A 56,634-nucleotide genomic window follows, 5' to 3' on the forward strand; every position below is an offset into this window, starting at 1 on the left:
CCAGCTCGGCGCTGGTGAGTCGGTGGCGGTGCGCGGGCTCGGCATGGGGTTTTACGATGCCCTCGTGCTGTTGACCGAGGGGCGCGGTGGGCGCTACGAGCCGGTGGGCTCGTTTGAGTCGGCGCACGGCGATCGGGTGGCCAAGCTGCGTTACGTGCCCAGCGGGCGTGAGCCGCAGCTGCAGATCGGCTCAGCCAGCGGGGTGCCCTTCCGCAGCAAGTCGGTGTATCACGCACTGCCGCCCCAAGCCGATCTCGCCGCCCTCGATCGGGCGCTCGCCGCTGCAGTGCCGGGGCAGACCGACTTCGACCGTGACCTGTGGCCGGCGCTCGTCGACGACGCACGCCGAGCCTGGGCCACCACCCGCGCCCGCCTCGAAGCCGAGCGGGGGCAGGATGCCGTGGTCGGCATCCCGGCCGAGCTCGATTTGCAGCAGCTCACTGATCCGCTGCCCGCGCAGCTGCACACCAGCGACCAGTACGCGCGCTGGTTTGTGGAGTTTCTGACCGCTGACGTGATCGAGGCCGCCAAGGGGCTTGACAGCCCGCTGAAGGCCGCCGCCTGGACGATCTCGGCCGCCCGGGCGCGCATCGCCGAGTTCGCGAGTTTCGGCGGGCTCACTGCAGACAGCTTTCGTGCGGGCTACGCGCGCTACATGACGCTCGGGGCAAAACTCGGCTCTGGGCCGCCGGCGTTTCGCACCGCACAGCTGCTGGCGGCGATCGAGGCTGGAATCGTGCATCCGTTCGGGCCGGCCGGTCAGGTGCGGGTCTCCGACGGCCGCGCCGAGCTGGTCTCGCCGTTGCTGCCCGGTGAGGCGCGACCGGTGAGCGCAGTGCTCGACGCCTGGATGTATCAGCCTGACGCCCCGGCCACGACAGACCCGCTGCTGCGACATGTGCTTGACGCCGGTGTGGGCGCGGTGTTCGCGCGCGTCGATGCGGCAGGCACCGCGCACCCGACTCGTGCGCTGGCCATCGAGGCTGCCACATCGCGACTGCTCGATGCGTCGGGCGAGCCGCGTCGGGCTCTGTACTCCGTGGGGATTCCGCAGGAGGAGGCGCGGGGGTTCTCGGCGATCAGTCCGCTGCCGCACACCGACTCGGCGCTGCTGCGTGAGACGGATGCGGTGGCTGACGATGTGGTGACCCGGCTGCGGTAAGCACCTGCCTGAGGTTACAGATACGTAACGGATGATCGAACCAACCTGAGCGGGCTACGGGGTGGGGCGCGCAAGGATGTAGGCTGGCTGCGTTATTGGTGGAGCATACGTTTACGATCTTTGGTTTTGAGATGAATGACGAGGCTCCCCTTGCCGTTTGCACACCCGCAGAAATGGAGCGTCTCTGTGTCTTCCTCATCTCGTCTCGAGCCCGCCGCGTCAGCCCTCACTAAGGATCAGTTGACGGCCTGGCGGCAGGCATTCCTGGCAGACCCCACCGCAGTTCGTGCGCAGAACGCCGTCACGAAGGTGTCGATCGACGATGTGGCGTTGAACCGCCAGCGCTTGATCGACACCCCGCGCAGCATGTCGCATCGCCTCGACGACTGGGAGGCCGCGAACCAGGGCAACAGCGGGCGCTGCTGGCTGTTTGCCGCGCTGAACCTGCTGCGCAGCGATGCGCGCAAAAAGCTCAACGTGAAGAACTTCGAGTTCAGCCAGAACCACGCGATGTACTGGGACAAGATCGAGCGGGCCAACTACTTTCTCGAAGACGTGATCGCACTGGCCGACCGCGAGCCAGACGATCGTCTGCTCTCGTTTCTGCTGAAGAACCTGCTGGGCGACGGCGGGCAGTGGAACATGGAGGTCAGCATCTTCTTGAAACACGGCGTGGTGCCCAAAGAACTGATGCCCGAGACGCAGTCATCGGGCAACACCAGCCGCATGAACACCTCGCTCGGCACCCTGCTGCGCAAGGGCGCCAAGCAGCTGCGTGACGCCGTGCGCTCCGGCGCCGACGCCGAGCAGGTCGCCGAGCTGAAAGTACAGCTGCTGGCAGACACCCACCGCATTCTCACCATTCACCTCGGTGTGCCGCCGACCGAGTTCGAGTGGCAGTGGAACGATGACGAGCGCAACTTCCATCGCGGGGGCACGTTCACTCCGCAGCAGTTTCTTGCCGAGTACACCGACATCGACCTGCGTGACTACATCTGCCTGGTCGACGACCCGAGGCCGGAGCATCCGAAGGGCACCACGCTCACCGTGGCGCACTTGGGCAATGTCGTCGCCGGTGACCCCGTGCTCTACCTGAACACCGACATCGCGACGATCAAACGCATCACTGCAGAGACGATTGCCGACGGCGAGCCCGTGTGGTTCGGCTGCGACGTCGACCCGCAGTTCTACCGGCAAGAGGGGGTGTGGGCGGCCGACCTCTTCGACTACTCGGGGGTGTACGGCGTTGATCTGCGCACCACGAAAGAAGACCGCATTCGCTATGGCGACAGCGAGATGACGCACGCGATGCTGTTTACCGGGGTCGATCTCGACGAACAGGGCGTCGCACGGCGTTGGCGGGTCGAGAACAGCTGGGGCATCGAGAAGTTCGACAAGGGCTTCTGCACTATGGCCGACTCGTGGTTCGACGAATATGTCTTCGAGGTCGTTGTGCGCCGGGATCGACTGCCCGCTGAGCTGCAGGCGGCCATCGACGCGTCGCCGATCGTGCTGGACGCCTGGGATCCGATGGGCGCACTGGCCTGACCGTCAGAGGGTGGCGGCAAACCGATCGGTCACGCAGACGGGCTCGTTGGCTGGTTTGGTCTGATCGGCGTCGTCACCCTTGCCCGTCGGGCTGACGCTGAACGCCTGCACGAGCGGCGTGCTCAGCCCGACCAGGCGCACATCGCAGATGAGCCAGCCGTGGCGTGCCGGCACCCGCCAGCGCAGACAGGCCGCAGTGGGGGCGTCGATCACACGATCGGCAAAGTCGGCGACGTCGGCCACCGTGCCACCCAGTGCAGCGGCAGCCGCATGGATGCGCTGGTCGCGTACCGCTGCCGGCGCATCGGTCAGCATGTTCGGCGCGTATACATCGGCCAAGTCGCTGATGCTGGCCGTGCTGTCGGGAGAACCGGCCAAGGCCTGCACGATCTCGTCGAGGCGTCGCGCGGCGGAGAGGGTCTCTGGCCAAGGGCGAAGCTGCGCGGCCAACGCGCCGCGGCGACCGGCGGCGGAGGGCTGCGCCGGCTGCAGCACAAGCTCGTCGAGCAGTCGGTCGTGCACGTCGATGGCCACGCCCGCGGCGCTCACGGCATCACTGTTGCCGAAGACCACCACACCCACACCAGAGTCGACGTGCCACCGCATATGCGAGGTGAACCCCGGCAGCCCGCCGGAGTGCTGCACGGTCAGGCCGAGCCGGCGATGGTGCTCGATGACCAGACCGTAGCCATAGCCCGCGGCGCTGAGCGGCCGTTGCGAGAGGCGCTCGTCGATGCCGGGGATGACTGTGTGCACGCGTTGCATCTCACGTCGTGAGGCAGCCGAGAGCACGTCTTCGTGAGCAGGGTCGGCCGTGAACGCCGACCGCAGAAAGCCCGCCCAAGCGGCAATGTCATCGACGGTGCTGAACAGTGCTCCGATGCAGCCGAGCGCCCCACAGCCGACGAACGGTTCGGCAGCCCACGTAGCGCCCTCGTCGAAGGTGCGCCACCCCGTGGCGACATCGTGCTGGGGTGGGTCGTAGGTGGTCTGCGTCAGGCCCAACGGGTGCAGCACGCGCTCCGTGATCACCTGTTCCACCGGCAGGCCGGTGACTCGCTCGAGCGCCCGCCCCACCAGCGAAATGCCCAGATTCGAATACTGATAGGTAGTGTCGGGCGGCAGCGCCAGACGCAGGCCAGCGGCGAGAACCGCACTGATCTGCGCACGAGAGGCGCCGAGATGATTGTCACCCCAAGGGTTGTCTTCGGCCAGGCCGCCGCGATTCGACATCAGCATCTCGAGCGTGACGTGCGCCGGTTGCCCGGCATAGGTGGCCGACGCGAACTCGGGCACATATTCGGTGACCGGTGCGTGCATGTCGAGCAGGCCGGCGTCTCTGGCCTGGAGCGCGGCAGCGCCGAGAAAACTCTTTGACATTGAGGCGATGCGATAGACGGTGCCGCGTGCCGGGCGAGCCGCGTCGCGGCGCTGGTGACCGTGCCCGACCCAGGTGACCACGCCATCCGCGTCGAAGACCGCCGCGGAGAATGACGGGGCCAGTTTGAGCGTGGCCGCGTCGAAACGATCAGCGAGCGCGCGCTGTGCGACCGAGGCCAGCAGCTGCCGGTCTGGCCGCAGTTGGTCGAGGTGCAGCGTCATCGCGTCTCACCTGCAGCATCACTGGCGGTCTGCGCAGCATACGCGTGCACCTCGGCCGCGAAGGCATCGGCCAGTGCGCGACTGGCCGTGGTGTTCTCGGCGTCGTGCTGCTCGGCCTCGGCGATCATGGCGGGCAGATCGAAGTTCTGCTCGGCGAGTGCGGCATCGTCCCAGGTGCGCAGGCGATCGGCGCTCACCTCGGGGTGAAACTGCACACCACGCACATGCTCGCCGATGCGGAACGCCTGGAACTCGCAGTCGGCGCTGGAAGCTAGCAGTGTGGCCGAGTCGCCCAGAGCGGTGATGCGGTCTTCGTGATTCTCGATCATCGGCGCTGAGGGCGCGAGTGCTGCGAACACTGCGTCGTCGGCACCCCGGTCGTTGGTCGTGATGCGGGTCATGCCGCGTTCGGGCACGCCCGTCTTGGCCTTGACCTCACCGCCTGAGACCAGAGCGAGCAGTTGGCCGCCCAAACAGATGCCCAGCGTGGGCAGGTCGCGATCGATCGCCTGCAGCGCGAGATCGCGCTCGCGTGCCAGCCAGGGCGCACGATCGTCTTCGTCGGGCATCAGCCCACCGCCGAGCATAATGAGCCCGGCGTACTCGTCGACGGAGGTCGGAAGCCCCTCGGCGCCGACGTGCTCGTCGATCGCGATGCCACGCGCCTCGAGCCACGGCCCCAGTCGGCGCAGGGAGCTCGAGAGGGAGTTGACGATCACCAGCACGTGGGGGGCGCGCTGCGCTGCAGAGGTCATTGGAGAGCTCTTTCTTTTGAGGGATGAGTGTCGAGGAGTCAGTGGGTGCCAGCGAGAAACGAGCGATAGTTCGCATCGGAGGCGTCGAGCACGCGCAGCACGTTCTCATGGGCGAGTTTGGCCAGATCGGCGTGCGACCAGCCACGCGACGCGAGCTCGTCGAGCAGTCGCGGATACCCCGAGACGTCGTCGAGCCCGGTGGGCATGCTGTCGGTGCCGTCGTAGTCGGCGCCGATGCCCACCGCGTCGACCCCGGCCACCTCGCGCACATGCTCGATATGATCGGCGACGTCTGCGACCGTCACGATTGGGGCATCCCCCTGCTCACCAGCAAGCACCCAGTCGCGCCGCGCCTGGGTGATGAATGACGGCACAAACGCGACCATGTGCACTCCGCCAGATGCGCCGATGCGGCGGATGATCTCATCGGGAACGTTGCGCGGATGGTCGCAGAGCGCTCTGGCTCCCGAGTGACTGACGATCACCGGCAGCGTCGACACGTCGAGCGCGTCGCGCATGGTGTCGTCGGAGACATGCGCCAGATCGACCAGCATGCCGATGCGGTTCATCTCGGCGACCACCTCGCGGCCGAAACTGCTCAGCCCGTCGCTGCGTGCAGCATCCGTGGCCGAGTCGGCCCATGCAATGGTTTTCGACCAAGTCAGGGTCATATACCGGGCGCCCAATCGGGCATAGGCCCGCAGCACGCCGAGCGATCCGTCGATCTGGTCGCCGCCTTCGATGCCGATGAGTGAGGCGATGCGCCCGGCGGCCATCGCGGCACGTGCCTCACGGGCGGTGCGTGCCAATTGCAGTGTCTGCGGGTAAGCATCGACCAGACGGTGCACGAAGTCGATCTGCTCGAGGGTGGCGGTGACCTGCTCGGCGCCGGTGAGCGCCGAGTCGACCCAGACCGACCAAAACTGCCCGCCAACGCCGCCGGCGCGCAGGCGCGGCAGATCGGTGTGCAGATCAGGCATTCCCGTGTCGAGGCCTGCGACGCGGTAGTCGTGCCGTTCGCGGCACGCCCAGGCGAGGTCATTGTGCCCGTCGATGACCGCGGGCAATGCGGTCGGCAAAGCTACCTCGATGCTCATTTCGTGCGGGCCAGAAGCGCAGTGTTCAGCGCATCGGAGATCTCGCGCGCGATCGGCACCGGCGCACCGTCGAGCTCACGAACGGGTGCGGCGCACCGCGTGCTGGAGAGCAGCCACAGACCGTCGGCGCCGACGAGTTCGTCAGCCCGGATCTGTCGGTACTCGACGGTGTGGCCTTGGGCCTCGAGAATGGTGAATGCGTCGGCCTGTGTGGTGCCGGCCAGGATGCCCTGGTCGAGTGCGGGAGTTGAGAAGCGACCGTCGCGCAGGAGAATCACGCTCGATGTGGGGCCCTCGAGCACAAACCCATCGCTGCTGACGAAGATCACGTCTTCGGCACCGCGACGAGCAGCCTCGCGCAGCACGGCCTTGTTCACGGCATAAGAGAGCGTCTTGGCACCCTGCAGCAGCCACGGCGACGTCTGCGCGACATCATGCCGATAGCCCCGGTCGAGCGTGACCACAGAGATGCCGTGCTCGCGCTCATGGTCGTGCTCGTCACCCTCGAATACGTAGACCCAGCCGACCGGCACTCCTGTGCCCTCGATGCCGCGGGTCATGATGAACTTTGCCGAGAGCATGTCAGCTGGCTCGTGAGCGGCCACGGCTGCGCGGATCGCCGCCGCCCACACCTCGAGTCGAGGCTGAGGCAGATCGAGCATTGCTGCGGAGTGGGCGAACCGAGTCAGGTGCGCGTCGAGCGCCATGATCGACCCGTGCTGCACGCCGGCGGTCTCGAAGATGCCGTCGCCGCGGGTCACGCTGAGGTCGAGCACGTTGATCTGCGCGGCCGTCGGATCGGCCTGGTGAAAGCGCTGCGCCGAGGGCTCGAGGCCCTCAGCGAGATCGTCGACGAAGAACAGAACTGGTGTTGACATGGGGGGATGCCTCTTTCTCAAGTGAGATGGTCGTGGCGGGTCAGTCGTGCTGCGCGGTGTCGAGGTGGCGCAGCCGATTCTGGGCGACCCATTCGCGGTCGACCTCGTGCCCGATGCCGGGTGCGTCAGGAACAGTGACGGTGCCTGCGTGGGCGGTCACCGGTGGCACGATGACATCGCGCGCGTAGTACTTGTCAGAACCCGAAACGTCAGAGGGGAGTGTGAAGCCGGGCAGCGACGAGATGGCGACATTGGCCGCGCGCCCCACGCCGAACTCGTGCATGCCGCCGCACCAAACGGGAATGTCGTGCGCGGTAGCCAGGTCATGTGCTGCCTTGGCGGTGGTGAGACCACCCATTCGCGAGACCTTGATGTTGAGGATGCGCCCGGCGTCGAGCGCGATCATGGTTTCGAGGTCGTCGAGCGAGACGACCGACTCGTCCAGACAGACGGGAGTGTCGAGCCGCTGCTGGAGGCGGGCATGCCCGGTGAAGTCGCGTGGGGTGAACGGCTGCTCGATCATGGTCAGTCGAGCCTCGTCGAGCTGCCGCAGGTAGGCGACGGTGTCTTCGTCGCTGGAGTATGCGCCGTTGGCGTCGACGTGCAGATCGATCTCTGGGTACGCGCTGCGCACGGCGCGCACCGGTTCGAGATCCCAGCCCGGGGCGATCTTCAGCTTGATGCGGTGGTAGCCGGCGCTCAGTTGCTTGGCGACTTGGGCGAGCAACTCGTCAACGGTGGGTTCGATGCCGAGTGACACCCCGGCGCGCACTTCGTGACGTGAGCCTCCGAGGGTAGCGGCCAGGGGCATCCCTTCGCGCTGCGAGAACAGATCCCAGGCAGCACCGGCGAAGCCCGCTTTGGTGAATTCATGCCCGCGGATCTTGCCCCAGGTCGACTCCAACTCGGCCGGAGTGCTCCAGTGGGCTTCGAGCACCCGTGGCACCAAATAGCGCTGGGCGATGAGCCATGCGGTGTCGGTGGTCTCAGCGCAGTAATAGGGGTCGGCAGGCGAGGCGATCTCGCCCCAGCCCGAGCGGCCATCGTCGTCAGTGAGTTCGACCAGGATGTGATCGAGACTCGACTTTCGGTGAGAACTGGTCTGAAAGCTGTGCACGAGAGGCAGGCGCACCTCATGCAGCTGCACGCGGGTGATCGTCATCGCAGTGCCTCGACAGTCGTCTGCTGGTCGGTGGCTGGCACCGGTTCGGAATGGTAGAGCCCCAGGGTCTCGCTGATCTCATCTCGCAGTGCGAGTCGGCGGCGGGCCCCCTTCGCGCTTGAGGCGGTCAGTGCGCTCAGCACGTGGCAGATCGCGGCCACCGAGGTGGGCGAGTCGGCATATGACGCCGAACCGGTGTTGACGATGACCAGCGACGTGGCCAGCTGGGCCAGCGGAGCCTGTTCTGAGTCGGCGATGACGATCAGGCTGCCACCGGCCTCGGCGAACAGGCGCCCGAATCGCACCGTCTTCTCGCGGTAACGGCGCATGGTGAACAGCACGAGCACATCGCTGGCTCGCACATCGGTGAGCACGGTCAGCTCGCTCAGGGCATGACCGTCGACCACGAAGACGTTTGACAGCGTCGCCGACAGGTCGGCGCCGAGCAGTGCGGCGTAGGCAGACGATTTGCCCGCACCGACGATGTACCGTCGTCGAGCGCCGAGCAGCACCGCTGCCGCCGCCGGCAGTGCGCCCGACTCGGTGAGGTGCTCGAATGTGTTTGCCAGCGAGGCGACCTCGGTCTCCATCAGTCGGGCCTGCAGCACCTCGGCGCTCGCGTTCGCCTTCAGGCGTTCGCCGAAGCGCTCCTGCGGCGATGACAGGCTGCGATCGTGCAGGCGCTGCGCCTGCTCCTGAGCTGAGTCTCGTGTCATCCTGCTCATCCTTTCACGGGTGCTGTGGCGGTCGACGAAGGAACCGCAAGATACGCAGATGTACGAGCATCGGCGCGCTGACAGCTCACGACGACAAACCCGTCGGCATAGAGGTCGCGCAGGGTGGAACGCAGATTGGCTCTCCCCCAGCTGATGGCCTCCGTCTCGTCTTCCCCGGCGACGAGACCTGCATCGATAGGAATCCAGCGTAGCGCCCCAGCCTCGATCGCTGTGCCCCAAGCGTTCTGATCGAAGTCACTCGGCGGGCGCATTTGACGGTATTCGGCGTACGGGTCGGCTTGCTCGTCGAGTGCCCACTCGACGAGCAGGCGATCGGTGCGCTCGCGGCCGTAGTAATCCTCGTGAAAGCGCACGCCCACACCGCCGAGCGAATTGAAGTTGAAATGCCCGTTGCGCGAGAGCATGGGGTCGAAGGTCCAACGCATCAGCTTGGCTCCCCAGCTCAGGGCAACTTGGCGCTGCTGCTCTTTGAGCATGCGGCCGATGCCCTGCCCCTGGTGCGTGGGGTCGACGACGGCGGCTTGAGAGTAATGAAACGATGTGGTGCCATCCGTACCGGGAAACCCGTAGGCGAAACCGATCAAGCGCCCCTCGGCAGAACGCACGCCCACGGCGGAACCGCCATTGTGCACGAGCGCGCTCAGCAGGTTGCTGTTGAGCGCCAGGCCTTTGTCTCCGTAGCGGAACACGCGATTGTACAGCTGGCTGGCCTCGATGAACTCAGAGTATTCCGACAGCGTGCCACTCCAGAGTCGGGTGGGGGAGGTCATATTCACGCACATCAGTATACGTATCCTATGTTTCGTTTTTGTTAGCAATCTGACTGAATATGGCACTTATTTGCTGGCAGGGTAGGGTAACGATATGTGTCGCAAGAATGAGGAGGGCTCATGATCGCCAGTGCCACCGCCCACAGCAGAGTCGAGCAGCGGCGAGATGAGGTGTTGCAACGGCTGAAGCAGCTGGTGCTCATTGAGTCGCCTTCGGGTGATGTCGCAGCCTCACGGCGCATCACTGATCTGCTGGCCGAGTGGTTTGCATCTGCCGGGGCTGACGTCGAGCGCGTCGAGTCGAGTGCGGGCGTGCACCTTGTTGTCGAGGTGCCAGGTGCTGGCGCGGGGGCACAGCAGCCCCCGTTGCTGCTCATCGGCCACTCCGACACGGTCTGGCCGCTTGGCACGCTCGACCATGACGTGCCGTGGAGTATCGACGGTGACGTGGTGCGCGGCCCGGGGGTGTACGACATGAAAAGCGGCCTGGTCTGCATGCTCACGGCGCTCGAAGTGGTGCAGGGTGAAGACCACCGGCCGGTGCGCATCGTGATCACCTGCGATGAAGAGGTGGGGTCGCCCACTTCGCAAGAGCTCATTCGACGCACGCTGACTGGTGTGGCTGGGGCGATCGGGTTCGAATCACCGCACTCCGACGGTGCGTTGAAAGTGGGGCGCCGAGGCAGCACGCGGGTGCTGATCACGGTCACCGGACGTGCGGCGCATGCGGCGCTCGACCCTGGTCGTGGCATCAGCGCCATCGACGAGTTGGTCGATCAGCTGATCCGCGTGCGTGAGATCGTCGCCGAGGCGGGTCGATCAGTCGAGGTGCTGTGCAACACCGGGCAGATCAGCGGAGGCACGCGCGCCAACGTCGTCGCTGCTCACGCGCAGGTCGAGCTGGGGCTCAGATTTATCGACGGCGAGTCAGAGCGCGAGGTGCTCGATGCACTGCGCAGCCTGACCGCAGTGCGCGAGGGCGCGCTGGTCGAGACCACGATGCTCAGTCACCGGCCGGCATGGCGGGCGAGCGACGCCGATCAAGATCTCTGCGCGCAGATCGCCGCCGCCGGCGTCGACCTTGCGCTGACGATCGAAGGCCGACCTGCTGCCGGAGCGGGTGACACCAACTTGGTCGGCTCGTTGGGGGTGCCCACCGTCGACGGTTTCGGGCCCCGCGGTGGCGGCGCGCATGCGGTCAGTGAGCACATTCTGCTATCGACGTTGTACCCTCGCATCGGACTTCTGGCTGCGGTGCTGTCGGCCTGAGGTCGCTCACCAAGCTGGCTCGTCGAGGTCTGGGGCAGGCAGCGGCAGTTCGACCGGGTGCACGATATACACGGTGCGGCCGCTTCGGCGCCAGGCGTCATCGAATCGCTGTCGTGGGTACACCCGAGCAACGCCGGCGTCATCGGGTGCCGCCGGGTCGTTGACGGCCACGTTGCCGTCAGCGGTGAACCCGGTGATCACGAGCAGGTGCCCGGCAGTCTCGTATCCAGCTTCGGGAAGCTGCTCGGCAGTGAACGACACCGAAGCACCCAGCGGCACCCCGGCATCCGTCAGCCGCTGCGCTTCGTCGAGACTGTGCAATCGGGTCACGAAAGCTTCGAGCGGGCGGGCGTCGTCGGTTCGGCGACCCGCCAGTGCGGTGTTGAACGACCAGTTGCCGGTGCCCCCGAATGCGGGGTCGAACGTGCGCAGCGCGGCAGCAGGAATCGAGTGCTCGGCGCGAGGCGGCACACCGTTCCAATAGGTCTGCAGCATCAGGGTGGTGGTTGGGGAGCACCAGGCGGCGCCGCCACCGCCAACTGCGGGATAGCGGTCACGATGCCGCATCTGCGAGCGGGCGGGCACCTGCAGTGCCGTTCGCGCTGGCGGTCGCAGCGGGGTGGATTCGGCAGGCTCGGTCGCGTCGGCAGAGCCCATAACCGCTGCGAAATGCAGCATCACCGGAGTCGCCGGTGGGGTCTCTGTCGAATCGGAGACCCGGATGCGCATGCGCACTGCGGTGATGCGATGGTCGGGGCCGGAGGTCAGCGTGTCGGTGTCGAGGGTCACCGGAGCAGTGGAGCCGGCCAGTGAGAGACTCGTGCGCCTGGCCCGCTCGGGCGCCTCGGGGTCTGCGGGGGCGGCGTTCCAATGGGCGATCTCCAGCCACCCTGACCATTCGGCCGCGCCGTGGTCGCCGGCTGCCGGGGCCACCGGCTTCAGCTGCACTTGCAGCGCAACATGCACCGTCGCCTCATCGGGGGCAGAGAGGTTCCAAGAGGGCACGACGGCAGTCGCCCCGAAAGGGAGACTGACGGTCGGCGACTGCCACGAATCTGAGATCGGGGTGGGAGATCCGTCGAAGATACGATGCAGGAGTATGTGCGGAGCTGGGGCGGGGAGTGCCATGTTACGCATCATATATCTCTGAACTCTGCGCTGGAGGTCGAGGAAAGGGGTGTGCAGAAGGGGTACAGGGTGCGTTTTTGATGGGAAAACATCCGTGATTTCAGGGGTCTTGCGAGAAAAGTACGAGAATTGTATCTCGTCCTCGGCATTGTTTCCGATTCGTAAAAACATCGAAAAATGGGCCTTCTGGGTTTGACGTGGTACGGAAGATCGGGTTGCATCAGTGTGAGCGATTCGTTGATCCCATCACGATCATCGGTCACCGAGCAAAGGAACAGCCACATGAGATCTGGAACATCCCCCCGTCGGACCCGTCCGCTGACTGCCGCGCTGGCCACGGCCGCGATTATCGCGGGCTCTGCTTTTGGCATGGGCACCGCCGCCATCGCTGCACCGCAGCTGAGCAGCGCTGCCGTACAGGCCGAGGGCGACAGCAGCGACAGCATTCTGCGCATCGCCACCTCGGGACACGTCGACAGCTTCAATCCCTTCACGTCGATCTACCTAACCCCCACACAGATTCTTCGCAACGTCTACGAGAACCTCGTGCAGAACGATGAAACGGATGGCTCGCCGACGAAGGGCCTCGCCGACTCGTGGACGGTCGAGGAAGACGGCAAGCGCTGGGTGTACAAGATGCAGTCTGACCTCAAGTGGTCTGATGGCGAGCCCATCACTTCGGCTGATCCGAAGTACACCTACGAGCTGATGATGAACGACCCGCAGCTCGGCACCGCCAACGGCAACCTCGTCTCGAACTTCGAGAGCGTCGAGGCGCCTGATGACGAAACCCTGATCATCAACCTGAAGACCCCGCAGGCGCCGAACCCCGGGCTCGAGATTCCGGTGGTGCCCAAGCACGTCTGGGAGAAGATCGATGACAAGGCTGACTACGCCAATGACACCGATGTGGTCGGCTCGGGCCCCTTCCTGCTTTCGAGCTACTCGGCCAACCAGTCGATCACGCTGAAGTCGAACGACAACTTCTGGCAGGGGCGCCCGAAGATCGACGGCATCCAGTACATCTACTACACGAACTCTGACGCCCAGGTGCAGGCACTGCGCTCTGGCGATGTCGACTTCGTGAGCGGTCTCACCCCGACGCAGTTCAACGCGCTCGAGGGCAGCGACGGCATCACCACCCATGCCGGCGAAGGCCGTCGATACACCTCGATCAGCATCAACTCGGGGCTGAAGACGCCAGAAGGTGAGTCGTACGGCACCGGTTCGGCCGCGCTGCAAGAAAAGGCTGTGCGTCAGGCCATTCGCCTCGGCACCGATTCCGAGTCGCTGCTCAAGCAGGTGCTCGACAATGAGGGCACAGTTGCCACGAGCTTCATTCCCTCAGCCTTCTCGCAGTGGCATCTCTCTGATGACGCTTCGGTGATCAAGCAGTTCGATCCGGAGGCTGCCAAGACTGAGCTGGAGAACGCCGGCTGGAAGGTCGGCGCTGACGGCATCCGCGAGAAAGACGGCAAGAAGCTCTCGCTGCGTCTCTACGTCGATGCGGATGATCCGACTGAGCAGTCGATTGCGGAGTACTTCAAGCCCTGGATGCAGAACATCGGCATCTCGATCGACGTGCAGTCTTCTGACTCTGACACGATCAGCGACAAGACGATGACGGGTGACTACGACCTGTACTTCTCTGGCTGGAGCGTCAACCCCGACCCCGATTATCAGCTGGGCATCAACACCTGCGCCAACCTGCCTGACGCCGAGGGCAACAACGGCACCACGCAAGACGGCTACTGCAACCCCGAGTTCGACAAGCTCTACGCCGAACAGCGCTCCGAGCTCGACCACGACAAGCGCGTGCAGATCGTGCAGCAGATGCTGAGCCTCAACTACGACGACACCGCACAGGTGGCGCTGTGGTACGGCAAGTCGCTCGAAGCCTATCGCTCAGATCGATTCACGGGCTTCACCACGCAGCCTTCTGACGGCGGCATGATCGCCGGTCAGGCGGGCTACTGGAGCTACATCAACGTTGAGCCGGTGGCCGGCTCCAGCAGCACATCGAGCACCACGGTTGGCCTGTGGGTCGGCGCGGGTGTGCTCGCGGTGATCGTCATCGGTGGCGTGATCTTCTTCGTGCGACGCGGCAAGCGCGCCGACGACGTGGAGTGATCGAGCACTGACCCCAGCGGGGATGCCACGGCACACGTCGTGGCATCCCCGCCACCACACCGGGCGAGCGTCGCAGCGATCAGCACGACGACCCGTTCGGGCCATCACAACATACGAGGGCAAGGAGACGACATGCCTGATGTCGTTGCGCCGGGCGGCGCAGTGCTGCAGAACGAAGCAGAGAGCGAACGGGGTGCCTCGGGCGGCTCGGGTCTGCGCTATCTGCTGAACAAGATCGGTGGCGCGCTGATCAGCCTGGTGATGGTGATCGTGCTGGGCTTCTTCGCGTTCAAGATCCTGCCGGGCGATCCGGTGCAGTCGATCGCGCGCGAGCGGCAGATGAGCTCTGAGCAGATCGCCCAGCTGCGGCATGAGTATGGTCTCGACAAGCCACTGCTGGCGCAGTTCTGGGACTACCTGGTGAACGTGTTCACCGGAAACTTCGGTGAGAGCTACGTCTATCATCAGTCGGTCTCTTCACTGATTGGCCAATACCTCTGGCCCACGTTGCTGCTCACCGGCACCTCGGCGATCATCGCAATCGCCTTGGGGCTCTGGCTTGGGCAGAAGGCCGCCTGGCGCCACGGCAGCCTCTTCGACAAAGTCACCACCGGCACATCGTTGATCTTCTGGTCGGTGCCGACATTCTGGCTGGCTCTCATTCTGCTGATGGTCTTCGGCGGCACCCTGCACTGGTTTCCCACCGGTGGCATGGTCACCCCGGGCAGCACGGCCACCGGGCTCGCTTATGCGCTCGATGTGCTCAGCCACCTCGTGCTGCCGGTCATCACCATGGTCGCTGTCGTCTACGCACAGTACGTGATGGTCATGCGAGCCTCGCTGATGGAGGAGATGTCGGCCGACTACCTCACCACCGCCCGGGCGAAGGGGCTTCGCGAAGACCTCGTTCGGCGGCGCCATGCGGTGCCCAACGCGCTGCTGCCCACAGTCACGCTGGTGTTCATGCACTTGGGCGGTCTGATCGCCGGTGCAGTCACCGTCGAGACGGTGTTCTCTTGGCCGGGCCTCGGCAAGCTGACGTACGAGGCGATCAGCGGCCCAGATCTGCCGCTGCTGCAGGGCACCTTCGTGGTGTTCTCGGCGATCATCATCGTGATGAACCTGATCGCCGATCTCATTTATCGCCAGCTTGACCCGAGAGTGAGGCGCGCATGACCACCGTCCAGACCCCCGCATCCACCAGCGCACCCAGCGCCCGCGCGCTGGCCCGCCGCCGCCGACTCGGCGCTGTCAAGAATGCCCTGCATCAGTTCACTCAGAGCCGTTCGGGCATGATCGGCGCAGTTTTCCTGCTCGTGGTGATCGCACTTGCGGTGCTCGCCCCGGTGATCGCGCCGGCATCGATGCTCGACGTCACCCAGCAGATGGACCAGCCGCGATTCGCACCGCCGTCATTCGAACACCTGCTCGGCACTGACCATCAAGGTCGTGAGATTTGGGTGCGCATGATCTGGGGCGCTCAGGTATCGCTGATCGTGGCATTCGCAGCCACGGCCATGTCGATGATCATCGGCACTGTCGTCGGCATGGCAGCGGGGCATTTCAGCGGATTCACCGGCGGGCTGCTGATGCGCTTCGTCGACTTCTTTCTGGTGCTGCCCTCACTCATCTTGGCCATCGTGCTCTCGACGGTGCTTTCGCGCGGCGTGCTGACCATTGTGCTCGCGATTGGCATCACCTCATGGGCGGGCACGGCACGAGTCGTTCGCGCACAGACGCTCTCGGTCGAATCGAGGGCGTATATCGAGCGCTCGCGGGTGCTCGGCGCCGGGCACGGGCACGTGATCTTCAAACACGTGCTGCCGGCCGTGCTGCCGCTGGTGATGGCCAACACCACGCTGACCGTCGGGTCAGCGGTCATCGCAGAGTCGACGCTGGCCTTCTTGGGGTTGGGCGACACCACGAAGCAGTCGTGGGGCACCATCTTGAAGAACTCGATGGATGTCTCGGCGGCGACCAGCGGCTACTGGTGGTACGTGCTGGTGCCGGGCGTGGCCATCGTGCTGGTGGTCTTGGCCTTCACCCTGGTCGGCCGCGCCGTCGAATCCATTGTCAACCCCACGCTGAGGAGTCGCTGAGCCATGCCTGATCTCGTATTCGATGACGTCTCCATCACCTATCGCACCTCGGGGCGAAACGACCGCGGCGAAGTCAGAGCCGTGCAGAACGTGTCGCTGACGCTGCCCAGCGGTGGCACACTCGGCGTGGCCGGTGAATCTGGCTCGGGAAAGTCGACACTGGCGATGAGCGTCTTGCGGCTGCTGCCGAAGAACGCCCGCATTGATGGGTCGGTGAGACTCGGTGAGACCAGCGTCGACGAGCTCACCTTCGGGCAGCTTCGTGCGGTGCGCTGGGCCGAGGCCTCTATCGTCTTTCAGGGTGCGATGCACTCGCTGAACCCCGTGCGCACCGTCGGGCAGCAGATTCTCGAAGCCCTTGAGCTGCACACCAAAGGCGTGTGGAAGACCGCCGCTGCGAGGCAGCAGCGTCTCGAGGAGCTGCTGGCCGCGGTCGACCTGCCCAAGACCAAAGCCGGCTCCTACCCGCACGAACTCTCTGGCGGGCAGAAGCAGCGCATCATGATCGCCATGGCGCTGGCCTGTGAACCAGAGCTGATCATCGCTGATGAGCCGACGACCGCTCTCGACGTGATCGTGCAGCAGCAGATTCTCAATACGCTCAACGAGCTGGTCACTCAGCGCGGCATCTCACTGCTCATGATCAGCCATGATCTTTCAGTGTTGGCCACTGCCTGTGAGCGCATCGCCATCATGCGCCACGGGCAGTTGATCGAGGTCGGCGAGTCGTATGAGATCTGCACGAAGGGCCGAGAGGAATACACCCGCCAGCTCGCCGAGGCCTTCCCGACCATCGGCGATCCCCAGTCTCGACTGCACCCGGTGACTCACCAGCATCGTTCGACTTCTGTTGACGGCGAGGAGTTCGCCATGACCGATGAAGTGCTGCTCGAGGCCAAAAACGTGAGCGTCACGTATCAAACCGCCAAGGGTCGGCATCAGGCAGTGCGCGGGGTCGACCTGCGCTGCCACAAAGGCGAGATCATGGCGCTGGTTGGCCAGTCGGGTTCGGGCAAGACGAGCTTGGCGCGCACCCTGCTCGGTCTGCAGTCGCCTGACGCCGGTGGGCAGGTGCTCTATAAAGGGCAGCCCATTCCACGCAAGGCTCGCGAACTGCGGCGTTTTCGCCAAGAGGTGCAGCTGGTGCTGCAAGACCCCTCGGCAGCGCTGAACCCCAAGCTGAGCATTTACGAATCGGTGGCCGAGGGGCTGCGGGTGCAGCGATACGACGGCGACGAACGGCAGCGCGTCATTGAGAGTCTGACCAACGCCGAGCTGCGCCCAGCCGAGAAGTACCTGGGCAGTATTCCGCAGGAGCTTTCCGGCGGCCAGCGCCAGCGCGTGGTCATCGCCGGTGCGCTCGCACTGCATCCCAGCATGCTCATCGCCGACGAGCCCGTAGCCTCGCTCGACGCCTCGGTGCGAGGTGAGATCCTGGCGCTGCTGCTCAACCTCCGCAGAACGCTCGGGCTGTCGGCCCTGGTGATCACGCACGATCTCGGTTTGGCCTGGAACATCGCCGACAGCGTCGCGGTGATGCATGAGGGACGCATCGTTGAGCACGGCACCACAGAGCAAGTGCTGCTCGATCCGCAAGACGCCTACACCAAAGAACTGCTGGCCGCGGTGCCACAGATCGGGCGGGAGCGTGTCGCATGAGCCAGCAGCCCACTCTCGAGCACTCCCCACTTCAGGGGGCATTTCTCGACGCTGCCCCGCTGGTCGCCGGCGATCGGGTGCGACTGATTGCCGCATCCGGACCGTCGCCCGCGGCGAACACCGCATACGCCGTCGAACTGCTGCGCAGCTGGGGGCTCGACCCGGTGGTCGGCAGTCACGCCCACGAAGTCGATGATCGCGCGCCCTATCTGGCCGGCAGCGACGAACACCGACGGCGCGATCTCGTCGAGGCCTGGACTGACCCAGAGGCTCAGGCGGTGATCTGCCTGCGCGGCGGTTACGGCGCGATGCGCCTGATCGACGAGGTCGACTGGGAGCTCATGCGAGAGTCTCGGTTGGGGCCCACTGGGCGCCCGAAACTGCTCACCGGATCGTCTGACGTGACGGCACTGCACCAAGTGTTCGCCAGGTTCGTCGGTGTGCCGACGCTGTTCTGCCCGATGCCCGCAAACGATGTGTTCCGCGACTCTGAGATCATCCGCAGCGATGTGCACCGCTGGCTGTTCGAGCCCTGGCGCGGCCGATCGGTGAGTGGCCCCGCTGCGCAGACGCTGGTGCCGGGGCGGGCCACCGGTGTTACCGAGGGCGGCAACCTGAGCCTGGTCGCCGCATCGGTCGGCGCTCAGGAGTTCGCCGTACCGACCGGGGGCATCGCCGTGCTGGAGGATATCGACGAAGACCTGTACCGGCTCGACAACCTGATGATTCAGCTCAAGCGCTGCGGGTGGTTCGACGCCGCGGCGGGCATCGCGCTCGGATCGTGGTACAACTGCGCCGAGCTGAGCGACGTCGTGGCGCTGATGCAGGAGTACCTCGGCGCCCTGCGCGGCCCGAACGGAGAGGCCGTGCCAGTAGTCTCCGAGCTCGGATTCGGTCACGATCCGAATGCGCTGAGTCTGCCACTCGGAGTGATTGCCACGCTGATTGCGCCGGCCGACGCACCGCCAAGCCTGGTGATTGAGTGACGAGAGCATGGAGGTGACGCATGGCAGACAGTGCTTGTGATGAGATCGATCGGGTGATCGTCGATCAGTTGGCCGAAGACGGTCGGGCGAAGCTCGCCGCGCTCGCCGAGGCCACCGGCCTGTCGACCTCTGCCGTGCAGTTGCGCCTGCGGCGTCTCGAGAGCTCGGGCGTCATCGCCGGATACCACGCCCGCGTCGACTACGACCTGGTCGACCGCGCGCTCACCGCCTTGATCGAAATCACCCCGGTCGATCCCGCGCAACCCGATGACGCCCCGGATCGCCTGCTGAGCGTGCCGGGAATCGTCTCGTGCTACTCGGTGGCCGGCGATGCCAGCTACGTGCTCTTTGTGCGGGTGTCGGGGCCAACGGCTCTTGAGCAGCTGATCACCGACGTGCGTGCCTCGGCCCGGGTGACAACGCGCACCACGGTGGTGTTGAGCACCCCGTTCGAACACCGCCACGAACCCTTGGCCGGCGCCAGGGCTTCGCTGGGCGTCGACACCGCAGTCGCTGCACTGCAGGAGAGGAAAGCACAGTGACCATCGAGATTCCCGCGCTGCACCCCCGAGTCACCTGGTCGGTGCGCGTCGCTGATGCGCGCAGCGGCGACGTGCTGGCCGAGCACAATCCGAACACCCAATGCGAGACCGCCAGCATCGGCAAGATCTTCCTGCTCATCGAGGTGGCCCGGCGCCTGGCCGAAGGCTCGCTGACCCCCGACCAGACGATTGAGATTCCCGAAGAGCTGCGGGTGGCCGACTCCGGCCTGCTGTATCGCATGCGCAACCAGCACATCTCGGTGTACGACGCCGCGCTGCTGGTGGGCGCAGTCAGCGACAACTTGGCCACCAATGCGCTGATCGCGCTCTGTGGCCTGAGCCAGGTGCGTTCGGTTGCGATGACCCTGGGCTATGCGAACACCTCCCTGCATGACTACATCAGAAACGAGCGCACCCCAGACCTGCCCTGGACCCCGTCATTCGGCACCGCGGCTGAACTCTCTGATGTGATCGCGCGTTTGAGTCGAGGCGAGATCGTGTCACCGGAGGTCAGCGCGCAGGTGTTGGAGTGGCTTGCTGCCGATGTCGACACTTCGATGGTCGCAGACAGCCTGCTGCTCGATCCGCTTGCCCATGTCGAGCCCGAGTACGAGCACATGGTGCTGCGGCACAAGACCGGCAGCACAGACTTCGCCCGTATCGATGTCGGTGTGGTCTCTGGGCCCGTGGCCAGTGTCGCCTACGCCGTCGCGGCCAACTGGAAAGATCAGCCAGACGATCTTCGCGCCCCCGTGCTGCAGGCCATGCACGCGATCGGCGAGCAGATCAGGCGCCACGTCACCGGCCAGCCGGTATGAGCGCCTCGGTCGAGTTTCTCGAGCCGGTCTCCGGGCTGCCGTGGACGGTCATCCGCGGTGCGCGTGAGCCGGTATTTCGCGCGCTCGGAGAGCTGCATGCCGAACAGATCGCGGGCATTCGAGCCCGAGCGGGGCAGCAGTGGAGCGAGCTGATGACGCGAGTGCAGCATCCATTGTGGGCCGATCGACTGAGCCGGGTCATCGAACGCACGACGCACCAGTTGCCGATCGAGGCACAAGAGCTGTCGTGGATGGCCGTGGGAGCCGGGCTGCCGGAACTCGATCTGTGGGTGTACAACCTGCGCGGCGATCTCGGTCGCGACGGCATCGGGTGCTCCGACGTGTGCCTGGCCACGCCGCATCGGCTGCTCATGGGGCATAACGAGGACGGCGATGCCGCACTGGCTGGCGATATTCGCCTGATTACTCTCGACATCGACGGCGACCCCAGCTGCACGGTGATCTGGTACCCCGGCATGCTGCCGGCCAACTCGTTTGTGGCGACGTCGGCCGGCCTCGCCTTCGGCCTTGATCATGTGCCGGTGGTCACGCCCGACCTCGACGGGTGCGGGCGTCATTTTGTGGCTCGCCACGCACAGCGGCAGCCAGATGGCGAGGCGGCGCGCGCTGCGGTCGCCGGTTTTTCGTGCGCCGGTGGCTTTTCTTTTGACATTGCGGATGGCCCAGGCCGTCGCGCTGACATCGTCGAGAACGCTGCGGGTCGAGTGCGCGGCGTCTGTGCGCCGCCCGACGAGGTGCTGTGTCACACCAATCACCTGCGGCTGGTCGACGGAACCGAACCGGGACTGCGGGTGGCCGACGATGACGAATGGATGCTCGAGAGCCGCGCCCGCCGGCTTGCGCTGACTGCCGCGGTGGGCGAAGTCGGGGCTGATGACGCTGCCTCGGTGCGTGCAGCGCTGCGCGCGCCGGGCGTGCTCAACCGCCGGGAGGATCTCTGGACGCTGGCGACGGCGGTGGTCGATCTGCTGGCCGACACGATCACGGTGCAGGCGCGCGGCGACGCCTGGACGGGCAGCTTTGCCGCCTTCGCGCGAGGCGAGCGAGCGCAGACCGAATGAACCTGCGCGACGAAGGGAACGATATGCAATTGCACGATGATGAGACGATGCGCTGGTCGGCAAAAGTGGTCGACATCGACAGCACGGAAGTGCTCTTCGAACATCATGCCGACCGCTCACTCGACACTGCGAGCATCGGCAAGGTCTTTCTGCTGCACACTGTGCTCGACCAAGTCGATCGCGGTGAGCGCAGTCTCGAAGAACAGGTGACCCGGCGCCCCGCAGAATGGATGGACAACTCGGGGCTGTGGTACCTGCTGCAGGCCGACACGCTGAGCATCTACGACATCTGCGCACTGATCGGTGCTGTCAGCGACAACGCTGCGACGAACACGCTGTGCCGAGTGATCGGACTCGACGTGGTGCAACAGCACACGGCAGAGCTGGGCTATCGAGAGTCAGGGCTCGATGACATCGTGCGCTGGCCTCCGCAACCCGGGCATCCGAAGACCCTGTCGCACGGCTCGGCGCGTGAGCTGGTGCGGTTCGTGTCAGACCTGGCACAGGGGCGCACCCTCAGCCAGGCGAGCACCGAGGTGTTCACAAGATGGCTGAGCGCGAGCATGGACTGCTCGATGGTGGCGAGTGCGTTCGACCTCGACCCGTTGGCTCACGCCCTCTACGATCCTGATGTCTGGCTGTGGAACAAGACCGGCACCATCAGCTGCGCACGCGCAGACATCGGCGTGGCCATGACGCGTGATCGGCGGGTGGCCTACGCCGTGCTGGCCAACTGGCAACGCGGTGACGACCGCCGCGGCGAGGCGCTGGCCGCGATGCGCGGCATCGGGCAGGGCATTCGCCAGCACTTGGTGGGGTGAGTCAGGCCAAGTGGTCGGCGAATTCGACCATGCGGCGCATGCCCTCGGCGATCTCGGCGGCATCGCCGGCGTATGACAGTCGCACGAAGCCGTCTCCGGCGGCGCCGAAGGTTTCGCCGGGCACGACGGCCACATGGTGTGTCTGCAGCAGGCGATCGCTGAACGCAGCCGAGCTCAGGCCGGTGTCGCGTACGTCGACGAACGCATAGAACGCTCCCGCGGGGGTGATCGTGCGCAATGAGCGCGACCCGGCCAGCGCATCCAGCACAATCTGGCGTTTGTGGCGATAGTCGGCGCGCATGCGACGCACGTCAGCGTCGAGTTCTCTCAGCGCTGCGGCACCGGCGAACTGCGCTGGGCTGTTGATCGACGAATGGATCAGCTCGGCGATCTTCGCGGTCTCTTCGACGATCGACGCCGGCGCGAGCAGGTAGCCGATGCGCCACCCGGTCATCGCATAGGTCTTCGAGAGGCTGTCGACGATGATGGTGCGGTCTTGCATGCCCGGCACGGCAGCGATGGTGGGGGCGGCAGCCTCGTCATGGATGTCGTCGTGATAGACGAACGCGTGGTAGACCTCGTCGGAGATGACCCAGATGCCGTGGCGTCGGCAGACCTCGGCGATGCGTTCCAGCTCGCGAGCGTCGGTGACCGCGCCGGTCGGATTCGACGGGGAGTTGACCAGCAGCACCTTGGTGCGCTCGCTGATCGCCTGCTCGACGATCTCAGCGGTGATGCGCATGCCGTCTTCGGGGCGCAGCGGGGCGTAGACCGGTACGGCTCCGCACAGGTGCACCTGCGCGTCGTACGAGGTGAAGTGTGGGGAGGGAATGACAACCTCGTCGCCGGGGTTCAGCAGCACGCGAAGCGCGAGATACAGGCCGAGCGTGGCACCGGGAACTGCCTGGATTTCGGTCTGCGGGTCGTACGTCAGATGCTTCACCCGTTGGGTGTAATCGGCGACCGCCTGCCGAAACACCTCGACGCCCAGCACATCGGTGTAATGCGTGTCGCCGCGATCGATGGCGGCGACTGCGGCACGGGCGGCCGAGGCGGGCACTGACTCTGACGGCTCACCGACGGCGAAGGAGATCACATCGGGCAGGCGCCCGGCAGCGTCGAAGACATCGCGGATGCCCGATCGGGGCGTGGTCAACGCGCTTTCCGACAGACCGACGAGAGACATATGCACACCAACCTTCACGTGAAAAAAGGAGAATATGCAGATTATATGCGATGCAACCGGAGAATATCCGTCATAATTGCGAAAAAGGCTGTAAAAATCTGGTGAACTGTTAGTCGGCGGGGTGATCTACCGGCGAGATCGCCGCGCGGTGCTCGAAATAGGTGCGCAGCACGACCTTGGTGCGGGTGTTCACATTTGCGATGGTGCGAATCTCATGCAGCGCGTCTTCAAGGTCGCTGGGCGCCGCGACGCGGGTGAGCAGCAGGTAGCTTGCCTCGCCGGCAATCGAGTAACAAGCCTCGACGCAGGGCACCTGCAGCAGCTTTTCTGGTGCATCGTCGGGGGCGGCCGGGTCGAGCGGGGTGATCTCGATGAAGGCGGTCAGGGCCAGCCCCAGTGCCTCGTAGTCGACGTCAGCGCGATAGCCCCGAATCGCACCGGAGCGCTCCAGTCGCTGCACGCGCGACTGCACGGCTGAGGTGGAGAGACCGGAGATCTCAGAGAGCCTGGAGAGTGTGGCACGACCATCTGCGGCGAGGGCGGCGACGATTCCCCTATCGATTGCATCCATAGTCAGATTCTACGGGGGAGTGGCGCCGTCGTCGTGGTGTGGTCGACGTTGCCGATGCGCGGTCGGCATTCCGTTCTCTGCCACGCTGGTGCTAAGATTGGCCAGTCTGTGTCTGCCTGCATCCGTATGCCGGCTGACCAGCACATGAGATAACCCTCCTGCTGCAGAAGAGTTCTGCGGCCGCGTCAGTCCGAAGGAGGTGGGTGATTCATGTCTCAGAACAAGTATGAGCTGGCCGTGATCCTCGACCCATCAGTCGATGATCGTCAGGTTGCTCCCACGCTCGAGAAGTTCCTCGCCGTGGTTCCTAAAGAGGGCGGCACCGTCGACAACGTCGACATCTGGGGCCGTCGTCAGTTCGCATACCCCATCAAGAAGAAGACCGAGGGCGTCTACGCCTTCGTGCAGATCACTTCGACCCCCGACACCATCAACGAGGTCGATCGTCTGCTGCGTCTGTCCGACTCCGTGCTGCGCACCAAGGTGCTGCGCGCAGAAGACGCACACGTCGTGCTGCGTCAGCCCCGCAAGGCGAGCTGACCATGGCCGGCGAGACCGTCATCACTGTCGTCGGCAACCTGACCGCCGACCCCGAGCTGCGTTACACCGCGAAAGGCGATGCCGTGGCGTCGTTCACCATCGCATCGACGCCCCGGTCGTTTGACCGCGCATCGGGCGAGTGGAAGGACGGCGAAGCGCTGTTCCTTCGCGCGAGTGTGTGGCGTGACTTCGCCGAGCACGTCTCGAAGAGCCTGACCAAAGGCACCCGGGTGATTGCCCAGGGGCGCCTGCGCCAGCGCTCCTACGAGACTCGCGAGGGAGAGAAGCGCACCAGCTACGAGATCGAGATCGATGAGATCGGTCCGTCGCTGCGCTACGCCACGGCTCAGATCGAGCGTACTGCGCGCTCGGGCGGCCAGGGCGGCGGCTTCCGTCAGGGCCAGGCGCCGCAGGGCGGCTACGGCCAGGGCGGCCAGGCAGTGCAGGGCGGTGCTCAGGCACCGGCTCAGTCAGCCTGGGGAGAGCCCGTCTCGGGCAGCGGCGACGGGTGGAACACCCCGGGCGCCAACCTCGACGACATCCCGTTCTAAGCAGCTGCAGACGGCACCTCGGTGCCGTGCGGGCCAGACCCGCGCCAGGGCGAGACCAACCGTTTCGTCCGAGACCGACGGTGGAGCGCATCCACTGTCGCTGATGAGTGTGAATACCGAACAAAGGAATCAACAATGGCTGGAAAGGGAGCAGCGCGCGCCAAAGCGGCACGCAACGCCAAACTCAACCAGAAGGTCGTGCCGACCAAGGTCATCCGCGTCGACGTCGTCGACTACAAAGACGTCAACACCCTGCGCAAGTTCGTCTCGGAGCGCGGGAAGATCCGTTCACGCCGCATCACCGGTGTGAGCGTCCAGGAGCAGCGCCTGATCGCGCGTGCCGTCAAGAATGCCCGCGAGCTCGCCCTGCTGCCGTACGCCGGCGCAGGCCGGCACTGAGCCCGCACGAGCGAGAGGAACTTCAGAAATGTCGAAACTCATCCTGACCCAGGAAGTCGATGGTCTCGGCGCAGCCGGTGACGTCGTCGACGTCAAGAACGGCTTCGCCCGCAACTACCTCGTGCCCCAGGGCTTCGCGGTGGCATGGAGCGCCAACGGCCAGAAGCAGGTCGAGCAGCTGCGCGCCGCACGTGCCGCTCGCGAGCTGGCCACCATCGAGGAGGCTCGCGATCTCAAGCTGCGGCTGGAGAACGTGCGCGTGCGCCTCGAGGCGAAGGCGGGCCGCGAGGGCCGTCTGTTCGGTGCGGTGAAGCCCGCCGACATCGCCGAGGCCGTGGCTGCCGCTGGCATCGGCCAGATCGACCGCAAGCGCATCGTGATCGCCGACCCGATCAAGGTCACCGGCGACCACAAGGCGCTGCTCAAGGTGCACCCCGACGTCGTCGCCGAGATCACCCTGCAGGTGATCGCCGCGAAGTAGTCGTCGCAGTGTCGCCGCGAACGTGTGGCGATACCGACCACAAGGGCCGTTCCTCCCGAGTTATTCGGGCGGGGCGGCCCTTTCGCATGCGTGCCCTGGCAGTCGCAGCGCGGGTAACGCCCCCGAAATGCGCTCCGTCTAGATTGAGCGAACAGCTATTCGACACAGAGAAATGACGGCAGATGACAGGGATTAAGCGATTCAAGACGGGCAGCAAATATGAGGAGCGCAACAGCTACTCGCGCGCAGTGCGTGTGGGGCAGTGGGTGTTGATGGCCAACACTGCAGGCCGCGATCAGCGCACGGGTGTGCTCTCGACCGACCCGGTGGAGCAGGCGCGAACTGCGGTCGCCAATGTCGAGCACGGTCTGGTCGGCGCCGGTAGCTCGCTGAACGAAGTGGTGCGTCTGATCGCACGCATTCCGAACCCGGCGAATGTGCGCCCGGTGATGGATGCGGTGGGCGCAGCCTTTCGCGGAATCGACCCGGCGATGACGATCGTCTGCACGCCGCTGGCCTCACTCGATTATGCGGTGGAGCTTGAAGCGACAGCCTTCCACGGCGCGGAGTCGGACGAGCACGCCATGATCGCCCCGCAGACGCCTGTCGCCGGTGGTGTTGAGAACGAGTGAATCGCGGGAGCACAAGACTGTGGACAACTTGGGCGTGTCTGTGGATAACTCTCGACTAGCGAACCGAAGTGCGCTTGTCAACTGGGGATAAACCTTCAACTAAAGGTTCAGGTGAACTTGGCCGGATGATCTTTCCACAACCGAAAAGCCCGGAATTTCGGGGCAAAAAGTGGGTTGTGCACAGTGTTGCCGAGTTATCCCCAAGTTGTCCACAGGGTTGTGCACTGGTCTGGGGAAAAATCCCCAGCGTTTTCCCCAGGAAACTTTTTCGCTTGTGGATAACTTGGTATTCCACGAGGTCGGGGAGCACCTAAAGTAGGGCGGGGTCAGGAGTGTCGGCGGGTGCTGGCAGGATGGCCACACTGGGGCGATCAGCTGAGAGGAGTGCGCATGACGATCACCGATTATTCGAGCGATCGACGCGACGACTCTGCATCCGGCGTCATGGGCGGCATCGACCGCACGCCGCCGCATGATCTGCTCAGCGAGCAGTCGGTGCTCGGTGGCATGCTGCTCAACAAAGACGCGGTAGCCACGGCGCTTGAAGAGGTCAAGGGCACCGACTTCTATCAGCCCAAACACGAGGTCATCTTCGACGCACTGTTCGACCTCTACTCAAAGGGCGAGCCCACCGACGTGATTGCGGTCACCGACGAGCTCACCAAGAGCGGCCAGCTCGCCCGAGCCGGCGGCATCGAATACCTGCACACGCTCACAGCGGTCGTGCCCACGGCGGCGAACGCCGGGTATTACGCGCGCATCGTGCGAGAGAAGTCGCTGCTGCGCCGACTGGTCGAGGTCGGCACGCACGTTGCCCAGCTCGGCTACAACGCCGAGGGCGAGGTCGAAGACCTGGTCAACGAGGCCCAGGCCGAGATCTTCGGAGTCAACGACAAAGATCAGTCTGAAGACGTCAAGCCGCTGTCGTCAGCGGTGGCTGCGGCCATCGCCGAGATCGAGTCGGCCAAGGGGCGCGACGGCTCCATGACCGGTGTGCCCACCGGGTTCACCGAGCTCGACAAACTCACCAACGGTCTGCACCCCGGGCAGCTGATCATCGTGGCCGCCCGACCAGGCCTCGGAAAGTCAACGCTGGCGCTCGACTTTGCCCGCTCGGCGGCGATCGCCAACGACATGCCAGCTGCGTTCTTCTCGCTCGAGATGGGCCAGACCGAGATCGCCATGCGTCTGCTGTCAGCCGAAGCTGGCATCGAGCTGCAGAAACTGCGCAAAGGCATGCTCGACGGACACGACTGGACCACCATCGCATCCACCCACGGTCGCATCAACGACGCGCCGCTGTATCTTGACGATTCGCCCAACCTGACGTTGGTCGAGATTCGTGCGAAGTGTCGCCGGCTCAAACAGCAGGTGGGCCTCAAGCTCGTGGTCATCGACTACCTGCAGCTGATGACCAGCGGCAAGAAGGTCGAGAGCCGTCAACAGGAGGTCTCGGAGTTCTCACGTGCGCTCAAGCTGCTCTCGAAAGAGCTGCAGGTGCCGATCGTCGCGCTGTCGCAGCTGAACCGTGGCCCCGAGCAGCGTCAAGACAAGCGCCCGGCGCTCAGCGACTTGCGCGAGTCGGGGTCGATCGAGCAGGATGCCGACATGGTGATTCTGCTGCATCGGGAGTCGAGCTATGAGCCGGGGGCGATTTCGGGGCTGGGCGAGGCTGAGATGATCGTGGCCAAGCACCGTAACGGGCCCACGGCCAACCTGCGCGTGGCCTTCCAAGGGCACCTGTCGCGTTTCGCCAACATGGCCTACAGCCACGAAGAAGAGCCAGTCTAGGTGTCTGCGCGCTCGCTGCGCCGCGTGAGTCTCTTGAATGCCGGGGCGCGGGTGTGCTGACGGCTTCTGGTCGTGGAAGTGTCGGATGTCCCAGGCGCCCTCGCCTCGAAGTCCATCTCGCATTCGTTGCACTTTGAGAAGGCTCCGCGGATGGTCTAGTGGTGTAAACCCCTTGGGTTATATAACTCAGGGGTTGTATACTGGTGGCGATGTGGAGCGTTGATGTCGAGTTCGTCGCGGAGTGGTTGGCTTCCTTAGATGAGGTGTCCTACGAACAGGTCGTCGCTGCGCTGGAGATTCTAGCGGAGCGTGGTCCCCAGCTGGGGCGGCCTCTGGTAGACACCGTGTCGGGCTCGCGGCACAGGAATATGAAGGAGTTGCGCCCTGGGTCCGGTGGACACTCAGAGCTAAGGATGTTGTTTGCGTTCGATCCTGAACGGAGGGCGATCTTGTTGGTCGCAGGTGACAAGAGGGGCAACTGGAAGAAGTGGTACACGAAGAGTATTGCGGTGGCCGACGATCGCTTCGATAGTCATCTTGAGCAGCTAAGGAGGAGATGATGGCCAAGACTCTTGACGATTTATTGAAGGAGCGTCCGGTGGATCGCGCCCGGGTGGACGCACACAAGAAGCGGATGCTAGAAGAAGTACGCGCATACCGTCTCCGTGAGTTGCGTGAGGCATCGGATCTCACCCAGGTGGAGGTGGCCGACCTGCTTCGGGTGAGCCAGAATCGAATCTCTCGGATCGAACACGGCGATATTGAGCGCGCCCAGGTCGACACGCTCCGCCGCTACGTTGAAGCGGTCGGCGGAAACCTCCGCGTCGAGGTCGAACTCGGCGACGAGCGCATCCAGATTGCCTAACCAGTGAGGTGTCGCGAACGGTGGGTAACGCTGGGGTGAGGTGGTGTTTCGTGACACGTGTGTGGGGTGTGGCGCGCTTCTGGTGGTGCCTGCGGGGTACGGATGCGGGTGCGCTTCGAAGGTGAGAACGAACAGCGCAGACTCGACTAGACTGAAGAGAACTATGGAGACTTCACAGGATGCCCCGCGCTCACGGGCTCAGGCCGCGTGGGGCTGGGTGCTCGCCCGCGGTGTGCTCGCCGCAGTGGTGGCGGCGGTCATCTCGCTGAACACCGATCACACGCAGCAGTTCACCGCCACATGGTTCGCGCTGTGGGCGCTGGCCACGGGCGTGGTCATCGGGGGCTTCGCATTCGCTGGCATCGTCGAGACTCTCGATCGTTTCTACGGGTCGACGCTGGCAGTGCTGACGGTCGCCGCGGGCGGCATCGCGCTCTTTTGGAGCCAGATCACCGACACCCCCGTCGGCATGCTCATCGGCATCTGGGCGCTGATCGCGGGCGTGATTGAACTGCTCGCCGGGCTTCGTCTCGAAGCTGGCAGCGACACCCGCTCTGACCAGCTGATCTCCGGCGCACTCGGCGTGCTGTTCGGCATCGCCCAACTGGGCGCCGGCGACACTACGTGGTCGGCGGGCCTGTTCGGCCTCTACACCGCACTGCTCGGCGTGCATCTGATCATCGCTGCCATCACGCTGCGGTCAGCTCATCGAGCCGCGCTGCGCCCGGCACACGATCGGCAGGCATAAGCATGAGCGACCGTTCCCCCAACTCGGAGCCCTCGTTGAAGGCTCGTGTCAAACCTCTCGAGATCGTTGTGCTTTCGGCCATCGTCAGCGTCTTCGCCGGCGTCGTCGTGATGCTGGGCACTCGCGCCTGGGTCACGGCGCTGATCGCCTTCGGCATCGCGTTCATCGCTGTGCTCGTGGTGTTCGCCACACTGGCGCTGACAGTCAAGCCCGACGATGACGAGATCGCCGAGATTGCGGCGGAGCATGCACAGCTGCAGCAACAGCGTGAGGCTGCGGCGCAGGCCGGCGAGGCCGCCGCACCCGAGCATCCTGCCGACGAAGGCCCGCTGCCCGGCGCGCACTCGTGATCTGCGCGTGAACAGGCGGTAACACGCCCGTCACACTGTCTCTTTAGGCTGGAGTCAAGCCGCCACTGACGGCGGTCGTGCGAACCCAGATCCCACGAGGAGAACCCGCATGAGAGACCTCAGCGCCACAGCATCCGCAGTACTCAACAGCCCGCCGGTACGGCACGAAACCGACCTGCTCGGCAGTCTTGCCATCGACAATTCGCACTACTACGGCATTCATACTCAGCGGGCCATCGACAACTTTCCGATCACTCACAAAACCGTTGGCACTTACCCCGACTTCGTGAACGCGCTTGCTGTGCTCAAGCAGGCGGCGGCCACCGTCAACTCGCGACTCGGGCTGATCACGCCCGGCACGGCGCAGGCGATCATCGCAGCGTGCGAACGCATTCGCGGTGGCGAGCTGCACGAGCAGTTTGCCGTCGGCACGATTCAGGGCGGGGCCGGCACCTCGACCAACATGAATGCCAACGAAGTCATCGCCAACGCGGCGCTTGAGCACTTGGGCGAGCCCAAGGGCCACTACTCGGTGGTCGACCCGCACAACGACGTCAACTGCTCGCAGTCGACCAATGACGTGTATCCCAGTGCCATCAAGATCGCTCTGCTGCTGATGCTCGACGAGCTGAGCTCGGCGATTCAGTACGTGGGCGATGCCTTCGCCGTCAAAGAGACCGAGTTCGCCGACGTGCTCAAGCTCGGGCGCACGCAGCTGCAAGACGCGGTGCCCATGACACTGGGGCAGGAGTTCGGCACGTATGCCACCATGATGCGCGAAGACATCAAGGTGCTCGACGCCGCTCGTGATCTGCTCAAAGAGCTGAACATCGGCGGCACGGCCATCGGCACCGGCATCAACACCCCACCGGCCTACGCGCAGGCGATGATCGACGAGATCAACCGCATCACCGGGCTCGGGGTGCAGGGCGCTGGCAACCTCGTCGAGGCCACCCAAGACGTGGGCGGGTTTGTGCAGCTGTCTGGCGTGCTCAAGCGCATCGCGGTGAAGACCTCGAAGATCTGCAACGACCTGCGGCTGCTGTCGAGCGGCCCGCGCTCGGGGCTGGGCGAGATCAATCTGCCGCCAGTGCAGGCAGGCTCGTCGATCATGCCGGGCAAGGTCAACCCGGTGATTCCCGAGATGGTCAACCAGGTGGCCTTCGAGATCATCGGTCACGATGTGACGATCTCACTGGCCGCCGAGTCGGGGCAGCTGCAGCTGAACGCATTCGAGCCGATCATCGCGCACACCCTCTTCGAAGAGATCCGGCACCTGGCTCGGGCACTGCGAGTGCTGGCCGATCGCTGCGTGCTGGGCATCACCGCCAACGTCGACCACCTGCGTGAGCAGGTCTGGAACTCGGTGTCGATCGTGACCGCGCTGTCGCCCGTGCTGGGTTACCACACGGCCACCCGCGTGGCGCAGGATGCACTGGCACAGGGGCGCAGCATCCCTGATATCGTGCGCGAAGAGCAGCTGATGAGCGACGCGCAGCTCGAGATCGCGCTGCAGCCCGAACATCTCATTCACCCGTGGATTCCGGTGTCTGCCACGGACGACGCGAACAAGTGAGCCAAGAGCGCGAGATCGAGGCGTTCATCGCGGTCGCCGACCAGCTCAGCTTTACCCGCGCCGCCGAAGCGCTGGGGCTGTCGCAGTCGGCGGTGAGCCAGGCAGTGGCCAAGCTTGAAGCGCGTCTGGGGGTCACGCTGTTGGTGCGCGAGCGTGGGCGCATTCGGCTGTCGGATGCCGGGCGCGCGCTCCAGCCTGAGGCCCGGCGGTTCGTCGCGGCAGGCGATGCCCTGCGCGAAGTGGCTCATGGGTTTCGCCATCTTGACGAGGCGTCGGTGCGGCGACCGCTGCGGATCGGCGCCTCGACAACGGTGCTGTTCGGGCTGCTGCCCGACGTCATCGATGAGATTTCGGATGCCATGCCCCTCGTCTACCAGATGAGTCAGCTTGAGCAGGATCAGGCGTTTGAACGCGGAGATCTCGACATCGGCATTCGGCGCTCGTGGCAGCTGGAGGAGCGGCCAGGGCATCGACAGCTGTTCACCGAGCACCTCTACATCGCCTGTCGCCGGGGGCATCCCGGCGCAGTCGCCGGCGGCAGGCTGACCGATTTCGTCGACGAGCCGTTGCTCATGTTTCGCCGGGCAGCCGCTCCGGCTGCCCACGAGGCGATCATGGGCACGCTGCGACGGGCCGGGTTGAGCATTCCCTCGGTGCGCACCTACCGCGATGAGGCCGACTTCATCGGTTTGGTGGCATGCGGCGCAGGCTTCGGCATCGTGCCCTTCGGCATGACCCGGGTGCGACTGCCGCAGATCGTCTACATTCGCATCGAAGACGACCTAGCGGTCACCCCGGTGTCGTTGCGCTATAGCGCTGAGGTGCCCGAAGTGCGGCACGCGGCCGGCCAGCTGGCCACTGCGCTGCGTGCGGTGGTGCACAGCGGCCAGCCGAGATCGCTCAACGAGTCAGGTGCGCAGCGAGGCTGAACCGTTCGTCATAGAGATCGGGCGTCTCGCCCGCGACCAGTTGCGCGGCCAGCTCGCCGAACACGGGAGCGAACTTGAACCCATGCCCGCTGAGGCCGGCGAATGTGACGACCCGGCCATCCGCCGAACGATCGATGATCGGCACTTTGCCGTCGGTGAACCCGTCGTGATGCACGCTGTAGTGCACCGGCATCGGGTTCAGTGACGGGAAGAACGCCTGCGCCTTGCGCCCCAGATCGCTCAGGAACTCATCGGAGAGGGTGTGGTCGATGTCGGCGACCGAGCGCACCGGAGGCAGCACGCCCGACGGGCTGATCTTCACGCTGTACCCCTCAAGTGACGGCGCACCGAAGAAGTGCACGCCGTCGCGATCGCGGATGAACGTCGGAAAGGTGCCGGGCTGGAACGCCGTCAGATCTTCGGGCATGAACCAGGTCAGCAGCAGGGGTTTCACCTCGACGACCGAGCCGATGCGCGGGTCGAGTTCGCTGGCCCATGACCCTGTGGTCACCACCACCTGATCGGCGTGATAGACCCCCTGATCGGTGCGCACGGTGACTCCGTTCTCGTCGTGCTCGATGCTGAACACCCGGGTGTGGTCGTGCAGCTGAGCGCCGGCGGCACGGGCCAGCTGCAACCCGCTGAACACAGTGAGCTCGGGGCGCAGCCCGCCGCCGAGCCGATCGAGCACGCCGATCTCGTCATCGTGGATGCGCAGCTGCGGATAGCGAGCGCGCAGGTCGTCGGCGCTCAGACGTTCGTGATCGAGCCCATGTTCGTCAACGCTGGCGATCACGTTTGAGATCGACTCGTCTCCGTCGACGCCGATTGAGAGGGTGCCGACGTCGAGAAAGACGTCGCGCCCGGTGATCGCGTTGAGCTGCTGCCACAGCTCACGTGCGCGCAGCAGCAGGGGCACGTACATCGACCCCTCATGGTAGGCGGTGCGAAACAGTCGCGACTCGCCGGTGAACCCGCCGAACGGATGCACGAAACCATACTGCTCGAGCCCAATCACTCGTCGTCCGCTGGCTGCGATCTGCCACGCGGCCATCGATCCGATGGTGCCGAGCCCGATCACGATGACGTCGGCGTGTTCTCCTGATGTAGTCATTGCACATTCCTCCAAAGCCTGTTCGAGTGCAGCGATGAAGCCATGGTGGTCTGAGCCGCACGGCTCGGGCAACTTCGCCGCACAGCTGGGCTTATCGGGGCATAAGCGAAGTCGATGGCCAACGCTGCTCGCCCGCTGTGCGCAACCCGCTCGAAACACCCGCTGCCTACCATCAGTGCTGCAACAGAGGAGGATGCGCGCCCGACCGGGCGCCGACGCTTATGACACATTCGATAAATTGCCGCACATCTGAACACACCTCACCACGCGCTGAGCGAGTGGCCATGATCTCAGGCGCCACCCGAGGCATCGGACGGGCGATCGCCGCGGAGCTGCACCAGGCCGGCTGGGCGCTCTCGCTCGGCGTGCGTGACCCGAGCGCTCTGCCGTCTGAGCTCGTTGCTGACGAGCGGGTGCTGGTGAGCGATTATGATGCGGGTGATCAGGATGCTCCAGCGCGCTGGCATGCGGCCACGCGTGCGTGGGCGGGGCGGGTCGACGCCGTGGTGCACTGTGCCGGAGTGAACAGCCCGCAGCCATTGACCACGGTCACCGCGGAAGAGATGGAGCGAGTGTGGCGCATCAACACGCTCGCGCCGACACTGTTGGCACAGGAGGTGCTGCCGAGCCTGCGGCGTTCGGGCAGCGGGAGGCTGATGCTGTTGGCCTCGATGTCGGGCAAACGCATCCGCAACGACAAAGTGGCCTATGGCACCAGCAAGTTCGCCGTGGTGGGCCTCGCCCACACCGTGCGCGAGCAGGCCTGGGCCGACGGTGTGCGCGTGTGCGCGGTGTGCCCGAGCTTCGTGCGCACCGACATGACCGCCCAGGCGACCAAAGTCACGGCAGACGAAATGACCCAGCCGGCCACGCTCGCGCACCTGATGCGCACGGTGATCGAGCTGCCCAACACGGCATCCGTCGCCGAGCTGTTGGTCAACTGCCGCCTGGAGGACATGCTCTGAGTCTGGCCGCGCACACGACGAAGCGGGGCCGAGGAACAGCTCCCCGACCCCGCTGGGTCATGCCGTGCGATGTCGGCTCAGCTGAGCATCCATGAGTTGTAGCGCTCGGCGATGGCCTTGTAGTTCTCGGTCCACCAGTCGTCGTCGACCTTCACCTGGCCCTCCATGTAGCTGGTCGGCCGGTTCGGGTTGGCCTCGAGCTCAGGCGATTCAAGCGCCTCGGTGGTGGTGGGGCCGAACACGATGTGGTTGGCCCATTGCACCTGCTTCTCTGGGTCGGTGATGCAGTTGATGAACTTCTGCGCGAGCTCGGCGTTGGGCGCGCCCTTCGGAATCACCCAGTAGTCGTCGGTCTGAATCCACTCGCTCTTCACCACCTCGAGCGGTGCCCCGTCGTTCTTGACCGCGTCATCGGCGCGGTTGACCCAGACGAGCCCGGCAACCGCCTCGCCGCTGGAGAGCTTGGACTGCGAATCGGCGCCGGTCTCCCAGAAGACCAGGTCGTCTTTGATCGTGTCGAGTTTGGCGAAGGCGCGGTCGAGAGTCTCGTCGAGCGGCATCGAGTAGATCTCGTCTTTGGGCACGCCGTCGGCGATCAACGCGGCCTCGATCAACCCGGCGAACAGGCTCTTCGGCACGGCGCGCTTGCCGGGGTATGTGGTGGTGTCGAAGAAGTCGGCGAAGCTGTCGAAGCCGGTGGGGAACAGGTCGGAGTTGTACGCGACCGCAGTGGCCTGCACGTCAGAGCCCACGCGGTAGTCCTGGGCGTAGTCGCCTGAGAACCGGTCACGATCGACCACGCTGTAGTCGATCGCCTCGAGCTCGTCGGGGCTCGAACCGAAGTCGTTCTGCACATTCATCAGATCCCAAGGCACGTTGCCCGATTCGATCGCGGTGCGGATCTTGGAGTAATCGATGGGGTTGTCGACCTCGACCGTGACACCGAGCTCTTCGGCACAGGGCTCATAGAGATAGGTGTTGTTGGTTGGGGTGTACCCGGTGCCAGTGGTGGCGCTCCAGTCATAGATGGTGATGGTGTTCTCGTCGGCGGTGCTGCCGGTGCAACCGGTCAGTGCGAGCACGCTGGAAGCGGCTGCCACCGAGGCCAGGCCCTTGGTGATGCGTGAGCGACGGAGTGAGCGACGGCTCGAAGTGTGGGGTTTCGCAGTCATATGACTCTGCTTTCTGTTTCGACAACGGGAAGGGTGCGCCAGCGAGCAGTTTCCGCTCGCTTCTCTGAGAAAAACCTTAGAGAGGGTGTGAGACGGGCGTGTTTCGCTTGCATTAACGCTGTTTCATCAGTCTGAAACCGCGGTGAAACATGTGATGCGTGCAATTGCACGCCGGGGCATGGTGGATGCCCCGGTCGCCCGATCGCAACAGGGCGCGCACATGGCTCGGTCTGCCTGCGATCGAAACGACGCCGAAATACCGGTGAAACACTGGCTGCCTAGATTCGGTCTCGACGAACCGAACGGAAGTGACGACGTGGCCTATACATCCATCAACCCCTACACCGAGCAGATCGAGCAGGAGTTTGCGAATGCGACCGATGCCGAGGTCGAGCAGGCGCTCGCCTCTGCCCATGCCGCGCAGCTGAGCTGGCGCGAGACGGATCACGCCGAGCGCTCCCGTGTGCTGGCCGCGATCGCCGACCGACTTGAGGCCGACCGCGAGATCTATGCGCCGGTGCTCACGGCAGATATGGGCAAGACCATCGTCGAAGCGCGAGCCGAGGTAGATAACTGTGTGCGCATCCTGCGCTGGTACGCAGATCATGCTGCGGCAGAACTGGCCCCGCAGACGCGACCCTCGGCCAACTACAAGGGCGGTCACTATCAAGTGGTGCCCTCGCCGCTGGGCATCGTCTACATCGTGGAGCCGTGGAACTTTCCGTATTACCAAATTGCGCGAGTGCTGGCGCCGCAGCTGGCCGCCGGCAACACGGTGATTCTGAAGCACGCCTCGAATGTGCCCCGCGCCGCAGCCGCCTGGCAGCAGCTGATGCTTGACGCTGGCGCTCCGGAGGGGCTGTTCACCAACCTGTTCGCCAGCCATGCGCAGAGTGCCCGTATCATTGCCGACGACCGCGTGCGCGGTGTGGCGCTGACCGGCAGCGAGGCCGCTGGCGCCATCATCGCCGGGCAGGCGGCCGCAGCGCTGAAAAAGAGCACAATGGAGCTCGGCGGCGCCGATGCGCTCATCGTGCTCGAAGACGCCGACGTGGAGCTGGCCGCTAAATGGGCGGCGTTCGGGCGTCACCGCAACTCCGGCCAGGTCTGCGTTTCGTCGAAGCGCATGATCGTGGTCGATGCGGTGTATGACCGATTTGCCGCGGCCTACCGCGCCGAGGTGGCCAAGCTGGTCGCCGGCGACCCGTTGAACGAACAGACGACTTTTGCCCCGCTGAGCTCTGCAGGCGCCCGCACCGAGCTGCTCGAACAGGTCGATCGAGCGGTCGCCGCCGGTGCGACCGCAGAAACCGTCGACATCGCGCTGCCTGAGCACGGGTGGTTCATGGCTCCGGTCATTCTCACCGACATCGCCGAAGACAACCCGGCCTACACCGAGGAGTTCTTCGGGCCAGTCACTCAGCTGTATCGGGTGGCTGACGAGCAGGAGGCCGTCGCCGTCGCCAACTCGAGCCCCTACGGACTCGGTGGGTCGGTGTTCACGGCTGACGAGCAGCGCGGCCTGGCCGTCGGTGCTCGCCTCGACACCGGTATGGTCTCGATCAACCGCCCCTCACTCGGCGGTGCCGATGTGCCCTTCGGCGGCACCAAGCGCTCAGGATACGGTCGCGAGCTCACCGAGCTCGGCCTGCTTGAGTTCGTCAACCTTAAAGTCATCGGCTTGGGCGACATCAACGGCTGAGTCGCCCGCCTTCACTAGTTATCTCACCCCACCACTGCACTAGGAGCCCACATCATGACCTCGTCCACCGCAATCGATCTGCTCTACCTCAGCGAGCCCGACATGATCGCTGCGGGGGTGAAAGACATGCCCAAGTGCATCGACACCATGTCAGAGGTGCTGACCCTGCTGGATGACGGCGACTATCGCATGGGCGGCAGCGACCACAACTCGCACGGCATGATGATCACCTTCCCCGATTCATCGCCATTTCCGAACATGCCGGTGAATGCACCTGATCGCAGGTTCATGGCCATGCCGGCCTACATCGGCGGCAGCTTCGACGCTGTCGGGGTCAAATGGTATGGATCGAACACGAAGAATCGCGAGCAGGGGCTGTCTCGTTCGATCCACGTGGTGGTGCTCAACGACAAAGAGACTGGTGCGCCGAAGGCCATCATGGCGGGCAACCTGATCAGCTCCTATCGCACGGGGGCGGTTCCGGGCGTGGGCGCTCGCCATCTCGCTCGCGAGGATGCCCGAGTGCTCGGCATCATTGGCCCCGGTGTGATGAACCGTACGGCGCTCGAGTCATTCTTGAGCGTGCGGCCGGGCATCGACACCGTGCAGATCTATGGCCGTCGTCGAGTGACGGCGGAGGCCTTCGCGGACTACACGCGAGAGCACTTTCCGCAGATCTCGACGATCACCATCGCCGATTCGATCGAGGAGGCGGTGCGCGGAGCCGACATTGTGAGCTCAGCCACTACCGGTGCTCGTGGGTCGCAGAACTATCCGTACATCGCCGAGGAGTGGATCAAACCGGGCGCGCTGCTGAGCATCCCGGCGAATCTGCGTCTCGATCGCGACTTTTTGATCAACCGAGCAACCAAAGTGGTTGACTACATCGGCCTGTACGAATCATGGGCCGCCGAGTACGATGTGCCGGCTCTGCACGAATTCATCGGCATCATCGGCACGGAGTTCATGGATTTGATCAAAGAGGGGCTGATCGCTCGTGATGACGTGACCAACTTGGGAGCGATCATCAAGGGCGAGCATCCGGCACGCACAAGTGATGACGAGATCATCGTGCTGAGCATCGGCGGCATGCCCGTGGAAGATATGGCCTGGGGCACCGAGGTGTACCGCAACGCGGTGCGCGAGGGCATCGGCACTCGCCTGCCGTTCTGGGATCAACCCGAGCTCGCCTGAACCGCCCGTTGCCATCGAGATCAACAACTGAGGAGCAGAAGATGCAACCCCGTGCACAGACCACGGTCGAAGACATCGAGACCGACATCGCCGTCGTCGGTCTGGGCACTATGGGGGCGATGTCGCTCTGGCGTATCGCGCGCCACGGCGGGCGCAGTGTGGTGGGCGTCGAACAATACGGTGCCGCGCACAGCCATGGATCGTTCACCGGTGAGTCTCGGGTGTTCCGCACCGCCTACCACGAGGGCACGCGGTATGTGCCGACGCTGCTGCGTGCCAGAGAGCTGTGGCATGAGCTCGAAGCCGACAGCGGCCGTTCGCTGCTGCTGCAGGTGGGCACGCTGACGGTGGGCTATGCCGAAGACGCCGCGGTGCGCAACGTCATCGACAGCGTGCGTGAATACGACCTGCCGCATGAGCTGCTGGACACCGCACAGCTGCGCGAGCGCTACCCGCAGCACGCCGTGAACGAGGACAATGTGGGTGTGCTCGACGTGTTCGGCGGCGGCATGCGCCCCGAACTCAGCGTACTCAGTGCGCTGGAGCAGGCTGAGCGCTTCGGAGCGCGCGTGCTCACGCATGAGCAGGTGATCGACATCAGCGTCGACGGGGCTGCGCGCGTGACAGTGACCACGAACCGGCGCACCATCCGTGCCCGAGCGGTCGTGGTAGCCCAGGGATCATGGGCCAAGCGTCTGTCGCCTGAGCTTCGCCGCATCATCTCGGTGCAGCCGCTGCCGCTGACCTGGTTCATGCCGCATCACCTCGAGATGTTCACGCCCGACCGCTTTCCGGCCTTCATTCGTGATGAGGGCGGGGTGCACTTCTTCGGCGCCCCGTCGCTCGACGGCTACAGCCTGAAGGTGACCCCCCGCCGATTCCACGACCCGGTCGCCGACGTCGACGATGTGCCCAAGTTCATCACCCCCGACCGGCTCAGCGAGATCGGGCGACTGGCTCAGAGCTTCTTTCCCGACCTCAACCCAGAGCCAGTGCACTCGAGCGTGCACCATGATGCGTTCACCGTCGACAAAGTGCCGGTGGTGGATGTCGACGCCACCGGCAGCGTGCTCACGCTGACGGGCTTCTCTGGGCACGGTTTCAAACTGGCTCCGGCGATCGGCGAGATCGCCGAGCAGTTCGCCTTCGGAGAGGCTATGACGCACATGGCCGACGATTACAGCATCGCCGCACATGTGGCGAGGCTCGAACGCGGAGCCGATTGTCTGTGACGATCGTAGAATGGCGACACTGACAGGGGGCGACGATGGCCGAGACGCAGAGCACACCGATCGTCGCGCTGGTGACCCGACTGCCGTTGCATCACCAGCGTGACGTGCTGCAAGAAGCGCTCGGTGACGGGTATCGCGTGACAATGGGGGCCGGTGACCCCGCCGACCCCGCAGTGGTCGCCATGGTCGCCGAGACCGACCTCACGTTCGGACGGCAGACCGTGCTGGCACCGCCGAGCCTGCGGGTGATCATCACCCCCTCTGTGGGCACCGACCATGTCGACGTGGCCACTGCACGAGCCCGCGGCGTGAAGGTGGTGAACACCCCGGCCCACAACCGACGCGAGACGGCAGACCACACCCTGGCGCTCATCCTGAGTGTCATCCGCGACCTACGCCATGCCGGTGCGGCGGCCCGGTCGGGGGAGTGGAACGTGCTCGAGACCAGGCCGCGGCTGATTCGCGGCCGCCGGCTCGGTTTGATCGGGTTCGGCGACGTGGCCCAACTGGTCGCGATGGACGCCCTCGCCCTCGGCATGGAGGTGCTGGTGCACGAGATGAAGGGGCTGACCCCCGAAACCCTGGCCGCCGGCGCGCGTCAGGCCGCAGACCTCACCTCACTGTTGTCGTGGGCCGACATCGTCTCGCTGCACGTGCCGCTGACCCCAGCCACTCGCGGCCTGATCGGTGCGCAGCAGCTGCACATGATGCGTCGTGGCAGCGCGATCGTGAACACCGCCCGTGGGGCGATCATCGATCAGAAGGCGCTCGCCCGAGCCATGGAAGAAGAGCATATTCTGCACGCCGCGCTTGACGTGCTCGACCAGGAGCCTCCTGACCCCGACGATCCGCTGCTGACGATGGATCGTGTGCTGCTGACCCCGCACATGGGCTGGTACTCCGATCGCTCGGCCACCGAGCTCTACCGCAACGTGGGCACCCGGCTGCGCGAGCTGCTCGAACAGCCGGCTGACTGAGCCTCAGGGCGCATATGGGTTCTCGGTGAGCGTCATGCCGCCGTCGACGCGCAGCGCCACACCCGTGACGAACCCCGCTGCCGGGCTGGCCAGATACGAGATCGCCGCCGCGATGTCTTCAGGGCGCCCGATCTGACCACCCGGCACCAGGGCATCCATCTGTCGCAGTCGTTCGGGGCCATAGCTGGCATGCATGTTCTCGGTCAGAATGAGCCCCGGCTGCACTGCGTTGACGGTGATGCCGTCTGCCGCCAACTCAACGGCGGCACCGCGCACGAGCCCTTCCAAGCCGGCCTTGGTGGCGCCGTAGTGCGACATGCCCGGCAGGCCTGTGGTCGGCCCGGTGATTGATGAGATGACCACGATGCGCGGGCAGGCCGATTCGCGCAGCGCTGGGATGGCCGCCTGTATTGCGTGGAAGGCCGCGGTGAGGTTGACCGCGATGACGGCATCCCAAGTGGAGTCGTCGAGCTGTTCGACGCGACCGCGGTCGAACGCCGCCGAGCCGAAGACGAGCAGGTCGAGGCCGCCGAGCTGCTGCACGGTTGAAGAGACCGCCTGAGCGGCGTCGCTGGCCGAGCTGAGATCGACGGGAAGGAAGGTTGCCTCTGCGGCGCGACCCTCGGCTGCGGGCGAACGCGACAGATAGCAGACCTCAGCACCGGCAGACAGCAGTCGCTCGGTGACGGCGAGGCCGATGCCGCGGTTGCCACCGAATACGCAGGCACGGGTGCCCGGGAGCACCTCAGTGGGGGAATGGGTCGTCATGGCTCAAAAACTACGAGTGCTGTGTGACGGCAGTGTTTCAAGTTCGTTGCAGTGCTGCGACATCGCCCGCACGTGTTGTGGCACTGGAGTGGAATACAGGTACCACCCGTTCGCGGACACATCTCCCAAGGAGCGCACGCATGTCCTCATCCATCTCCCTCACCTCATCTTCTGGCGCCATGGTCAACGGTTTCGACCCTGCTCATGCCGCACAGTTGAGCGAGTCAGAGCGACAGCTCGTGCACCGACGCGACCGCGTGCTGGGGCCGGCGTATCGCCTGTTTTATGAGCACCCGGTCACCGTCGATCATGCGTCTGGGGTGCATCTCTACGACGCCGAGGGCAACGAGTATCTCGACGTGTACAACAACGTGCCGTGCGTGGGTCATGCGCATCCGCATGTGGTCGAGGCGGTGCACACCCAGATGCAGCGAGTGAACACGAACACCAGATACCTGCAAGATGGCGTAGTCGACTATGCCGAGCGGCTTCTGGCCACCTTCCCCGAGCAGCTCGACAACGTCATGTTCACCTGCACCGGCTCTGAGGCCAATGACCTGGCCATGCGGGTTGCGCGCTGGGTCACCGGGGGCACCGGCGTGATCGTCACGGCGAACGCCTACCACGGCGTGACTGAGGCGGTGGCGGCGTTCTCCCCCTCGCTCGGCGCGAATGTGCCGTTGGGTGAGCATGTGCGGGTGATCCCGGCGCCTGATCCGCTGCGCTTGGGGGTGACCGGCGCCGAGTTCACTCGCGTGATGCGCGAGCACGTGCAGGCAGCGGTCGACGATCTGCGCCGTCATGGGGTGCAGGTGTGTGCGCTGATCGCCGATTGCGCATTCTCCTCAGACGGTATCCATCCAGACCCGACCGGCTGGCTGGCCGATGCCGCCGAGGTGGTTCGAGCCGCCGGCGGCCTGTACATCGCTGACGAAGTGCAGCCCGGGTTTGGGCGCCTCGGCGACGGCTGGTGGGGGTTCGCACGCCATGGCGTGGTGCCCGACATCGTGACGATGGGCAAGCCGATGGGCAACGGCATTCCGATCGCCGCCGCGGTTTTCCGACCCGAACTGCTTGAGAGCTTCGGCGCCAGCATCCGCTACTTCAACACTTTCGGCGGCAACTCGGTGTCGATCGCCGCCGCTCAGGCCGTCTTCGACGTGATTGAGAGCGAACGCCTGATCGACAATGCCAAGGCCGTCGGCGACCAGATCGTTGCGGGCATTCGCTCGATCACAGCGCAGGATGCGGCGGTCGCCGAGGTGCGCGGGGCCGGGTTGTTCATTGGGGTTGATCTGGTCAGCGACCGCGACACACTGGCTCCGGATACGGCGCTGGCCACCGAGATCGTCAACCGCCTGCGTGAGCGGCGGGTGCTCATCTCTGCCTCTGGAGTGCAGGGCAACATTTTGAAGATTCGGCCGCCGATGGCCTTCCGGTCGGGTGATGCCGACCGACTGCTGAGCGAGCTCGATGCGGTGTGCACCGAGCTGCGCGGCGAAGGTGCGCTGCGCTGACTGCCGTTCGAGCATCCTGCCGTCGGACACATGGATTTAACACAGCGAATGCCAAGCCGAAACGTGTCGATGAAAAGGTGTTGGAAACCACAGCATCCGTCACGGTCAGCGCTTCGCGCCACGTGATGTCGTCGCCCACTGAAAGGCACACCGCTTTGACTCATTCACCCACTGTCGCGCGGCCGAGTTCGCGGCGCGCACCCTTCCGAATGCCCGGATGGACCCTAGTGCTGCCGGCGGTCATCTTTTTGGCGGTGTTCTTCATCGTGCCGCTGGCGCTGATGTTCGCGAACTCGATGCAAGACGGCGTGGCCACATATGCCGAGGTATTCACCTCGTCATCGCACATGAAGGTCTTTGGCAACACGATCAAGACCGCGCTGGCGACCACGATCATCTGTCTGGCGCTCGCGTACCCATATGCCTATGTGATTCAGCGAGTGGGGCCGCGCACTCGGCTGCTGCTGGTGGCGCTGGTGCTGATGCCGTTCTGGGTCAGCGTGCTGACCCGCTCGTTCGCGTGGGTGGGGCTGCTGCAAGACACAGGTGTGATCAACCAGGCGCTGATCGACTGGGGAGTGATTGATGAGCCGCTGCCCCTGATCCGCACCGAACTCGGGGTGCTGATCGGCATGGTGCACGTGCTGCTGCCGTTCACTGTGATTCCGCTGATGAATGCCATGAGCAACATTGACCGTTCGCAGCTGCGTGCCGCGGTCAGCTTGGGGGCGAGCCCCTGGCAGCGGTTCCGTCGGGTCTTTCTGCCGCTGTCGGTGCCGGGGCTGGTCGCCGGAGGCATTCTGGTGTTCGTGATGAGCCTCGGCTTTTACATCACCCCGGCGATGCTCGGCTCGCCCGACAACATGATGGTCGGTGAGCTGCTGATTCAAGAAGTGCAGAAGATCGGCACGGTGCGCGCCAGCGCCATCGGCATGATCCTGCTCGGCGGCACGCTGGTGTCGCTGGCTCTGGTCGGTGCGGCACAGCGCATCACCGCACGACTCAAGGAAGGCGCTAAATGAGCACCACGACGAGATCTCCCCGCCGCCGCGTGCAGGTGCGCTGGGTGCTGCTGGGCATCGCAGCAGGCCTGATCGGGCTGTACCTGATTCTGCCCACGCTGTTCATTATTCCGATGTCGCTGACCGAGAGTCCGACGCTCGGGCAGTTTCGCGGCGGCTGGACCCTGCACTGGTATCAGCAGCTGATCGAAGACCCGGTGTGGGGGCGCACGGCGCTGGTCAGCCTGCAGGTCGGGCTCATCGCCACCGTGTTCGCCACCGTGCTCGGCACCGCCGCAGCGATGGGCATCACGAAGGCCTCGAAGCGGGTGCGCGGGCTGATCCAAGGGCTCACCATGGCGCCGATGATCATTCCTGCGGTGATCGTGGGTATCGGGTTGTACGTGCTGTTTCTGAAGATCGGTCTCTACGGCACACTGCTCGGGTTCGCCATCGGGCACACCGTCATCTGCATCCCCTTCGTCATGGTGGCCGTCGGTGCGAGCATCGCGCAGTTTGATCCGAATCAGGTGCGCGCGGCCTCCATTCTCGGTGCTGGCCCGGTGACCACGTTCTTTCGTGTGACGCTGCCGCAGATCATGCCCGGCGTGATCGCCGGAGCGCTGTTCGCCTTCGTCACCTCATGGGACGAAGTGGTGGTGTCGACGTTCTTGGTCTCGCCGAGACTCAAAACGCTGCCGGTCGAGATGTGGACGCAGTCGCGCACCACGCTCACTCCGACGCTCGCTGCGCTGAGCACAGTGCTCATGATCATCTCGACACTGGCCCTCGTCGGGCTGACCCGTCTGCAGAAAGGCTCCAAGTAACATGTCAACGACCAACACCCTCACCGCCCCGGCCGCACAGTTCGCTGCACAGGAATACGACGGCCCTGCTCTCGTGCTGGACGGAGTGGGCAAACGCTTCGGCGACGCATACGCCGTGCGCGACGTCAGTTTCGAGCTGGAGCAGGGCACCTTTCTGACTATGCTCGGCCCCTCGGGCTCGGGCAAGTCAACCACGCTGAACATGATCGCCGGGTTTCTCGAACCCACGACCGGCAGCATCCTACTGCGCGGGCGAGACATCACCACGTTGCTGCCCAACAAACGCGACATCGGCATGGTGTTTCAGAACTACTCGCTGTTTCCGCATATGAGCGTGCTGCGCAACGTGGCCTTTCCCCTTGAGGTGCGTGGGGTCAAGCGGCGCGAGGCAGCGGCCAAGGCTGCAGCTGCGCTCGAGCTCGTCGAACTGGGCCATCGTGCGAAGGCGCTGCCGAAAGAGCTTTCGGGCGGGCAACAACAGCGTGTTGCGCTGGCTCGCGCGATCGTGTTCGAACCCGATCTGCTGCTGATGGACGAACCGCTGGGCGCCCTCGACAAGCGACTGCGAGAGAATATGCAGATCAGCATCAAGAACATTGCCGAGCAGCTGAACTCCACCGTGGTGTTTGTCACGCACGACCAAGAAGAGGCGTTGGTGATGAGCGACCAGATCGCCATCTACAACAACGGCGGCATTGAGCAGTACGGAACGTCGCAGGATCTCTATGAGAATCCGGCGTCGGTGTTTGTAGCCGACTTCATCGGTGAGTCGAACATTCTGCGCGGCACCATGCGTCAGGGTGCGCTCGAGGTCGAAGGGCAGGCCTTCCCGATTCCCAGCCGCAGCGTGGGGCGATTCGCCGAGTCAGAGCGTGCCGCAATCGTGGTGCGCCCTGAGCAGGTGACGCTGCGCAGTCGCCACTCGCGCCCAGACACTGCGCTGGTCAAAGGCCCTGAGGTACAGGGCACTGTGCGTGAGGTCATTTATCTCGGCACCGCATATCGCTTCTATGTGGCCTGCGACCTGGGCTTTGAAATTGAAGTTCGTGTGCGTCGCCACCTGCCTGAAGGTCAGACCCGAAAAGGGGAGCGGGTGAGCGTGTCGTGGTCGCCTGACGACATGTCACTGGTGCCCTCCGATCAGAACTGAGCGAACCACATCCCCCCGAGTGAGTGAGTGATGACTGCAGAGACCCCCGAAACCGCACTGCTGCTGCGTGTTGATCAGACCGATGAAGAAGTGGAGCACATTCGAGCGCTGGTCGAGCGCCGTGGCCTGCGTCTGGTGGTGCTGCCACCGGGGGCCGTAGAGCTCGGTGAACGCTGTGACCTGCTGCTGGCCGCCCCGGCCTCACCAGTCGACGAGCAGCTGCTCGACCGCTTGCGCGGAACGCGCTGGATCGCCACGCCGTCAGTCGGCGTCGACCACATTGATGTGGGGCGGGCACACGCCCTCGGCATGCAGGTGCGCAGCGCCCCCGGCTACAACGCCGTCGAAGTGGCCGAATACGCTCTGACCGGCGTGCAGGTGCTGCTCAAAGATCTCTTGCGAGGGTCGAGCATGGTGCGTGAACAGCGGTGGTGGTGCCGTTCACTCGAACCGATTGCGCTGTCGGATGCCGTGGTCGGGTTGGTCGGGTTCGGCACCATTGCGCGGCACCTCGCCACGAGACTGCATGAGCTCGGTGTGCGCACGTTGGTGTGGAACCGCTCGTCGATCGCACGGCATCCGGAGTCGGCCTATGTTGAGGTGTACGAATCGATGAGTGATCTGGTCTCGGCCAGTGACGTTGTGTCGCTGCATGTGCCGCTGACGGCGAGCACAGCTGGCTTGGTCGGGCCCCGTTTTCTCTCGTGGATGCGACCCGGGGCAGGGCTCGTGAATACCGCTCGAGGCGGCCTGCTCGACGCTGTCCAGGTGAGCCGTGCGCTTGCCGACGGCCGTCTGCGTGGTGCGGTGCTCGATGTGCTCGAACACGAACCACCAGACTGGCGGGCCGACCCCTTGCTTTCGGCCCCAAACACCATGATCACGCCGCATCAGGCGTGGCTCACCCCGGGCAGCAGATATCGAGGCTGGGATGTCTCGATCGCTGCGGCCCTCGACCCGCAGGAGCTCAGTTGAACACCACACCCGAGATCGTCTATTACAACATCGCCGATGACCTGGCCTATGAGCAGCAGCTGCTTGAGCAGTGGGGAGCCGCCGATCGGGTGCGTCTGCGTCAAGCCGCTGGGCCTGACACCGCAGACTCGTTCGTGGCCGCGGCGAGCGGTGCGGCTGGCGCGGTGGTGGAGTACATCGAGGTCAGCCGCGATGTGCTCGACCGACTGCCTGATCTGCGCATTGCCTCGGTGCAGGCAATCGGCACGAACAACTTTGATCTGGCCGCGGCCACCGACCACGGCGTCTGCGTGACCAATGCGCCGGGGTTCTGCGTCGAAGAAGTCGCGGCCCATGCCTTGGGGCTGATTCTCGACATCTCACGCGGCATCACCCGCCTCGATCGCTCGGTGCGGCAGGGTGAATGGAATCCCTTTGCTGCCCCCATGCCTCACCGCCTGGCCGGACGCACCGTGGGGCTGGTGTTCTTTGGTGGCATTCCACAGCGCATGATGCCGGGGTTGCGCGCGTTGGGATTGAACGTGCTGGTCTACGCACCCACGAAGAGCGACGAGTTCGTCGCCTCGACGGGAGCCCGTCGCGTGGCCGACCTCGACGAACTGCTCACCACCAGCGACATCGTCTCGCTGCACTGCCCGCTGCTGCCCGAGACACGTCATCTGATCGGCCGACGCGAGCTCGAACTCATGGGGCCAGACGCCCTGCTGATCAATACCGCACGCGGGGCCGTGGTCGATGAGGCTGCCTTGGTCACCGCATTGCGCGAGGGCGTGATCGCCGGCGCCGCCGTCGACGTGAGCGAGTCAGAGCCGGGTGGTCGCACCGAGCTGGCCCAGCTGGAGCAGACAGTCATCACCCCGCATTCGGCGTTTCTGTCTGAGGAATCGTTCTTAGAGGCTCGCGAACGGGTGCTGCGCAGCCAGGTCGAGCGACTGGCCGACGGCGTGCGGCCGTCGAGCCTGGTCAACGACGAGGTGCAGTTCTGATGGCTGAGACTGCGACTGCAGATCTCGATGCGCTGCTCGAAGAGTCTGGCTTCTCTGATGAGCGCATCGTGCATCTGCCAGATGCCAGCGTGGCCGAGCTGCTGCGCGAACACTATGGGCTCGACGTGGAGCTGCGCCGACTGCCCACCGAGAAAGACGACACGTTTCGGGCGGTGACCGATGACGGTGCCTGGACGGTGAAGATCTCTTCCCCGGCCGAGCCGGTCGAGCTGATCGGGCTGCAGACCGAGGCGATGATCTGGGCCGGCGACCACATGTCGAGCCACGGCCCGGCCGTGCCGCGTGTGCTGCGCAGTCGAACGGGTGCGGCGAGCGTGCCGCTGTCTGCTGACGACGCTGGTGGCCTTGGGGCGCGGCGGGTGCTGCGAGTGCTTGAGTACCTACCCGGTGTGCCATTGGGGATGCGCGAGGGCTATCGGCCCACGGCCAGCGAACTCGCCGGCTTCGGTGGCGCGTGTGCCCATCTCTCCTTGGCGATGCGGGGCTTCTCACAGAGCTCCGACGCGCGACGACTTGCCTGGGACCTTGCCGAACTGCCCACGCTGGCACCCCTTGCCGAGCATTTGAGCGGGCGTGAGCTCGAACTGGCCGAGCGCTCGCTGTCGGAGTACGAGAAGTATGCGGCAGCTGTCGTGCCCACGCTCGACCATCAGGTGGGACACAACGACTTCAACCCGTTCAACGTGCTGCTCGGTGACGACGGCCACGTGGCCGGCGTGATCGACTTCGGCGATGTGGTGCGCACGGCCACCGTGCTCGACGCTGCCGTGGGCGCGGGCAGCATGATCGATCTCGATGAGCGTGGCTGGTGGCTGGTGACGCAGTTCATGGCAGGTTATCTGCAGGTGCGTGATCTCGACTGGCGCGAGCTCGAAGTGCTCGCCGTCGCCGCACCTGCCCGGCAGGCGCAGCGTCTGCTGCTGCGCGGTCTCGCCGCCGCGCAGTCGGCCGAACGGGCGGCCTACCTCGCCTCACACGCCACCGACCTCGCCGACCCACTGGCTGGCGTGCTCAATATCGAGGTGGCCGAGCGCGTCGCCTCGCTGCGCGAGCTGCGCCGACCCAGCTGACCCGCGCATCCAGACGAAAGAGCCGGTGCCCCCGCAGGACGGGCACCGGCTCTTTCGGGTCTTTGAAGTAGGTCAGGCCACGGGCACCTCGCCGAACACGTTCTCGAGCGCCGCGCCTGCGGTGAACAGGTCGTTCTCGGCAAACCGTCGAGAGATCAGCTGCACGCCGAGCGGCACGCCGGCGCCGACGACATCGGTGGGCACCACGAGCCCGGGGAAGCCCACCGCCGGCGTGGTGCACATCGGCCAGGCCGCGAGCACCATCTCGCGTTTGCGGTCGAGCGAGGCATGCTGGTCTTCGTCTTGCAGATATGGCAGTTCGGCTGAGGCCGGTGTGAGAATCAGTGGGTAGCGCTCCTGCAGCGCCTGCAGGCCGCGGATCACGGTGCCGCGACGTGCGAGCGCCTGGGTGTAGTCGCCGAGGGTCATGGTGTAGCCGCTGCCGAAGAACTGCTCGACCACGGCACGGTGCCCTTCGAGACCGTTGCGCAGAATCTCGCCGCCCTCGTCGAGGTGCGATGAGCCTGACTGTATGAACTCCTGCAGCGCCAGCAGCTCCTCGAGCTCGAACATCTGCTGAAACAGGTCGGTTTCGATCTCTTCGACAACGTAGCCAGCCGCCGTCAGCGCGGTGATCGAGGCGTCGAGCGCCTGCGAGACAGCCGCATTGAGCGGGGCGATCTCGGTGCCGCGGTAGACCGCGACGCGCTTGGCGCCCGCGGGCATGTCAATCGCGGGCACGGTGACCGCATCGCGGGCCGAGTAACCGCGCATGACCTCGAAGGCCAGGCGCACGTCGTCGACGCTGCGTGCCAGCGGGCCCTGCGTGGCGAACAGCTGGTTGGCCAGAGGTTTGTCTTCGGGGGAGGGATCGTTGCCGGGCACAGCGCCGATGGTCGGGCGCAGTCCGACCACGCCGTTGGCGTAGGCCGGGTAGCGAATCGAGCCGGCGATGTCATTGCCCTGCGCGATGGTGACGAACCCGGACGCCACGGCCGCGCCGGCACCGCCGCTTGAGCCGCCGGGGGTGAGGTCGTGATTGCGGGGGTTCAGCGTGGTGCCGAACAGCTCGTTGGTCGAGAACCACTGCCAGCACCACGGTGGCAGGTTGGTGCGGCCGATCACATTCGCGCCGCCGCGCCGCAGGTGCGAGACCACCGGGTCGTCGGCAGTCGAGAGCTCATCGGCGTGGGCTGGGATGCCGTTGGTCGCCGGGTGGCCCACCGAATGAGTGTTGTCTTTGATGGCCACCGGCACACCGCCGAGTGGGCCGAGCGAGAAGCCGGCAGCGAGGTAGTCGTCGGTGGCCTTCGCCGCAGCGGTGGCCTCGTCACGGTAGACGTCGACCATCGCGTTAATGGTCGGGTTCACCGCATCAATGCGTTCGAACGACGCAGTCAGCGCCTCCTGCGCCGAGACTTCTCGTGCGGCGATGGCCGCAGCCAGTCGGGTGGCCGACCAAGCCCACAGTTCGTCACTCATGACACTCCTTCTGATGCATGCGCACGGTCGTGTATCGACCGATCTGATCGGAGGCTATGAGGCAAGTGTTTCGCGTATGTTGCCAACTCATGACTGTCAGGTCACCGGCGGTACAAGTGAGCATTCTGCCCCTAAAAGAACACGGAGCAGAGCGTTCGATGCTGGTAAAGCCAGCGAAATCAGTGTGAAACAAATCGGCTGAATACTGGCTGCATCTTCTCCCGGAAAGGTCAGAGGTTTTCAATGACCAAATACATTCTCAAGCGACTGCTCTCGGCAATCCCCGTGCTGATCATCGTCGCCCTGATCGTGTTCTTCATGACGCGTCTGAGCGGTGGCGATCCTGCTCGCGTGCTGCTCGGCGGAGACGCCACCGACGAGCAGATCGCCGCGGTGCACACCGAAATGGGGCTCGACAAGCCCCTGCTCGAGCAGCTGATGATCTGGATCGGTCATCTGTTGCAGGGCAATCTCGGTTACTCATACGTGATGCAGCAGAGCGTGACAGAAGCTATTGGCAGCCACTTCGGCCCGACCATCGCCATCGCACTGTTTGGCCAGATTCTGGCCCTGTTGGTGGCGATCCCGCTCGGCGTGCAGGCCGCACGGCGCAAGGGCGGCTGGATCGACCAGGGCATTATGGGCTTCGCCACGCTGACCACAGCCTTCCCGAGCTTCTTGGTCGGCCTGCTGCTCATCGCACTGTTCGCGGTCACGCTGCGAGCGCTGCCCGCTGGCGGCTGGGTGGAGTTCTCTCAAGATCCTGCCGGGTTCTTCAGCCACTTGATTCTGCCGGCCATCGCGGTGACCTCGCTGCAAATTGCGGTCGTCACCCGAATGACCCGGTCATCCATGGTCGATGTGCTCACGGGCGATTTCATTCGCACTGCGCGAGCCAAGGGCCTGAGCGACCGCAAGATCGTCTGGAAGCACGGGCTCAAGAACGCCTCGATTCCGGTGCTCACTGTGGTCGGCCAGTCGTTCGGTGCGCTGATCGCCGGCACAGTCGTGGTCGAGACAGTGTTCAACATCCCGGGCATCGGCCAGCTGGTGGCCAATTCGATTCTGCGTCGCGACTACACCGTGGTGCAGGGCGTGCTCATGCTCACCGCCCTTGCCTTCATCATCATCAACTTGATCGTCGACATTCTCTATGCCGTTATCGATCCCCGCATCCGAGAGAGGTCGTTCTGAGATGACTGTCACTGCACTCGACCCCACCCGGGCTCCTGCCCCCATGCAGCCCGGCGAACCCACCCGCAGCGCGAAGCGTCGCCAGTTCTTCACTCGTCTGAAGAACTATCCCGCGCTGACCATCGGTGCAGCTCTGCTGCTGATCATGCTGATCGCCTGCATGATCTACCCGTTGTTGGCCGACCTCGACCCCTACTCGACCGATACCGACGTGATGCTGCTCGGCCCGTCCAGCACGCATCCGATGGGCACCGACAACGTTGGGCGCGACCTGCTCAGTCGCGTGCTTATCGGCGGGCAGGTCTCGCTGACGGTCGGCTTCTCGGTGGCGCTGCTCTCTGGCGCGAGCGGCTTCGTCGCCGGTCTCTACTCGGCCTACTACCCCCGCGTGGGCTATGTGATCATGCGTATCTGCGACGGCCTGATGGCTTTCCCGGCGATCCTGTTCGGCATCGTGCTGATGGGCGCTTTCGGCCAGAGCATCCAGAACGTAGTGCTCGCGCTCAGCGTCGTGTTCTTTCCGTACGTGGCTCGCGTGGTGCGCTCGTCGGCCATGACCGTCAAAGGTGAGCGATTCGTCGAGGTGCTGATCAATGTCGGCGCGTCGAACAGCCGCATCCTGTGGGGCAATATCGCCCGCAACGTGATCTCTCCCTGGCTCATTCAGGTGACGTTCATCTTCGCCGACGCCATTCTGGTCGAAGCCGCCATGAGCTTCATCGGTGCCGGCATTCCGGCGCCCACGCCCAGCTGGGGCAACATGCTCTACGACGCCCGTAACTACCTGTACCAGGCCGGTTGGATGCTGGCCTTCCCCGGTGCGGCCCTCGCGATCACGGTGCTCGGCATCAACCTGTTCGGTGACGGTCTGCGCGAATGGCTCGATCCGAAAGGACGGCGATGAGCATGACTCAGGCAGCACACGACATTCAGACCACGAAAAGAGACGTCATGAGCAGCACGCAGACAGAGGCCCAGCCGGCCTTGGCCACCATCCGCGATCTCGAAGTGCGGTTCCGCGGCGAAGACGGTGCCTGGAACCCAGCCGTTGAGGGCGTGAGCTACTCGGTCGGCCGAGGCGAGATCCTCGGCGTGGTGGGAGAGTCCGGCTGTGGCAAAAGCGTCACCGCGTTCTCGCTGCTTCGCCTGCACGATCCGGCGGCCACAAAGTACGCCGGCGAGGTGAGCTTCGAAGACGAGGACGTGCTGGCCATGGATGAGGCCGCGCTGCGTCGTCTTCGCGGTCGGCGTATTGGCATGATCTTCCAGAACCCGATGTCGAGCCTTGACCCGCTGTTCACCATCAAAGATCAGCTGATGGAGACGGTCAAAGTGCACTTTCCCGAGGAGTCGCGCCAAGAGGCACTGGAGCGGTGCCGACGAGCGCTGTCTGCCGCAGGATCTGACGATCCCGACGGCTGGATGGCTCGTTACCCCCACCAGATGTCTGGCGGCATGATCCAGCGTGTGATGATCGGGCTGGCTCTGCTCGGCGATCCGTCACTGCTGATTGCTGACGAACCGACCACGGCTCTCGACGTCACCACGCAGGCGCAGGTGCTGCGAGTGATCAAGCAGCTCAGTCGCGAGCGCGACATGAGCGTGATCCTCATTACCCACGACATGGGCGTGGTGGCCGAGGTGTGCGACCGAGTGGCCGTCATGTACCTCGGCCAGGTGGTTGAGACCGCGCCGGTCGAAGAGCTCTTTGCTCATCCGCGGCACCCCTACACGCGAGGGCTGCTCGCCTCGACCCCGCCGATGGCCGGGCCGATCCCTGATCGCCTGTCGGCCATCGAGGGGTCGGTGCCTCGTCTGGCCAGCGATCACGTGGGATGCCGTTTCGCCACCCGCTGCCCGCTGGCCACCGCGGCCTGTGTCGCCGAAGACGTCGAAATGATCGACGTGGGTTCGAGCGCTCGCCATGACGTGCGCTGCATCAAGACCGATCTGGCCCTCGAGGAGGTTCCGGCATGAACGACTCACCATCTACAGCACCGCTGCTGCGCGTGACTGATCTGCGCAAAGACTATGTGGCGCGGGGATTTGGCCGCACCACTTCGGTGACCCATGCGGTCAAGGGGGTCTCATTCGATATCGAGGCCGGGCAGACCTACGCCCTTGTCGGCGAGTCTGGCAGCGGCAAGACCACCACCGGGCGCATGATCTGCCGCCTCGAAGACATCACCTCGGGCAGCGTGGAGCTCGACGGGCATGACTATACGCATGAGCCCGAGCGCGAACTGCGCCGCAGCCTTCGTGGCAGCGTGCAGATGGTGTTTCAAGATCCGTTCTCGGCGCTGAACCCGCGCAAGACGATCGGAGCGGCGATCGAAGAGACCCTGCGCATCCGCGGGATGGGCGCTTCGCGTGACGAGCGCCATGACCTGGCGGTTGCCGCGCTGGAACGCGTCGGGTTCTCGCAGTGGCACTACGGACGGTATCCGCACCAGTTTTCCGGCGGTCAGCTGCAGCGTGTCAGCGTGGCACGCAGCCTGGCCGTTCGGCCGCGGCTCGTGGTGCTCGACGAATCGGTCTCGGCGCTCGACGTGTCGATCCAGGCGCAGGTGCTCAACCTGCTGCAGGAGCTCAAAACGGAGTTCTCGCTGAGCTATCTGTTCATCACCCACGACCTCAGCGTCGTGCGCTTCATGGCCGATCGTATCGGCGTGCTGCGCATGGGCGAGATGGTCGAAGAGGGCGATGTCAGCCAGATCTTCGAGCATCCGCAATCCGAATACACCCGCCTGCTGCTCGGCAGCGTGCCGATTCCCGACCCCACCCGCCGGCAGCTGGTGTCATGACCTCCGCGCCGTCGCATCGGCGGCGCGGTACAACCCCCGAGATCCGTCAGGGCATCGGATGAACAAGGAGAGAGAAATGAAGAGAACGAAACGGAGCATCGCGGTCGCCGCGGCGCTGGCCGTGGCGATCACCCTCACCGGCTGTGCCGGCGGGTCGTCGAGCGGCGGCACCCCCGTTGAGGGCGGCACGGTGCGTATCGCGCTCAATGCGAGCCCGGTGACACTCGACCCGATCATGACCGGCGCCTATGTCACTCGTGACGTGACCCGCAACGTGTTCGAGTCGTTGGTCACCATTGACGGTGACGGCAACGTCGCCCCCCTGCTGGCGGAGAGCTACACCGTCAGCGATGACAACAAGACCTTCACCTTCAAGCTGCGCCAGGGCGTCAAGTTCCACAACGGTGAGACCATGACCGCAGACGATGTGATTGCCTCGGTCAAGCGCTGGGCCTCGCTGTCGCTGGTCGGCAAGACCTACTTCGGCGATGCCACGGTGACCTCACCGGCGGCCGACACCGTGGTGATCGAGACGTCAAAACCGCTGTCGACGGGTCTGTATCAGATGGCTGACATGAACCGTCAGATGGCCATCATGCCCAAGTCGGTGATTGACGCCGCTGACGCCACCGGTGTCAAAGAGTACGTCGGAACCGGGCCGTTCAAGTTCGTGTCATGGGACAAAGATCAGAACATCAAGCTCGAGAAGTTTGCTGATTACCAGAGCCCTGAGGGCGAAGCGAACGGGTACGCCGGTGACCGCACCGCGCACTTGGATGCTCTGCAGTTCGACATCATTCCCGACAGCAACACTCGTCTGGCGAACGTGACCAGCGGCACTGATCAGGTGGGCTACGCCCTCGCCGAGAGCCAGTACTCGCAGGTCAAGAACGACTCCTCACTGACGGCAGAGCTCGACCCGATGGTCGAGGTGCTGCTGTTCAACAAGAAGGAGGGTGTGTTCGCCACTAACCAGAAGCTGCGTCAGGCGGTGCTGGCCGGTCTCGACATGTCGAAGATCGCCAAGGCTGCTCACCAGTCTGAAGACCTGTACACGCTTGATGGCGGCATGATGCCGGAGAGCAGCCCGCTGCGCTCCGAATCATCGCTCGACAAGTACAACCAGGGCGACATCGAGACGGCGAAACAGCTGGTTGCCGAGTCTGGCTACAATGGCGAGACCATCCACATGATGGCCAACAAAGACTACTCGTTCATGTATGACGGCTCCCTCGAGATTCAGCAGCAGCTGGAAGAGATGGGCCTGAACGTGCAGCTCGACGTGATGGACTGGGCAACCGAGCTGCAGAAGCTGTTCGTGCCGGACGCCTGGGATCTGATGCTGACCGACTACAGCTACGCCACCGACCCGACGAACTACGCCTTCCTGCAGGCCAGCGGTTCAGGCTGGACGGTCAGCGACGAGTTGAACTCGATCAACGACCAAATCAACTCGGCGAGCACCGATGAAGAGAAGCAGGCCGGCTACGACGCCCTGCAAGACTGGTTCTACGACTACGTTCCCGTGGTCATCATCGACCAGCTGCAGCAGGTGAGCGTGCGAACCAACTCGCTGAGCGGGTACCGCACGGGCATCCAAGGCCCCATCTTCTACTCTT

Annotated in this window: 55 protein-coding genes (2 of these 55 running past the window's edge); 41 read left to right on the plus strand and 14 right to left on the minus strand. The window is 64.7% G+C overall.

Going from position 1 to position 56,634, the window contains the following annotated elements:
* Together G557_RS0108645 and G557_RS0108650 are read left to right on the plus strand one after the other, a co-directional pair.
* Positions 1–1,162, plus strand: the 3' portion of a protein-coding gene (locus tag G557_RS0108645) for an FAD/NAD(P)-binding protein (RefSeq protein WP_028245718.1). 701 nt of this gene lie to the left of the window's left edge; only the last 1,162 of its 1,863 coding nucleotides appear in the window; the start codon falls outside the window, past its left edge; it ends in the stop codon at positions 1,160–1,162.
* 186 nt (positions 1,163–1,348) lie between these two features.
* Positions 1,349–2,710 (plus strand): C1 family peptidase, encoded by a 1,362-nt coding sequence (locus G557_RS0108650; RefSeq protein WP_051224929.1) that lies wholly within the window; start codon positions 1,349–1,351, stop codon positions 2,708–2,710.
* 3 nt (positions 2,711–2,713) lie between these two features.
* On the opposite strand, the gene G557_RS0108655 is transcribed toward G557_RS0108650, so the two are convergent.
* The 7 genes from G557_RS0108655 to G557_RS13510 are packed head-to-tail and all read right to left on the minus strand — an operon-like array spanning position 2,714 to position 9,711.
* Positions 2,714–4,312 (minus strand): serine hydrolase domain-containing protein, encoded by a 1,599-nt coding sequence (locus tag G557_RS0108655; protein ID WP_051224930.1) that lies wholly within the window; start codon positions 4,310–4,312, stop codon positions 2,714–2,716.
* Complete coding sequence (locus G557_RS0108660; RefSeq protein WP_028245721.1) at positions 4,309–5,067, minus strand: type 1 glutamine amidotransferase; 759 nt, start codon at positions 5,065–5,067, stop codon at positions 4,309–4,311. The genes G557_RS0108655 and G557_RS0108660 overlap by 4 nt, the downstream gene beginning before the upstream one ends.
* Before the next feature lie 38 nt (positions 5,068–5,105).
* On the minus strand, positions 5,106–6,164 hold the full coding sequence (locus G557_RS0108665; protein ID WP_051224931.1) for a dipeptidase: 1,059 nt from the start codon (positions 6,162–6,164) through the stop codon (positions 5,106–5,108).
* Positions 6,161–7,042, minus strand: coding sequence for an aminodeoxychorismate lyase (locus G557_RS0108670; protein ID WP_028245723.1), 882 nt, complete (start codon positions 7,040–7,042; stop codon positions 6,161–6,163). Before G557_RS0108670 ends, G557_RS0108665 begins: the two co-directional genes overlap by 4 nt.
* A gap of 40 nt (positions 7,043–7,082) precedes the next feature.
* Positions 7,083–8,204, minus strand: a complete 1,122-nt coding sequence (gene menC, locus G557_RS0108675; RefSeq protein WP_036961985.1) for an o-succinylbenzoate synthase — start codon at positions 8,202–8,204, stop codon at positions 7,083–7,085.
* Positions 8,201–8,920 (minus strand): MurR/RpiR family transcriptional regulator, encoded by a 720-nt coding sequence (locus G557_RS12665; protein WP_036961987.1) that lies wholly within the window; start codon positions 8,918–8,920, stop codon positions 8,201–8,203. Before G557_RS12665 ends, menC begins: the two co-directional genes overlap by 4 nt.
* A 5-nt stretch (positions 8,921–8,925) precedes the next feature.
* A complete protein-coding gene (locus G557_RS13510; protein ID WP_051224932.1) occupies positions 8,926–9,711 on the minus strand; it encodes a GNAT family N-acetyltransferase in 786 nt (261 codons plus the stop codon).
* Between the two features lie 120 nt (positions 9,712–9,831).
* Between G557_RS13510 and G557_RS0108690 the strand changes: the two genes are divergently transcribed.
* Positions 9,832–10,980 carry a M20/M25/M40 family metallo-hydrolase gene (locus G557_RS0108690; RefSeq protein WP_051224933.1) on the plus strand — a complete coding sequence of 383 codons (1,149 nt, stop codon included), beginning with the start codon at positions 9,832–9,834 and terminating at the stop codon, positions 10,978–10,980.
* A 6-nt stretch (positions 10,981–10,986) separates the two neighbouring features.
* Here the strand turns inward: G557_RS0108690 and G557_RS12675 are convergent, their stop codons facing one another.
* Entirely contained in the window at positions 10,987–12,108 is a 1,122-nt protein-coding gene (locus G557_RS12675) for a C39 family peptidase (RefSeq protein WP_051224934.1), read from the minus strand.
* A 282-nt stretch (positions 12,109–12,390) separates the two neighbouring features.
* Here G557_RS12675 and G557_RS0108700 point away from each other — a divergent pair, with 282 nt between their 5' ends.
* The 9 genes from G557_RS0108700 to G557_RS0108740 all read left to right on the plus strand — a co-directional run bounded on the left by G557_RS0108700 (position 12,391) and on the right by G557_RS0108740 (position 22,245).
* Positions 12,391–14,238: an ABC transporter substrate-binding protein gene (locus tag G557_RS0108700; protein WP_028245726.1), complete on the plus strand. Its 1,848-nt coding sequence runs from the start codon at positions 12,391–12,393 to the stop codon at positions 14,236–14,238.
* Between the two features lie 132 nt (positions 14,239–14,370).
* Positions 14,371–15,414 (plus strand): ABC transporter permease, encoded by a 1,044-nt coding sequence (locus tag G557_RS0108705; RefSeq protein WP_028245727.1) that lies wholly within the window; start codon positions 14,371–14,373, stop codon positions 15,412–15,414.
* Complete coding sequence (locus tag G557_RS0108710) at positions 15,411–16,337, plus strand: ABC transporter permease (RefSeq protein WP_028245728.1); 927 nt, start codon at positions 15,411–15,413, stop codon at positions 16,335–16,337. Before G557_RS0108705 ends, G557_RS0108710 begins: the two co-directional genes overlap by 4 nt.
* A gap of 3 nt (positions 16,338–16,340) precedes the next feature.
* The gene (locus G557_RS0108715) at positions 16,341–17,996 is read left to right on the plus strand and encodes an ATP-binding cassette domain-containing protein (protein WP_028245729.1); all 1,656 of its coding nucleotides are present in this window, start codon (positions 16,341–16,343) and stop codon (positions 17,994–17,996) included.
* Complete coding sequence (locus G557_RS0108720; RefSeq protein WP_028245730.1) at positions 17,993–18,982, plus strand: S66 peptidase family protein; 990 nt, start codon at positions 17,993–17,995, stop codon at positions 18,980–18,982. The genes G557_RS0108715 and G557_RS0108720 overlap by 4 nt, the downstream gene beginning before the upstream one ends.
* A 20-nt stretch (positions 18,983–19,002) precedes the next feature.
* Positions 19,003–19,524 carry an Lrp/AsnC family transcriptional regulator gene (locus G557_RS12680; RefSeq protein ID WP_084627104.1) on the plus strand — a complete coding sequence of 174 codons (522 nt, stop codon included), beginning with the start codon at positions 19,003–19,005 and terminating at the stop codon, positions 19,522–19,524.
* A complete protein-coding gene (locus G557_RS0108730) occupies positions 19,521–20,342 on the plus strand; it encodes a serine hydrolase (RefSeq protein ID WP_028245731.1) in 822 nt (273 codons plus the stop codon). The genes G557_RS12680 and G557_RS0108730 overlap by 4 nt, the downstream gene beginning before the upstream one ends.
* Positions 20,339–21,424: a C45 family autoproteolytic acyltransferase/hydrolase gene (locus G557_RS0108735; RefSeq protein WP_028245732.1), complete on the plus strand. Its 1,086-nt coding sequence runs from the start codon at positions 20,339–20,341 to the stop codon at positions 21,422–21,424. Before G557_RS0108730 ends, G557_RS0108735 begins: the two co-directional genes overlap by 4 nt.
* A 23-nt stretch (positions 21,425–21,447) precedes the next feature.
* The gene (locus G557_RS0108740) at positions 21,448–22,245 is read left to right on the plus strand and encodes a serine hydrolase (protein WP_028245733.1); all 798 of its coding nucleotides are present in this window, start codon (positions 21,448–21,450) and stop codon (positions 22,243–22,245) included.
* A gap of 1 nt (position 22,246) precedes the next feature.
* Here the strand turns inward: G557_RS0108740 and G557_RS0108745 are convergent, their stop codons facing one another.
* Both G557_RS0108745 and G557_RS0108750 read right to left on the minus strand, forming a co-directional pair.
* Positions 22,247–23,401, minus strand: coding sequence for a pyridoxal phosphate-dependent aminotransferase (locus G557_RS0108745; protein ID WP_211220539.1), 1,155 nt, complete (start codon positions 23,399–23,401; stop codon positions 22,247–22,249).
* A 139-nt stretch (positions 23,402–23,540) separates the two neighbouring features.
* Positions 23,541–24,002 carry an Lrp/AsnC family transcriptional regulator gene (locus G557_RS0108750; protein WP_028245735.1) on the minus strand — a complete coding sequence of 154 codons (462 nt, stop codon included), beginning with the start codon at positions 24,000–24,002 and terminating at the stop codon, positions 23,541–23,543.
* Between the two features lie 210 nt (positions 24,003–24,212).
* Between G557_RS0108750 and rpsF the strand changes: the two genes are divergently transcribed.
* From rpsF to G557_RS14170, 12 genes are all read left to right on the plus strand, one after another.
* A complete protein-coding gene (rpsF, locus tag G557_RS12685; protein WP_051224936.1) occupies positions 24,213–24,542 on the plus strand; it encodes a 30S ribosomal protein S6 in 330 nt (109 codons plus the stop codon).
* A gap of 2 nt (positions 24,543–24,544) precedes the next feature.
* Positions 24,545–25,093: a single-stranded DNA-binding protein gene (locus G557_RS0108760; protein WP_028245736.1), complete on the plus strand. Its 549-nt coding sequence runs from the start codon at positions 24,545–24,547 to the stop codon at positions 25,091–25,093.
* 135 nt (positions 25,094–25,228) lie between these two features.
* Entirely contained in the window at positions 25,229–25,492 is a 264-nt protein-coding gene (gene rpsR, locus G557_RS0108765) for a 30S ribosomal protein S18 (protein WP_028245737.1), read from the plus strand.
* 28 nt (positions 25,493–25,520) lie between these two features.
* A complete protein-coding gene (rplI, locus tag G557_RS0108770) occupies positions 25,521–25,973 on the plus strand; it encodes a 50S ribosomal protein L9 (protein ID WP_028245738.1) in 453 nt (150 codons plus the stop codon).
* Positions 25,974–26,155: 182 nt separating this feature from the next.
* A complete protein-coding gene (locus G557_RS12690) occupies positions 26,156–26,605 on the plus strand; it encodes a Rid family hydrolase (RefSeq protein ID WP_084627105.1) in 450 nt (149 codons plus the stop codon).
* Between the two features lie 444 nt (positions 26,606–27,049).
* Positions 27,050–28,396: a replicative DNA helicase gene (dnaB, locus tag G557_RS0108780; RefSeq protein WP_051225016.1), complete on the plus strand. Its 1,347-nt coding sequence runs from the start codon at positions 27,050–27,052 to the stop codon at positions 28,394–28,396.
* Between the two features lie 209 nt (positions 28,397–28,605).
* A complete protein-coding gene (locus G557_RS12695) occupies positions 28,606–28,956 on the plus strand; it encodes a type II toxin-antitoxin system RelE/ParE family toxin (protein ID WP_036961989.1) in 351 nt (116 codons plus the stop codon).
* Positions 28,953–29,261 (plus strand): helix-turn-helix domain-containing protein, encoded by a 309-nt coding sequence (locus tag G557_RS0108790; protein ID WP_245542789.1) that lies wholly within the window; start codon positions 28,953–28,955, stop codon positions 29,259–29,261. Before G557_RS12695 ends, G557_RS0108790 begins: the two co-directional genes overlap by 4 nt.
* A 163-nt stretch (positions 29,262–29,424) precedes the next feature.
* Positions 29,425–30,009, plus strand: a complete 585-nt coding sequence (locus G557_RS0108795) for a DUF308 domain-containing protein (protein ID WP_028245741.1) — start codon at positions 29,425–29,427, stop codon at positions 30,007–30,009.
* A 2-nt stretch (positions 30,010–30,011) separates the two neighbouring features.
* Positions 30,012–30,359 (plus strand): hypothetical protein, encoded by a 348-nt coding sequence (locus G557_RS14250; RefSeq protein ID WP_051224937.1) that lies wholly within the window; start codon positions 30,012–30,014, stop codon positions 30,357–30,359.
* 109 nt (positions 30,360–30,468) lie between these two features.
* Positions 30,469–31,935 carry an aspartate ammonia-lyase gene (locus G557_RS0108805; protein ID WP_028245742.1) on the plus strand — a complete coding sequence of 489 codons (1,467 nt, stop codon included), beginning with the start codon at positions 30,469–30,471 and terminating at the stop codon, positions 31,933–31,935.
* Positions 31,932–32,864, plus strand: a complete 933-nt coding sequence (locus G557_RS14170; RefSeq protein ID WP_028245743.1) for a LysR family transcriptional regulator — start codon at positions 31,932–31,934, stop codon at positions 32,862–32,864. Before G557_RS0108805 ends, G557_RS14170 begins: the two co-directional genes overlap by 4 nt.
* Here the strand turns inward: G557_RS14170 and solA (G557_RS0108815) are convergent.
* Entirely contained in the window at positions 32,836–33,978 is a 1,143-nt protein-coding gene (solA, locus tag G557_RS0108815; protein WP_028245744.1) for an N-methyl-L-tryptophan oxidase, read from the minus strand. The genes G557_RS14170 and solA (G557_RS0108815) overlap by 29 nt on opposite strands.
* A gap of 284 nt (positions 33,979–34,262) precedes the next feature.
* Here solA (G557_RS0108815) and G557_RS0108820 point away from each other — a divergent pair, with 284 nt between their 5' ends.
* Positions 34,263–34,943, plus strand: coding sequence for an SDR family NAD(P)-dependent oxidoreductase (locus tag G557_RS0108820; RefSeq protein ID WP_028245745.1), 681 nt, complete (start codon positions 34,263–34,265; stop codon positions 34,941–34,943).
* A 77-nt stretch (positions 34,944–35,020) separates the two neighbouring features.
* Here the strand turns inward: G557_RS0108820 and G557_RS12705 are convergent, their stop codons facing one another.
* On the minus strand, positions 35,021–36,115 hold the full coding sequence (locus G557_RS12705) for an extracellular solute-binding protein (RefSeq protein WP_051224939.1): 1,095 nt from the start codon (positions 36,113–36,115) through the stop codon (positions 35,021–35,023).
* 154 nt (positions 36,116–36,269) lie between these two features.
* On the opposite strand from G557_RS12705, the gene G557_RS0108830 reads away from it, so the two are divergent.
* From G557_RS0108830 to G557_RS12715, 4 genes are read left to right on the plus strand one after another with little or no spacing between them, the layout of a single operon-like run.
* Positions 36,270–37,817, plus strand: a complete 1,548-nt coding sequence (locus tag G557_RS0108830) for an NAD-dependent succinate-semialdehyde dehydrogenase (protein WP_211220540.1) — start codon at positions 36,270–36,272, stop codon at positions 37,815–37,817.
* A gap of 54 nt (positions 37,818–37,871) precedes the next feature.
* Positions 37,872–39,011 (plus strand): tyramine oxidase subunit B, encoded by a 1,140-nt coding sequence (locus G557_RS0108835; RefSeq protein WP_028245747.1) that lies wholly within the window; start codon positions 37,872–37,874, stop codon positions 39,009–39,011.
* 41 nt (positions 39,012–39,052) lie between these two features.
* The gene (gene solA, locus G557_RS12710; protein ID WP_051224940.1) at positions 39,053–40,243 is read left to right on the plus strand and encodes an N-methyl-L-tryptophan oxidase; all 1,191 of its coding nucleotides are present in this window, start codon (positions 39,053–39,055) and stop codon (positions 40,241–40,243) included.
* 35 nt (positions 40,244–40,278) lie between these two features.
* Positions 40,279–41,220 (plus strand): 2-hydroxyacid dehydrogenase, encoded by a 942-nt coding sequence (locus tag G557_RS12715; protein ID WP_051224941.1) that lies wholly within the window; start codon positions 40,279–40,281, stop codon positions 41,218–41,220.
* A gap of 3 nt (positions 41,221–41,223) precedes the next feature.
* Here G557_RS12715 and G557_RS0108850 read toward each other — a convergent pair whose 3' ends face one another.
* Positions 41,224–41,988, minus strand: coding sequence for an SDR family NAD(P)-dependent oxidoreductase (locus tag G557_RS0108850; RefSeq protein WP_036961992.1), 765 nt, complete (start codon positions 41,986–41,988; stop codon positions 41,224–41,226).
* Positions 41,989–42,128: 140 nt separating this feature from the next.
* Here G557_RS0108850 and G557_RS12720 point away from each other — a divergent pair, with 140 nt between their 5' ends.
* The 7 genes from G557_RS12720 (at position 42,129) to G557_RS0108885 (ending at position 49,535) form a co-directional block, all read left to right on the plus strand.
* Positions 42,129–43,505 carry an aspartate aminotransferase family protein gene (locus G557_RS12720; RefSeq protein WP_036961999.1) on the plus strand — a complete coding sequence of 459 codons (1,377 nt, stop codon included), beginning with the start codon at positions 42,129–42,131 and terminating at the stop codon, positions 43,503–43,505.
* A gap of 209 nt (positions 43,506–43,714) precedes the next feature.
* The gene (locus tag G557_RS12725; protein ID WP_169337769.1) at positions 43,715–44,527 is read left to right on the plus strand and encodes an ABC transporter permease; all 813 of its coding nucleotides are present in this window, start codon (positions 43,715–43,717) and stop codon (positions 44,525–44,527) included.
* Positions 44,524–45,333 (plus strand): ABC transporter permease, encoded by an 810-nt coding sequence (locus tag G557_RS0108865; RefSeq protein WP_028245749.1) that lies wholly within the window; start codon positions 44,524–44,526, stop codon positions 45,331–45,333. The genes G557_RS12725 and G557_RS0108865 overlap by 4 nt, the downstream gene beginning before the upstream one ends.
* A gap of 1 nt (position 45,334) precedes the next feature.
* Positions 45,335–46,483 carry an ABC transporter ATP-binding protein gene (locus G557_RS0108870; protein WP_028245750.1) on the plus strand — a complete coding sequence of 383 codons (1,149 nt, stop codon included), beginning with the start codon at positions 45,335–45,337 and terminating at the stop codon, positions 46,481–46,483.
* Between the two features lie 30 nt (positions 46,484–46,513).
* Positions 46,514–47,458: an NAD(P)-dependent oxidoreductase gene (locus G557_RS12730; protein ID WP_051224943.1), complete on the plus strand. Its 945-nt coding sequence runs from the start codon at positions 46,514–46,516 to the stop codon at positions 47,456–47,458.
* Positions 47,455–48,444, plus strand: coding sequence for a C-terminal binding protein (locus tag G557_RS0108880; protein WP_028245751.1), 990 nt, complete (start codon positions 47,455–47,457; stop codon positions 48,442–48,444). The genes G557_RS12730 and G557_RS0108880 overlap by 4 nt, the downstream gene beginning before the upstream one ends.
* Positions 48,444–49,535 (plus strand): phosphotransferase, encoded by a 1,092-nt coding sequence (locus G557_RS0108885; protein ID WP_028245752.1) that lies wholly within the window; start codon positions 48,444–48,446, stop codon positions 49,533–49,535. Before G557_RS0108880 ends, G557_RS0108885 begins: the two co-directional genes overlap by 1 nt.
* Before the next feature lie 72 nt (positions 49,536–49,607).
* Here the strand turns inward: G557_RS0108885 and G557_RS0108890 are convergent, their stop codons facing one another.
* Positions 49,608–51,017: an amidase gene (locus G557_RS0108890; RefSeq protein WP_028245753.1), complete on the minus strand. Its 1,410-nt coding sequence runs from the start codon at positions 51,015–51,017 to the stop codon at positions 49,608–49,610.
* 243 nt (positions 51,018–51,260) lie between these two features.
* On the opposite strand from G557_RS0108890, the gene G557_RS0108895 reads away from it, so the two are divergent.
* The 5 genes from G557_RS0108895 to G557_RS0108915 form a co-directional block, all read left to right on the plus strand.
* Positions 51,261–52,211 (plus strand): ABC transporter permease, encoded by a 951-nt coding sequence (locus G557_RS0108895; protein ID WP_028245754.1) that lies wholly within the window; start codon positions 51,261–51,263, stop codon positions 52,209–52,211.
* A 1-nt stretch (position 52,212) separates the two neighbouring features.
* The gene (locus tag G557_RS12735; RefSeq protein ID WP_169337770.1) at positions 52,213–53,115 is read left to right on the plus strand and encodes an ABC transporter permease; all 903 of its coding nucleotides are present in this window, start codon (positions 52,213–52,215) and stop codon (positions 53,113–53,115) included.
* Positions 53,116–53,162: 47 nt separating this feature from the next.
* Positions 53,163–54,188 carry an ABC transporter ATP-binding protein gene (locus G557_RS0108905; protein ID WP_036962318.1) on the plus strand — a complete coding sequence of 342 codons (1,026 nt, stop codon included), beginning with the start codon at positions 53,163–53,165 and terminating at the stop codon, positions 54,186–54,188.
* Positions 54,185–55,015 carry an ATP-binding cassette domain-containing protein gene (locus G557_RS12740; RefSeq protein WP_051224944.1) on the plus strand — a complete coding sequence of 277 codons (831 nt, stop codon included), beginning with the start codon at positions 54,185–54,187 and terminating at the stop codon, positions 55,013–55,015. Before G557_RS0108905 ends, G557_RS12740 begins: the two co-directional genes overlap by 4 nt.
* Positions 55,016–55,091: 76 nt before the next feature.
* Positions 55,092–56,634: the 5' portion of an ABC transporter substrate-binding protein gene (locus G557_RS0108915; RefSeq protein WP_028245756.1), read on the plus strand. It continues 17 nt past the right edge of the window; the window shows 1,543 of its 1,560 coding nt (coding positions 1–1,543); the start codon lies at positions 55,092–55,094; its stop codon lies off the right edge, out of view.

Origin of the sequence: Pseudoclavibacter soli DSM 23366 (assembly GCF_000423505.1) — a bacterium.
Lineage (GTDB): Bacteria > Actinomycetota > Actinomycetes > Actinomycetales > Microbacteriaceae > Pseudoclavibacter_A > Pseudoclavibacter_A soli.

Bases quoted from the DNA above. Each gene is read 5' to 3' on its own strand.
- G557_RS12740 (WP_051224944.1), top strand. From the start codon at position 54,185: ATGAACGACTCACCATCTACAGCACCGCTGCTGCGCGTGACTGATCTG.
- G557_RS0108795 (WP_028245741.1), top strand. From the start codon at position 29,425: ATGGAGACTTCACAGGATGCCCCGCGCTCACGGGCTCAGGCCGCGTGG.
- G557_RS13510 (WP_051224932.1), bottom strand. From the start codon at position 9,711: ATGACCTCCCCCACCCGACTCTGGAGTGGCACGCTGTCGGAATACTCT.
- dnaB (WP_051225016.1), top strand. From the start codon at position 27,050: ATGGGCGGCATCGACCGCACGCCGCCGCATGATCTGCTCAGCGAGCAG.
- G557_RS0108740 (WP_028245733.1), top strand. From the start codon at position 21,448: ATGCAATTGCACGATGATGAGACGATGCGCTGGTCGGCAAAAGTGGTC.
- G557_RS0108690 (WP_051224933.1), top strand. From the start codon at position 9,832: ATGATCGCCAGTGCCACCGCCCACAGCAGAGTCGAGCAGCGGCGAGAT.
- G557_RS12735 (WP_169337770.1), top strand. From the start codon at position 52,213: ATGACTGTCACTGCACTCGACCCCACCCGGGCTCCTGCCCCCATGCAG.
- G557_RS0108890 (WP_028245753.1), bottom strand. From the start codon at position 51,017: ATGAGTGACGAACTGTGGGCTTGGTCGGCCACCCGACTGGCTGCGGCC.
- G557_RS0108665 (WP_051224931.1), bottom strand. From the start codon at position 6,164: ATGAGCATCGAGGTAGCTTTGCCGACCGCATTGCCCGCGGTCATCGAC.
- G557_RS12695 (WP_036961989.1), top strand. From the start codon at position 28,606: ATGTGGAGCGTTGATGTCGAGTTCGTCGCGGAGTGGTTGGCTTCCTTA.
- G557_RS0108705 (WP_028245727.1), top strand. From the start codon at position 14,371: ATGCCTGATGTCGTTGCGCCGGGCGGCGCAGTGCTGCAGAACGAAGCA.
- G557_RS0108750 (WP_028245735.1), bottom strand. From the start codon at position 24,002: ATGGATGCAATCGATAGGGGAATCGTCGCCGCCCTCGCCGCAGATGGT.
- G557_RS14250 (WP_051224937.1), top strand. From the start codon at position 30,012: ATGAGCGACCGTTCCCCCAACTCGGAGCCCTCGTTGAAGGCTCGTGTC.
- G557_RS0108790 (WP_245542789.1), top strand. From the start codon at position 28,953: ATGATGGCCAAGACTCTTGACGATTTATTGAAGGAGCGTCCGGTGGAT.
- G557_RS12690 (WP_084627105.1), top strand. From the start codon at position 26,156: ATGACAGGGATTAAGCGATTCAAGACGGGCAGCAAATATGAGGAGCGC.
- G557_RS12725 (WP_169337769.1), top strand. From the start codon at position 43,715: ATGCCCGGATGGACCCTAGTGCTGCCGGCGGTCATCTTTTTGGCGGTG.
- rplI (WP_028245738.1), top strand. From the start codon at position 25,521: ATGTCGAAACTCATCCTGACCCAGGAAGTCGATGGTCTCGGCGCAGCC.
- G557_RS0108895 (WP_028245754.1), top strand. From the start codon at position 51,261: ATGACCAAATACATTCTCAAGCGACTGCTCTCGGCAATCCCCGTGCTG.
- G557_RS0108865 (WP_028245749.1), top strand. From the start codon at position 44,524: ATGAGCACCACGACGAGATCTCCCCGCCGCCGCGTGCAGGTGCGCTGG.
- G557_RS0108670 (WP_028245723.1), bottom strand. From the start codon at position 7,042: ATGTCAACACCAGTTCTGTTCTTCGTCGACGATCTCGCTGAGGGCCTC.
- G557_RS0108870 (WP_028245750.1), top strand. From the start codon at position 45,335: ATGTCAACGACCAACACCCTCACCGCCCCGGCCGCACAGTTCGCTGCA.
- rpsF (WP_051224936.1), top strand. From the start codon at position 24,213: ATGTCTCAGAACAAGTATGAGCTGGCCGTGATCCTCGACCCATCAGTC.
- G557_RS0108830 (WP_211220540.1), top strand. From the start codon at position 36,270: ATGCGTGCAATTGCACGCCGGGGCATGGTGGATGCCCCGGTCGCCCGA.
- G557_RS0108715 (WP_028245729.1), top strand. From the start codon at position 16,341: ATGCCTGATCTCGTATTCGATGACGTCTCCATCACCTATCGCACCTCG.
- G557_RS12720 (WP_036961999.1), top strand. From the start codon at position 42,129: ATGTCCTCATCCATCTCCCTCACCTCATCTTCTGGCGCCATGGTCAAC.
- solA (WP_051224940.1), top strand. From the start codon at position 39,053: ATGCAACCCCGTGCACAGACCACGGTCGAAGACATCGAGACCGACATC.
- G557_RS0108655 (WP_051224930.1), bottom strand. From the start codon at position 4,312: ATGACGCTGCACCTCGACCAACTGCGGCCAGACCGGCAGCTGCTGGCC.
- G557_RS0108835 (WP_028245747.1), top strand. From the start codon at position 37,872: ATGACCTCGTCCACCGCAATCGATCTGCTCTACCTCAGCGAGCCCGAC.
- G557_RS12680 (WP_084627104.1), top strand. From the start codon at position 19,003: ATGGCAGACAGTGCTTGTGATGAGATCGATCGGGTGATCGTCGATCAG.
- G557_RS0108700 (WP_028245726.1), top strand. From the start codon at position 12,391: ATGAGATCTGGAACATCCCCCCGTCGGACCCGTCCGCTGACTGCCGCG.
- G557_RS12665 (WP_036961987.1), bottom strand. From the start codon at position 8,920: ATGACACGAGACTCAGCTCAGGAGCAGGCGCAGCGCCTGCACGATCGC.
- G557_RS12715 (WP_051224941.1), top strand. From the start codon at position 40,279: ATGGCCGAGACGCAGAGCACACCGATCGTCGCGCTGGTGACCCGACTG.
- rpsR (WP_028245737.1), top strand. From the start codon at position 25,229: ATGGCTGGAAAGGGAGCAGCGCGCGCCAAAGCGGCACGCAACGCCAAA.
- G557_RS0108660 (WP_028245721.1), bottom strand. From the start codon at position 5,067: ATGACCTCTGCAGCGCAGCGCGCCCCCCACGTGCTGGTGATCGTCAAC.
- G557_RS12730 (WP_051224943.1), top strand. From the start codon at position 46,514: ATGACTGCAGAGACCCCCGAAACCGCACTGCTGCTGCGTGTTGATCAG.
- G557_RS0108720 (WP_028245730.1), top strand. From the start codon at position 17,993: ATGAGCCAGCAGCCCACTCTCGAGCACTCCCCACTTCAGGGGGCATTT.
- G557_RS0108885 (WP_028245752.1), top strand. From the start codon at position 48,444: ATGGCTGAGACTGCGACTGCAGATCTCGATGCGCTGCTCGAAGAGTCT.
- G557_RS0108710 (WP_028245728.1), top strand. From the start codon at position 15,411: ATGACCACCGTCCAGACCCCCGCATCCACCAGCGCACCCAGCGCCCGC.
- G557_RS12675 (WP_051224934.1), bottom strand. From the start codon at position 12,108: ATGGCACTCCCCGCCCCAGCTCCGCACATACTCCTGCATCGTATCTTC.
- G557_RS0108820 (WP_028245745.1), top strand. From the start codon at position 34,263: ATGATCTCAGGCGCCACCCGAGGCATCGGACGGGCGATCGCCGCGGAG.
- menC (WP_036961985.1), bottom strand. From the start codon at position 8,204: ATGACGATCACCCGCGTGCAGCTGCATGAGGTGCGCCTGCCTCTCGTG.
- solA (WP_028245744.1), bottom strand. From the start codon at position 33,978: ATGACTACATCAGGAGAACACGCCGACGTCATCGTGATCGGGCTCGGC.
- G557_RS0108735 (WP_028245732.1), top strand. From the start codon at position 20,339: ATGAGCGCCTCGGTCGAGTTTCTCGAGCCGGTCTCCGGGCTGCCGTGG.
- G557_RS0108905 (WP_036962318.1), top strand. From the start codon at position 53,163: ATGAGCAGCACGCAGACAGAGGCCCAGCCGGCCTTGGCCACCATCCGC.
- G557_RS0108850 (WP_036961992.1), bottom strand. From the start codon at position 41,988: ATGACGACCCATTCCCCCACTGAGGTGCTCCCGGGCACCCGTGCCTGC.
- G557_RS0108805 (WP_028245742.1), top strand. From the start codon at position 30,469: ATGAGAGACCTCAGCGCCACAGCATCCGCAGTACTCAACAGCCCGCCG.
- G557_RS12705 (WP_051224939.1), bottom strand. From the start codon at position 36,115: ATGACTGCGAAACCCCACACTTCGAGCCGTCGCTCACTCCGTCGCTCA.
- G557_RS0108760 (WP_028245736.1), top strand. From the start codon at position 24,545: ATGGCCGGCGAGACCGTCATCACTGTCGTCGGCAACCTGACCGCCGAC.